The sequence below is a fragment of the Pseudomonas turukhanskensis genome (genome assembly GCF_027922365.1).
Classification (GTDB): Bacteria; Pseudomonadota; Gammaproteobacteria; order Pseudomonadales; family Pseudomonadaceae; genus Aquipseudomonas; species Aquipseudomonas turukhanskensis.
The window spans coordinates 57,672-114,939 of sequence record NZ_BSFN01000002.1 but is presented as its reverse complement, the minus strand read 5'-3'; the positions used below and the strand labels follow the sequence as shown (position 1 = coordinate 114,939).

Annotated in this window: 49 protein-coding genes and 1 pseudogene (2 of these 50 only partly in view); 23 read left to right on the top strand and 27 right to left on the bottom strand. The window is 60.4% G+C overall.

From position 1 onward, the window contains the following. From cptA to PKE98_RS04255, 9 genes are all read right to left on the bottom strand, one after another. On the bottom strand, positions 1-715 hold the 5' portion of the coding sequence (cptA, locus tag PKE98_RS04295; RefSeq protein ID WP_271194047.1) for a phosphoethanolamine transferase CptA. It extends 1,019 nt beyond the left edge of the window; only the first 715 of its 1,734 coding nucleotides appear in the window; its start codon is at positions 713-715; its stop codon lies beyond the left edge, outside the window. A 302-nt stretch (positions 716-1,017) separates the two neighbouring features. Continuing rightward, complete coding sequence (locus PKE98_RS04290; RefSeq protein WP_271194046.1) at positions 1,018-3,621, bottom strand: LuxR C-terminal-related transcriptional regulator; 2,604 nt, start codon at positions 3,619-3,621, stop codon at positions 1,018-1,020. A 203-nt stretch (positions 3,622-3,824) separates the two neighbouring features. Beyond that, a complete protein-coding gene (locus tag PKE98_RS04285) occupies positions 3,825-5,192 on the bottom strand; it encodes a DUF1329 domain-containing protein (protein ID WP_271194045.1) in 1,368 nt (455 codons plus the stop codon). A 37-nt stretch (positions 5,193-5,229) separates the two neighbouring features. After that, positions 5,230-7,026, bottom strand: a complete 1,797-nt coding sequence (locus PKE98_RS04280; RefSeq protein ID WP_271194044.1) for a DUF1302 domain-containing protein — start codon at positions 7,024-7,026, stop codon at positions 5,230-5,232. Between the two features lie 380 nt (positions 7,027-7,406). Further along, complete coding sequence (locus PKE98_RS04275) at positions 7,407-8,321, bottom strand: SDR family oxidoreductase (RefSeq protein WP_271194043.1); 915 nt, start codon at positions 8,319-8,321, stop codon at positions 7,407-7,409. Positions 8,322-8,464: 143 nt separating this feature from the next. Beyond that, on the bottom strand, positions 8,465-9,022 hold the full coding sequence (locus PKE98_RS04270; RefSeq protein WP_271194042.1) for a hypothetical protein: 558 nt from the start codon (positions 9,020-9,022) through the stop codon (positions 8,465-8,467). Between the two features lie 27 nt (positions 9,023-9,049). Further along, positions 9,050-9,946 carry an alpha/beta fold hydrolase gene (locus tag PKE98_RS04265; protein WP_271194041.1) on the bottom strand — a complete coding sequence of 299 codons (897 nt, stop codon included), beginning with the start codon at positions 9,944-9,946 and terminating at the stop codon, positions 9,050-9,052. Next, positions 9,946-10,713: a class II aldolase/adducin family protein gene (locus PKE98_RS04260; protein WP_373877814.1), complete on the bottom strand. Its 768-nt coding sequence runs from the start codon at positions 10,711-10,713 to the stop codon at positions 9,946-9,948. The genes PKE98_RS04265 and PKE98_RS04260 overlap by 1 nt, the downstream gene beginning before the upstream one ends. 287 nt (positions 10,714-11,000) lie before the next feature. Continuing rightward, on the bottom strand, positions 11,001-11,456 hold the full coding sequence (locus PKE98_RS04255) for a flavodoxin (protein ID WP_271194039.1): 456 nt from the start codon (positions 11,454-11,456) through the stop codon (positions 11,001-11,003). Between the two features lie 187 nt (positions 11,457-11,643). Here PKE98_RS04255 and PKE98_RS04250 point away from each other — a divergent pair, with 187 nt between their 5' ends. From PKE98_RS04250 to PKE98_RS04220, 7 genes are all read left to right on the top strand, one after another. Continuing rightward, a complete protein-coding gene (locus PKE98_RS04250) occupies positions 11,644-12,255 on the top strand; it encodes a hypothetical protein (protein WP_271194038.1) in 612 nt (203 codons plus the stop codon). A gap of 144 nt (positions 12,256-12,399) precedes the next feature. Further along, entirely contained in the window at positions 12,400-12,975 is a 576-nt protein-coding gene (locus tag PKE98_RS04245) for an antibiotic biosynthesis monooxygenase (RefSeq protein ID WP_271194037.1), read from the top strand. 69 nt (positions 12,976-13,044) lie between these two features. Further along, entirely contained in the window at positions 13,045-13,752 is a 708-nt protein-coding gene (folM, locus tag PKE98_RS04240) for a dihydromonapterin reductase (RefSeq protein WP_271194036.1), read from the top strand. A gap of 20 nt (positions 13,753-13,772) precedes the next feature. Beyond that, complete coding sequence (gene folX / locus PKE98_RS04235; protein WP_110616686.1) at positions 13,773-14,144, top strand: dihydroneopterin triphosphate 2'-epimerase; 372 nt, start codon at positions 13,773-13,775, stop codon at positions 14,142-14,144. Between the two features lie 106 nt (positions 14,145-14,250). Beyond that, entirely contained in the window at positions 14,251-14,541 is a 291-nt protein-coding gene (locus tag PKE98_RS04230; protein ID WP_271194035.1) for a DUF1244 domain-containing protein, read from the top strand. Further along, positions 14,541-14,882 carry a HopJ type III effector protein gene (locus tag PKE98_RS04225; RefSeq protein WP_271194034.1) on the top strand — a complete coding sequence of 114 codons (342 nt, stop codon included), beginning with the start codon at positions 14,541-14,543 and terminating at the stop codon, positions 14,880-14,882. The genes PKE98_RS04230 and PKE98_RS04225 overlap by 1 nt, the downstream gene beginning before the upstream one ends. 144 nt (positions 14,883-15,026) lie before the next feature. Further along, positions 15,027-15,635 (top strand): putative glycolipid-binding domain-containing protein, encoded by a 609-nt coding sequence (locus PKE98_RS04220; protein WP_271194033.1) that lies wholly within the window; start codon positions 15,027-15,029, stop codon positions 15,633-15,635. A 208-nt stretch (positions 15,636-15,843) separates the two neighbouring features. On the opposite strand, the gene PKE98_RS04215 is transcribed toward PKE98_RS04220, so the two are convergent. Beyond that, positions 15,844-17,208 (bottom strand): spinster family MFS transporter, encoded by a 1,365-nt coding sequence (locus PKE98_RS04215; protein ID WP_271194032.1) that lies wholly within the window; start codon positions 17,206-17,208, stop codon positions 15,844-15,846. A 353-nt stretch (positions 17,209-17,561) separates the two neighbouring features. After that, the gene (locus PKE98_RS04210) at positions 17,562-18,602 is read right to left on the bottom strand and encodes a ferrochelatase (RefSeq protein ID WP_271194031.1); all 1,041 of its coding nucleotides are present in this window, start codon (positions 18,600-18,602) and stop codon (positions 17,562-17,564) included. Positions 18,603-18,895: 293 nt separating this feature from the next. On the opposite strand from PKE98_RS04210, the gene PKE98_RS04205 reads away from it, so the two are divergent. Next, positions 18,896-19,882, top strand: a complete 987-nt coding sequence (locus tag PKE98_RS04205) for an NAD(P)/FAD-dependent oxidoreductase (protein ID WP_271194030.1) — start codon at positions 18,896-18,898, stop codon at positions 19,880-19,882. Between the two features lie 238 nt (positions 19,883-20,120). Here the strand turns inward: PKE98_RS04205 and PKE98_RS04200 are convergent, their stop codons facing one another. From PKE98_RS04200 to PKE98_RS04185, 4 genes are all read right to left on the bottom strand, one after another. Continuing rightward, complete coding sequence (locus PKE98_RS04200) at positions 20,121-20,885, bottom strand: amino acid ABC transporter ATP-binding protein (RefSeq protein ID WP_271194029.1); 765 nt, start codon at positions 20,883-20,885, stop codon at positions 20,121-20,123. Positions 20,886-20,896: 11 nt separating this feature from the next. After that, entirely contained in the window at positions 20,897-21,991 is a 1,095-nt protein-coding gene (locus PKE98_RS04195; RefSeq protein WP_271194028.1) for an amino acid ABC transporter permease, read from the bottom strand. A 10-nt stretch (positions 21,992-22,001) separates the two neighbouring features. Then, positions 22,002-23,180, bottom strand: a complete 1,179-nt coding sequence (locus PKE98_RS04190) for an amino acid ABC transporter permease (protein WP_271194027.1) — start codon at positions 23,178-23,180, stop codon at positions 22,002-22,004. A gap of 108 nt (positions 23,181-23,288) precedes the next feature. Further along, complete coding sequence (locus PKE98_RS04185) at positions 23,289-24,317, bottom strand: amino acid ABC transporter substrate-binding protein (RefSeq protein WP_122492822.1); 1,029 nt, start codon at positions 24,315-24,317, stop codon at positions 23,289-23,291. Positions 24,318-24,859: 542 nt separating this feature from the next. Here PKE98_RS04185 and PKE98_RS04180 point away from each other — a divergent pair. The 3 genes from PKE98_RS04180 (at position 24,860) to PKE98_RS04170 (ending at position 28,709) form a co-directional block, all read left to right on the top strand. Next, positions 24,860-25,516 (top strand): alpha/beta hydrolase, encoded by a 657-nt coding sequence (locus tag PKE98_RS04180; RefSeq protein ID WP_271194026.1) that lies wholly within the window; start codon positions 24,860-24,862, stop codon positions 25,514-25,516. 30 nt (positions 25,517-25,546) lie between these two features. Next, on the top strand, positions 25,547-27,472 hold the full coding sequence (locus tag PKE98_RS04175; protein WP_271194025.1) for an acyl-CoA synthetase: 1,926 nt from the start codon (positions 25,547-25,549) through the stop codon (positions 27,470-27,472). 298 nt (positions 27,473-27,770) lie between these two features. Next, a complete protein-coding gene (locus PKE98_RS04170; protein ID WP_271194024.1) occupies positions 27,771-28,709 on the top strand; it encodes a GGDEF domain-containing protein in 939 nt (312 codons plus the stop codon). Between the two features lie 169 nt (positions 28,710-28,878). Here the strand turns inward: PKE98_RS04170 and PKE98_RS04165 are convergent, their stop codons facing one another. Beyond that, entirely contained in the window at positions 28,879-29,463 is a 585-nt protein-coding gene (locus tag PKE98_RS04165; protein WP_271194023.1) for a YajG family lipoprotein, read from the bottom strand. 547 nt (positions 29,464-30,010) lie between these two features. Here PKE98_RS04165 and mqo point away from each other — a divergent pair. Continuing rightward, positions 30,011-31,525, top strand: a complete 1,515-nt coding sequence (gene mqo, locus PKE98_RS04160) for a malate dehydrogenase (quinone) (RefSeq protein WP_271194022.1) — start codon at positions 30,011-30,013, stop codon at positions 31,523-31,525. 216 nt (positions 31,526-31,741) lie between these two features. Here the strand turns inward: mqo and PKE98_RS04155 are convergent, their stop codons facing one another. Together PKE98_RS04155 and PKE98_RS04150 are read right to left on the bottom strand one after the other, a co-directional pair. Further along, entirely contained in the window at positions 31,742-32,851 is a 1,110-nt protein-coding gene (locus PKE98_RS04155; protein WP_271194021.1) for an NADH:flavin oxidoreductase, read from the bottom strand. A gap of 58 nt (positions 32,852-32,909) precedes the next feature. Then, positions 32,910-33,515: a TetR/AcrR family transcriptional regulator gene (locus PKE98_RS04150; RefSeq protein WP_271194020.1), complete on the bottom strand. Its 606-nt coding sequence runs from the start codon at positions 33,513-33,515 to the stop codon at positions 32,910-32,912. Positions 33,516-33,718: 203 nt separating this feature from the next. Between PKE98_RS04150 and PKE98_RS04145 the strand changes: the two genes are divergently transcribed. After that, entirely contained in the window at positions 33,719-33,997 is a 279-nt protein-coding gene (locus PKE98_RS04145; RefSeq protein ID WP_271194019.1) for a hypothetical protein, read from the top strand. Positions 33,998-34,074: 77 nt separating this feature from the next. On the opposite strand, the gene PKE98_RS04140 is transcribed toward PKE98_RS04145, so the two are convergent. Both PKE98_RS04140 and PKE98_RS04135 read right to left on the bottom strand, forming a co-directional pair. After that, the gene (locus PKE98_RS04140; protein WP_271194018.1) at positions 34,075-34,557 is read right to left on the bottom strand and encodes a glutathione peroxidase; all 483 of its coding nucleotides are present in this window, start codon (positions 34,555-34,557) and stop codon (positions 34,075-34,077) included. 108 nt (positions 34,558-34,665) lie between these two features. Further along, the gene (locus PKE98_RS04135; protein WP_108096087.1) at positions 34,666-35,151 is read right to left on the bottom strand and encodes an FKBP-type peptidyl-prolyl cis-trans isomerase; all 486 of its coding nucleotides are present in this window, start codon (positions 35,149-35,151) and stop codon (positions 34,666-34,668) included. Here PKE98_RS04135 and PKE98_RS04130 point away from each other — a divergent pair. The 4 genes and pseudogenes from PKE98_RS04130 (at position 35,120) to yihG (ending at position 39,927) form a co-directional block, all read left to right on the top strand. Continuing rightward, positions 35,120-35,472: pseudogene (locus PKE98_RS04130) on the top strand (DUF3565 domain-containing protein). The gene PKE98_RS04135 and the pseudogene PKE98_RS04130 overlap by 32 nt on opposite strands. Next, positions 35,472-36,656 (top strand): acetate kinase, encoded by a 1,185-nt coding sequence (locus tag PKE98_RS04125; protein WP_271194017.1) that lies wholly within the window; start codon positions 35,472-35,474, stop codon positions 36,654-36,656. Before PKE98_RS04130 ends, PKE98_RS04125 begins: the two are co-directional and overlap by 1 nt. A 90-nt stretch (positions 36,657-36,746) precedes the next feature. Next, the gene (pta, locus tag PKE98_RS04120; protein ID WP_271194016.1) at positions 36,747-38,825 is read left to right on the top strand and encodes a phosphate acetyltransferase; all 2,079 of its coding nucleotides are present in this window, start codon (positions 36,747-36,749) and stop codon (positions 38,823-38,825) included. 193 nt (positions 38,826-39,018) lie between these two features. Then, positions 39,019-39,927, top strand: coding sequence for a 1-acylglycerol-3-phosphate O-acyltransferase, YihG family (gene yihG, locus PKE98_RS04115; protein ID WP_271194015.1), 909 nt, complete (start codon positions 39,019-39,021; stop codon positions 39,925-39,927). Between the two features lie 142 nt (positions 39,928-40,069). Here yihG and PKE98_RS04110 read toward each other — a convergent pair whose 3' ends face one another. The 7 genes from PKE98_RS04110 to PKE98_RS04080 form a co-directional block, all read right to left on the bottom strand. Then, a complete protein-coding gene (locus PKE98_RS04110) occupies positions 40,070-42,202 on the bottom strand; it encodes a putative bifunctional diguanylate cyclase/phosphodiesterase (protein WP_271194014.1) in 2,133 nt (710 codons plus the stop codon). Next, positions 42,183-45,956, bottom strand: a complete 3,774-nt coding sequence (locus PKE98_RS04105) for a CHASE domain-containing hybrid sensor histidine kinase/response regulator family protein (RefSeq protein ID WP_271194013.1) — start codon at positions 45,954-45,956, stop codon at positions 42,183-42,185. Before PKE98_RS04105 ends, PKE98_RS04110 begins: the two co-directional genes overlap by 20 nt. A gap of 293 nt (positions 45,957-46,249) precedes the next feature. Then, a complete protein-coding gene (locus PKE98_RS04100; RefSeq protein ID WP_271194012.1) occupies positions 46,250-46,978 on the bottom strand; it encodes a YiaD family glycine zipper/OmpA-like lipoprotein in 729 nt (242 codons plus the stop codon). 88 nt (positions 46,979-47,066) lie between these two features. Further along, on the bottom strand, positions 47,067-48,611 hold the full coding sequence (locus tag PKE98_RS04095) for a DHA2 family efflux MFS transporter permease subunit (protein WP_271194011.1): 1,545 nt from the start codon (positions 48,609-48,611) through the stop codon (positions 47,067-47,069). A gap of 32 nt (positions 48,612-48,643) precedes the next feature. Continuing rightward, a complete protein-coding gene (locus PKE98_RS04090) occupies positions 48,644-49,771 on the bottom strand; it encodes an HlyD family secretion protein (protein WP_271194010.1) in 1,128 nt (375 codons plus the stop codon). Next, positions 49,768-50,298, bottom strand: a complete 531-nt coding sequence (locus PKE98_RS04085) for a winged helix-turn-helix transcriptional regulator (RefSeq protein WP_271194009.1) — start codon at positions 50,296-50,298, stop codon at positions 49,768-49,770. The genes PKE98_RS04090 and PKE98_RS04085 overlap by 4 nt, the downstream gene beginning before the upstream one ends. 142 nt (positions 50,299-50,440) lie before the next feature. Further along, positions 50,441-51,076, bottom strand: a complete 636-nt coding sequence (locus PKE98_RS04080) for an MBL fold metallo-hydrolase (RefSeq protein WP_271194417.1) — start codon at positions 51,074-51,076, stop codon at positions 50,441-50,443. Positions 51,077-51,487: 411 nt separating this feature from the next. On the opposite strand from PKE98_RS04080, the gene PKE98_RS04075 reads away from it, so the two are divergent. The 6 genes in view from PKE98_RS04075 to PKE98_RS04050 are tightly spaced (at most 36 nt apart) and all read left to right on the top strand, a layout consistent with a single transcriptional unit that may run on beyond the window. Further along, on the top strand, positions 51,488-53,014 hold the full coding sequence (locus PKE98_RS04075; RefSeq protein ID WP_271194008.1) for a B12-binding domain-containing radical SAM protein: 1,527 nt from the start codon (positions 51,488-51,490) through the stop codon (positions 53,012-53,014). 3 nt (positions 53,015-53,017) lie between these two features. Next, positions 53,018-54,010 (top strand): GHMP family kinase ATP-binding protein, encoded by a 993-nt coding sequence (locus tag PKE98_RS04070; RefSeq protein WP_271194007.1) that lies wholly within the window; start codon positions 53,018-53,020, stop codon positions 54,008-54,010. A gap of 2 nt (positions 54,011-54,012) precedes the next feature. Beyond that, the gene (locus PKE98_RS04065) at positions 54,013-54,966 is read left to right on the top strand and encodes a GDP-L-fucose synthase family protein (RefSeq protein WP_271194006.1); all 954 of its coding nucleotides are present in this window, start codon (positions 54,013-54,015) and stop codon (positions 54,964-54,966) included. Further along, the gene (locus PKE98_RS04060) at positions 54,935-55,792 is read left to right on the top strand and encodes a transketolase (protein ID WP_271194005.1); all 858 of its coding nucleotides are present in this window, start codon (positions 54,935-54,937) and stop codon (positions 55,790-55,792) included. Before PKE98_RS04065 ends, PKE98_RS04060 begins: the two co-directional genes overlap by 32 nt. Further along, positions 55,789-56,769 carry a transketolase family protein gene (locus tag PKE98_RS04055; protein ID WP_271194004.1) on the top strand — a complete coding sequence of 327 codons (981 nt, stop codon included), beginning with the start codon at positions 55,789-55,791 and terminating at the stop codon, positions 56,767-56,769. The genes PKE98_RS04060 and PKE98_RS04055 overlap by 4 nt, the downstream gene beginning before the upstream one ends. A gap of 36 nt (positions 56,770-56,805) precedes the next feature. After that, positions 56,806-57,268, top strand: the 5' end (the start) of a protein-coding gene (locus PKE98_RS04050; RefSeq protein WP_271194003.1) for a DegT/DnrJ/EryC1/StrS family aminotransferase. The gene runs 707 nt beyond the window's last position; 463 of the gene's 1,170 nt are visible here — the first part of the coding sequence; it begins with the start codon at positions 56,806-56,808; the stop codon falls past the right edge of the window.

The window sequence follows — 57,268 nt, the reverse complement described above, 5'->3', positions numbered from 1 at the left end:
GCACCAGCGTAGCAGGCTGGTCACCCAGGGTGCTTTTGAGGTGTTTGAGCGGTGGAATTTTCGCCGCGTCGGTCAGCATGCCCTGCATGTTGTTGAGTTGCTCACGGTACTGACGATAGCCCAGCACCAGCTGCCACGGCACCGCCGGCTCCATACGTGCTTCGACTTTCAGCAAGGCGCTGCCCATGGTCTTTTCGCGCAGGCCCTGGCTGATCAGCGGGTAGCCCACCGAGCTCAGCAGCATCAATGCGGCGGCGGCAAAGGCGGGTTGGCGGGTCATTTCGATAGGCCGCACGCGGCGCCAAAGCAAATACGCTACCAGCGTGTGCAGGGCGAAGGCCGGCAGCATCCACCAGGCAAAGTACTGAATCAGGTATTCACGGCTTTCGGCGGCGTTGGACTCGAACATGATGAAAATCACGCTCTGGGAGAACTCCTGGCCATAGATGAAAAAGTAGCCAAGGCTCACCAACGAGGCCGCCCACAACAGCAAGCCAATGCTGCCGGCAATCAGGCGGGTTTTAGCGGGGAACAGAAGCACTGGTACCAGCCACAGCGCGCTCATCACAAACGCCTGGCGAAAACCCGTGAAGCCGGAGGTGCCGGTGATTTGGATCAGCAGCTGCGGTACGCAGGAGAAATACCAGAAGAACAGAAACAACCAGCCGATACCGGCCCAGTCGATGCCCCATCCCTTTTCACTTCGTACTTGCATGCAGCTTCACTCCGCCGATGGTCAGACACCCGGCGCGGCGAAGATGAAGAAAAAACACCGCAACGGGTCATGAGGCGGTGAACCCTACGTGGGGGGATGTGAAAATTATGTCGATGGGGGTTGGGTGGATCAAAACCGGTCAAGGGCCCCTCACCCCCGGCCCCTCTCCCGCAAGCGGGCGAGGGGTGACATAAGGCCAGAAGTCCACTGCGCGCTGCCCCCTCTCCCGCTTGCGGGAGAGGGCTGGGGTGAGGGGCGGTTGATTTGACTTTTGCATCCCATAGAAGGACCAGAAAGCCACATCACATCAACCACCCCAGCGTCTTGGCCCGCGCTACCGCCTGCGTGCGCCGCTCTACCCCAAGCTTCACGTTGATCCGCCGAGCATGCGTCTTCACCGTATGCAGGGAGATATGCAGCCGATCGGCGATCTGCAAATTGGAGTAGCCCAGAGCAATCTGCTCCAGCACCATTTTCTCCCGCGCACTCAGTGGCGAGCTCTCGGGGCTCGGCGGCACCCCTGCCCCGGCCTGGTTAAGCAATATGCGCAACTCCAGCGGCTCGGCCAACTGCGGCAACACCTGCTCAAGCCACTGACCGAACTGCCCGTGCAGCGCTTGCAGCTCCGGGCTCACGCCTTGTTGTTGAGCCGTCTCCAATGCCAGCCTCAGCATTGCCTCGGCGTTTTTTTCTTGCCCGCTCGCCAACAATGCCTGTACCAGACTGAAGCGACAGCGATTAAGCAGATTGAAATAGCCACTGCGCTCACAATCCGCGCTCAAGGTATGCAGGCTGTCCAGGGCCGAACGCACGTCGCCCAGTTGCAGGTCGGCCAGGGCCAGGTTGTAACGCAGGCGCGGCAACAGATCGTAAAACCCTGAGGGGGCCAGCAAGTCGCGTTGCTGGTAGCTCTCAAGCGTCGCCAGCAAGGCGGCGCGTGCTCGTTGCGCTTCGCCTTGGCGCAGCCACAACGTGGCCTGGGCCAGTTGCAAAACGCCGCGATAGCGAACTTCCGGTACGTGCTGCCACTGCATCAGCCGTTCGGCTTTGCGCAGCAGCTGGAAGGCCAGGGTGAAGTCGTTGGCTTGTGCCGCCAGTTCGGCCAGGCCTTGGTAACCAAAGATGATATAGGCGTCTTCACACGCCTCAGCGGCATGCAAGCCGGCACTGTAAGAGGCATGGGCCGCTTCGGTGTGGCCCTGGCTGGCCAGCAGGCTGCCACGCAGCAGCAACAGCCGCCCGAGCACCGGCCCCTGGCGCCCCGCCGATTGCAGGTGTTGCAAGCACAGTTCCGCCAGTTCCAGCGCCGGGCCGGTTTCGCCAAGGATGGTCAGTTGGTGGATACGGTCGACGCTCAGCAGCGCCTCGAACAACACGCTGCCTTTGAGGCGCGCCAGTTTCAGCCCTTCCTGAATGTAGTCCTGGGCATCGCTCAACAGGTTTTCTGAAAATGCCTGCTGGGCCAGCACCTGGTAACACAGCGCACGCTGCGACCAGGCGTCATCAAACAGCGCGTCAAGGGCTTGCAAGGCTTGCTCGCGGGCGCTGCGTTGCCCACGCTGGCGTTGCAGCACGCTCTGAATGGCCTGGTAGTGGGCCAGTAGCTGTTGCTGCTGACGCAGGCTCGGTTGCGGGAAGAATCGGCCCAGGTCTTCCAGGCAGTCGTCCACTTCGTCCAGACGCGCGCAGATAAGCAGCGCCCAGGCCTGCAAGGTGATCAACCGCGGGGTGCTGGAATACAGGCTGGCGGGCAATTCGTGACGCCATTGCAGGAACTGCGACACGCTCTGGCCGACCAGCAGTTGCTCCTGGCCAAAGCGTTGCAGGTAGTTGGCCGCCACGTCGGGCTGGTTGGCGAACAGCGCATGCTCCACCGCCGCTCGCACATCGCCGTGGCTGGCAAACCACTGGCAGGCACGCACGTGGGCCTGGGTCGGCGCCGGTGCGCTGCATTGGCGTTTGAGCACGGCCGCCACCGGCCGGGACAGGCGAAACCATTCGCCGCAGCTGTCCATGCCGAGGAAAAACATCTGCCGGGCATGCAATTCTTCGAACAGCGCCGCGCCGCCTTCGTCCAGCACGTGCTCGCACAAGGCTGAGGAAAAACGCGGCATATGCGCCAGCAGCGACAGCGCCCGCAACAAAGTGGGCGACAGGCCGCTAAGCACTTCACGGGCGATGTATTCGTTGAGCAGCGGCGTGCCGGAGGCCAGGCGCTCGGGCAGGTTTTCAGCGGTGCCTTTAATCAGCAGCAGGCACACGCCCGCCACCCAGCCTTCGCTGTTGTGCAGCAGTTGCTCGCTCAACTCCGGCGAGAGCTCGAGGTGATGCTGTTGCAACAGGCCGTTGAGTTCAGGTTCGTCCAAAGCCAGGGCCGGAGCGTCGAGCTCCAGCAGGTCGCCCTGCAGCATCAGGCGCGGCAGGTTCCAGGCCGGACGGCGGCGCCCGCCGATCCACCAGCGCAGGGTGTGCGGGGCTTGTTCGAGCAAGCGGTCGAGGCAGTCATCGAGCTCGGCGCAGGGGTCGCGCGGGTAGTCGTCGAGCACAATCCACAGGGGAGTTTCACTACGGCTGAGCAGGCTGCACAGCTCGTCATAGGTGTCGCCCTCTTCCACCGGGCGGCCCAGGGCCTTGGCCAGGCGCTTGAGCAGTTCCACCGGGGTCAGGGCGCGACCGAGCAAGTCCAGCCACACCACCTGGGTGCCGACCGGCGCCTGCCGTACACATTCGTTGAGCAACACGCTCTTGCCAAAACCGGCCGGCGCGCAAATAAGAGCCAGGCGACTATCGCCGGCCAGCAGCGCCTGCACCAGGCGGGGACGAGGGAAATGAGCGGCCGGTAAACGCGGCAGCGGGCTGTCAGATAAACGCAGGGGACGCGGTCCAATTGCGTGGACGTTATGCATGGTCGATGCCTCTGCTTTTTTGTTTTTATTCAGGGTCTAGCGTGGGCTGATCTTACGCACAAACAGCTCTGAGTAGAGCCTCAGACACAAAAAAGGCGACCCGTGGGCCGCCTTATTCTTACACCTTAGCGGTGGTCATCACGCTTGCTTATGCTGGGCCCCGTCTTACTGACCGGTGAGCCGGAGCCCAACACCTTCAAGACTTAACGAACACCAGCGTTACGCAGGGCAGCCGGGGTGTAGTCGGTAGCCGAGGTTTTGATGCCGAACTCATACGACTTCTTCTCTTCGTTCATCATGCCGATGGCCAGGTAACGGCCAGCGATAATGTCGTAGAGCGCTTCGAAGGCGTAAGCCGGAGACTGAGCCACGTATTGCTGATACAGCATGGCTTCGCCTACGCGCCACAGTTGGCCACGGCCGTCATACATTTCCGAAGCAACGATGGTCCAGGAGTCTTCGTCAACGTAGAACTTACGTTTGGCGTAGATGTTGCGTTCGCCGGACTTCAGGTTGGCTTCCACTTCCCACACGCGGTGCAGCTCGTAGCGTGCCAGGTCCTGGTTGGTGTGGCCGGTTTTGAGAATGTCGGCGTACTTAACGTCTGGCGACTCCAGCTTGTAGTTGTTGTACGGGATGTACATTTCTTTTTTGCCGATCAACTTCCAGTCGTAACGGTCAGGAGCGCCGTTGAACATGTCGAAGTTGTCCGAGGTCCGCAGACCGTCCGAGGCAGTGCCCGGGCCGTCGTAGGAAACCTGCGGAGCGCGGCGTACACGGCGCTGGCCGGCGTTATAGATCCACGCCATGCGTGGCTCTTTAACCTGGTCGAGCGACTCGTGTACCAGCAGTACGTTACCGGCCAGACGTGCCGGCGCGGTTACTTGCTGTTTGAAGAACAGCAGGGCGTTGGCGGCTTTGTCACTGTCCATGCCCGTCATGTGTTGAGGGAACGATACCTCGTCGGTGAAGTTCACCAGGGTGTAGCTGCCGTTGGTTTGCGGCGTAGCCTGCGTGTAGCTGCGGCGCAGGTTGCCACCACGGTAACGGGTGATGTGGTTCCAGATGACTTCCAGGCCATTTTGCGGAATCGGGAAAGCGTAGTAACGGCTTTCCTGGAAATTCTGCAGACCGTTGCCACCTTCCACGGTGGTGGTTTTGGCAGCACTGAGTTTGGCCGCTTCATTCACCGAGTCCGGCACCGAAACCGTACGGTGGGTGGTGTACACCGGCAATTTGTAGGTTTCCGGATAACGCTTGAGCATCGCCAATTGGCCGGCAGACAGCTTGGCTTTGTACTGGTCAGCGTTGGCAGCGGTGATGGTGAACAGCGGTTTTTCATCAGCAAACGGGTTGCCGAGGAAACCACCGTCGTTTACCGAGGCGGCGTTCTTGGGCAGACCGCCGGTCCAGGCAGGAATGCTGCCGTCGGCGTTACCGGCTTTCTCACCGCCCAGTGGCGTGAGGGTGGTGCCGAGTTTGGCTACTTCCGCAGCCGGCACCGCAGCCAACACGCTGCTGGCAAGCAGCGAGAGGGCCAATGCACCAAACAGATTTTTCGTTGTTTTCATTGTTCTTGTAGTCCTCTGTTATTCCGCCAAGCAATTCTTAGAAGTTCACGCCAACACTGAGGGCCAGGAAGTCGCGGTCGGTGAGTACGTTGTAATCGCCGCCGAAGAAGTTGGTGTAGGAAATACCCGCGGTATAGGTGTTGCGGTACTCGGCATCCAGACCAATGCTCGCGGCCTTGGCGCCTTCGTTGAAGTTCGGGCCATAGCCGTCTACGTCATGCGACCAGGACACGTTGGGCTTGAGGTTGACGCCAGCGAAGGCATCGCTGTAGTCCCAGATGGCACGAGCACGGTAGCCCCAGGAAGTACGAGTGTAGTAACCGTGACGACCGCCTTGTTCCAGATTGCCGAAGGTCGAATCGCGGCCGTAACGGATGTCGTCAACGTCGCCCAGACCACCGATGGAGTTGGCGCCAACTTCACCGACCAGGGTCAGACGATCAGCACCCATGACTTGGTCGAAGAAGTGGGTGAAGGTGGTTTGCACCTGAGTCACTTCTTTGCGGTTGTAGCCAGTGTGGTCAATGTCAGCCTGACCCAGCGCTGCCAGGAAACCTGCCAGACCGCCACCCGCACCAGCAAACGCACCGGCAACACTGGTAGCTACCAGCGGCGTCATGTCATTGGTGTTGATCTGGATGGGCATGTTCGGACGATAGCTGATTTCACCGGACCAGGCGGTGCCTGTAGGCAGCGTGGTGGAGAAGCTCAGGCCGTAGAGGCGAATGTCTTCCGGGTATTCGAAGTAGTACTTGCCGGTACCCAGCAGAATCGGCTGCGCCAAGGCGCCGCCAGCGGTGGTCAATGCTGCGGTGATGTCGTCTGCGCTACCGTTCTGCAGGCCGAGGAACGGCGTGCGGGCGTGGTAGTTCATGAAATACGCACCGTACTCGGTTTCATCGCCCTGCCAGCGCAACGCGGCGCCCCACTGGCCGGAGTCTTTCGGATCACGATCGCCGATACGCGGCACCGCCAGACCTTGCGAGTTGACGTCTACACCCAGGCTGGCCAGCAGTGCTTTGGTGCCCGGCGCGTTGAGCGCCTCAACAGTGGTGGCATCCAGAATGCGGTAGTTGTCGTTGCAACCTTCTTGCAGCACGTCGGTGCTGGAGAAGAAGGTGCCGCAGTTATCCACAACGGTCTGGTCCCATTCGATCTGATAGAACGCCTCGGCAGAGAGGTTTTCGGTAATGGTCTGCGACAGGTAGAACATGTTGACCGGAATCAGACCTTCCTTGACCTCTGCGCCAGGACGGCGGAAAGCGGAAACGTCTACCGGGTTGATGCTGTTGATGCCGTTCTGGATAAAGGTACTTTCGCCCCAGCTCACCACCTGTTTACCCAGACGCACGCTGCCCGGCTGATCGGCAATGGCGTAGTTGTGGTAGACGAACGCATCGAGCAGTTGGTAGCCCGACGACTTGGCGCCCATCTTGGCGTGGCTGTCGTCGATGTCCATCAGCTCGCGGCTTTCATCTTTCAGTTCGAAGTCGTACCAGTACTTGCCACGCAGGAACACGCCGGTGTCGCCGTACTTGAGTTCGAGGTCGTGAATGCCTTTGAAGATTTTCGAGAAGGTTTTGTCTCTTCTGAAATTCAGACGGCCGTCATCGTTGGTTTGCGTAAAGGCGTTGCCGCCGTTCGCCGAGCCGATGTAGTCCTGGTCCGCTTTGGCTGTCGACCAGCTGGCCCCCAGGGACAGGGACGAGTCGAATTGGCCTTCGATCTCCCCGATATTGAAATTGACCGCGTGGGCCTGGGCGCAGGTGCCCAGAGCGATAGCGATAGCAAGAGTCTTTGGCTGGAACAGTCCGGGCCTTTTTGTTGTTGTCATGCGGCTCTCCTAGTTGGTGAAACTGTGGTGCACAGTACTCAGCGGATTACACGCGGATAAGCGCACGAAGGACTGATTCTTTCTGTCGCCTGAAAGTATGAATGCCCGCACCATGCGGTCATCACAGGGCACCAACACTGGAATGAATGGAGCAGTATTCGGCGGCGAGGGAACTTTTGATATTTGTATTACCAGCGCTACAGGGCACAAGGGCACGAACCAAGGGGCATGCCGTGCACATCGTTGCACCACCGAGCCTGGATCCCCGCCTGCGCGGGGATGACGGAGAGCGAGATCCAGGTACTTAGCGACTGCATATTCACCAGCCAATAAAAAGGCCGACCCCTCATGGGATCGGCCTTCCGGTCTTGCCGCCCGTGTTACTTGCCGGCGTACTTCTGCAGGTTAGCCATCATGGCTTGCAGCGCTTGCAGGCTGTCTTCAGGGTGGCTGGCGCCTTCGAAGTCGCCGATTTCTTTCCAATGGGCGGCTACGTCGTCGGCATCGAAGCCGACTTTCGGGTCGAAACCTGCGCCATTGCTGCGTTCCCAACGCACTTTACCGATCCAGCCGCCGCCTACTTCATAGAGGCCTGCGGTGTCCTGGCAGTTTTCGCTGCCCAGGTACACCACCAGCGGGCTGACCAGTTCCGGCTTCAGTTGCTCGAATACTTGCTGCGGAATCAGGCCTTCGGTCATGCGCGTGCCGCCGGTTGGGGCGATGGCGTTAACGAAAATGTTGTTCTTGCGGCCTTCGATGGCCAGGGTGCGGGTCAGGCCGTACAGACCGAGCTTGGCCATACCGTAGTTGGACTGGCCAAAGTTGCCGTAGATGCCGGAGGTGGACGAGGTGAAGATCACACGGCCGTAGTTCTGTTCACGCATGTGCGGCCAGGCAGCGCGGGTAACCTTGTAGGCGCCGGCGACGTGCACCTGGTACACCAGGTCCCAGTCGGCGTCTTCCATTTTGTGGAAGGTTTTGTCCCGCAGGATGCCGGCGTTGTTAACCACCACATCGATACGGCCAAAGGCGTCGAGGGCGTTCTGCACGATTTTTTCGCCGTCGGTTACCGAGTCGTGGTTGGCCACGGCGGTGCCGCCGGCCTCAACGATTTCGGCCACTACGCGGTCTGCTGCCGAAGCGTTGGCGCCTTCACCGTGGGTGCTGCCGCCCAGATCGTTTACCACCACCTTGGCGCCAGCCTTGGCAAAAGCCAGGGCGTGGGCGCGGCCGATGCCACCACCGGCGCCGGTGACGATTACAACCTTGTCTTCAAAACGAACGGACTCGCTCATACATAACTCCTGTGGCAGATGGCAAAACATGCGATGCGCCGAGTTTCCGGCAGCGCGGCGGCAGCCACAATAAAAGCGGCCGGGGCTGAATAGCGCCCAATAAGGTTAGGGCATGATTCGCGCATACACCGCGAACTGTTTAGCTAGCGGCCTGGCGCTGGTGCCGGGCATTTTTGTGCAGGCTGCTCTGGTGCGGTTATGGCGGTGTAGCGATAGGTGACATCGCGGTCTGGCGCGCCACCGGCAATTATCAGGAACATGCCGAAACTGCTGGTGTGGATGCTCGCTGGCAGCTGTGTGGGGTGACTGAGGTCCAGGGTTACCTCGCGGCTGTTATGGCCCCAGGCAAGCAGCGGAATGCCGTTGAAATCGTTATCGGAAAATCGGTATTGGGTGCCGTCCAGATTGCCGGCAATGCTTAACTGCCCTACGCAACGTTCGCCCTGTTGCAGGCGAACGGTGAGTTGCTGATCGGCATCGATATGCAAGTGGACGAGGCCAGCGGTAGCCGGCGCATCCAGCACAGGGAAATTGGCGCGACTGGCCAGCAAGGGCCACAAACCCGGCGCGTACAGGGGGTTGCCGACAGCCTGCTGGGCGTACCAGCCATCGAACAGGGCTGGCGGGTCTTGCACCGGCGCCGTGCCTGCGCAGCCGCCCAGCATCGCCACCATTACCGCCCCACCCCACACCTTGTGCATACCGCCTCCCGCCAAAATGGTCAGCGGCTAGGCTACAGCAGCCTTGCTTAAGGCGGCGCGAAAAGCTTGGTAGTGCTGCAGCACGTGGCACGGCGCCTCGGTTTGCGGGTAGTGGCCGATGCCGTCGAGTAGCACGGTATCGGGCTCCGGAATCAGCTCGCGGTAGCGGGCAACCATATGCGCGCCGGAAATCGGGTCCACGGCACCATCGATCACCCGCAGTGGCAAGCCGCCCTTTTGCATCGCTGCCAGCCAGCGGTCACGTTGCTCACGGCGTTCAGGAATGTAGTGAATCAGCCGATGCATCACGGCCGGGCCGTTGTTACGGGCAATCAGGCTCCAGAAGTCGTCCAGCTCCTGTTCGCTGGGCTGGGTGTGCGGGCCGAATACCTGGGCAAAACTGGCGGCCAGCTTCTTGCGGCTAAACAGCCGGCCAATCAGAGGCCCGAGCGGGCTGAGCAAGAGTTTTTGCACCAGCACCGGGCGATGGGTTTCGGGGAACAGCCCGCCATTGAGAAACACACAGGAGGCCAGGCGGGCACGGCCTTCGTGATGGCGAGCGACCAGTTCCTGGGCGACGCTGTCGCCATAGTCGTGAGCCAGCACGTGCACCGGCGCATCAATGTTCAGGTGCGCGAGCAGCGCCTGGTGAATATCGGCCTGTTCAAGCAAACGGTAGTCGTGGCCACGGGGCTTGGCCGAGTCACCAAAGCCAAGCATGTCGCAGGCGATGACCTGGTAATGTTCGGCCAGGGTGTTCCAGAGAAAATGCCAGTCCCAGCTGGCGGTGGGAAAGCCGTGTATCAATAGCAGCGGCTCGCCTTGGCCAGCGGTCCAGTAGGCAATGGTGTGGCCCTTGAATTTCAGGCTCTTCCCCTGCGCGCGCCAGTCACGCAGGGGAATGCCGGCGAGCGCCGGCGACATCAGACGGCGTAGCCAGGGTTCTGTTGGTCGAGTTTGCGCATCAGCGCCGGCCAGGCGAGGTTGCCGCCCATGCCCTGGGCGGTTTTCATCACGCCCTGCACCATGGCTTTGGCGCCGTCGAGAATCTGCTGAGGAATATGGATCAACTCGGCGCCGCCACTCTGCGCCATCACCTGCACTTCGCAGGCACGCTGCAGGGTGAACATCATCAGAAAGGCGTCGGCGATACTGGCCGAGCAGGTCATGAGGCCGTGGTTGGGCAGAATCATGAAATTGCTTTCACCCAGGTCTGCCTGCAGGCGAGCTTTCTCTTCATGGTTTAGCGCCACGCCTTCGTAGCCGTGGTAGGACAGGCTGGCCAGCACAAACAGCGACTGCTGCGACAGCGGCAACAAGCCCTGCTTCTGCGCCGAAACGGCGATGCCGGCGGCGGTGTGGGTATGGATAACGCAACCGACGTCGTGACGCACTTCGTGCACGGCGCTGTGGATGGTGTAGCCGGCGGGGTTGATTTCGTACGGGCTATCCATTTGCTTGACGCCGTTGAGGTCGACCTTCACCAGGCTGGAGGCAGTGATTTCATGGAACATCAACCCGAACGGGTTGATCAGGAAGTCTTCGGTGCCGGGCACCTTGGCGGAGATATGGGTGAAGATCAGATCGTCCCAGCCATGCAGGGCGATAAGGCGATAGCAGGCAGCGAGGTCGACGCGGGCCTGCCATTCGGCGGCCGATACCTGATCTTTGATGGTCGGTACGGATTTGATTTGCGCAGCAGTCACGGCAATCACCTCGGTTTGTTGTTGTTTTTTAGTGAGATTGAGTCTAGCGAGGGTTGGCGCGGGTGGTAGTCGCTCTTGCGGCCAGCTTGGTGGCCTTGTGGGTCAGGGGATAACGCTGTCATGAGCCAATCCACCGTCATCCCGGCGCAGGCCGGGATCCAGAATAGCGGATTGAACGAGGTAGCGGGCTCGCCAAAATTCTGGAGCCAGGCCTGCGCCAGGATGACGAGGGCTCGCAGAAATAGCGGTGAGCAGGGTGAGCCCTGCTGTGATCAGGCTTTGAGCAACTGCGCAAACTCCGCCAACCACGGCTCCGCATCCGTCTCCGGCGTCACGCTCTCACTGGCATCGAGCTGCAACATCGGCTGCACTTCGCGCAGCCCCAGCTCGGCAAACAGTTCGCGCAGTTGCTCACCGCCGCCACAGAAGGTATCGCCATAGCTGGCATCGCCCAGGCCAATCACGGCGCCGGGCAAACCGCGCCATTCGCTGGGCAGCACGTCGCGGATAGCGTGAAACAGCGGTTGCAGGTTGTCCGGCAGCTCGCCCATGCCGGTGGTGGAGGTCACGGCCAGAAAGGCGTCGGGGGCGAATGCCTTGAGTTCGTCGAGGGTGGCGCGCGGGTTGTGCCAGGCATCGAAGCCGTCCGCTTTGAGCAGTTGGGTGGCATGACGAGCCACTTCTTCGGCCGTGCCGAACACCGAACCGGACAAGATCGCAACTTTCATCAAAAACGCTCCGCAGCTGGGCTGAAAAAATGCCGGCCATTATGCCTGAGCAGCGCCTGCCGTCACTGTTCGGCCCGTCCATCGGAAACCCTGCGCAACACACTAATAAAACTACCGCTTCGCTGTCCCACCAGCGACGCCACTGATTCACCTAGTTGCCCATCTGAAGTACTGGAGCATCTACACCATGCAAGACCCAACCCTTCTCACCAGCGAGGAATTGGACTTCCTCCAAGACCTGCAAACTCCGCATCGTCTAAACGGCCCGATGCAGACCCCGAGCCTGCGGGTGGACGGCGGCACCCAGACCAAAGCCCTGCTCACCCGCCTGGCCGCCAGCGACCAACTCACCATCGAAGCGCATTTCAACGGTGAGCGCGTGACCTTCCCGCTGAACTTGGTGGAAGACGAATTCCACAGCCTGAGCCTGGAAATCGGTGAGCCCCAGGTGGTGGAACAGGGCCCGTCCGAACGTCCCTGGCGCCTGCACATGACGCCCGCCATCGAGTTGGTGGACGAGCACGGCAAGCCCAGCGGCGTGTGGTTGCACGCGCTTTCCACTACGGGGCTGCTGGTGGAAGTACGCCATCAACTGGTGCCCAACAGTTTTACCTATTGGTTGCCGCGTGCCGGCGCCGAGCCGATTCGGCTGCAAGGCATTTTGGCCCGGCGCAGCAAACAACGCCTGGTGGCCTACCGCCTGAGCGGGCGCAAAACAGCGCACAGCGAGCAGCTGCGCCAGTACATCTATCAGCAGCATCGCTTGCTCAATCCGGTTGAACCAACGCCCGCCATCTAACGAATTTCCCGCTCTAGCACGCATCTTTGGCTGGCATTTGGCAGCACAAAACCACTACTCTTCACCCAACGCCCCGCCACCCCTGGGGCGCTTTTTTTGCCAAGGCTCTACCCGAGCGGCGGCGAGGCTTTGAGGAGATACATAATGTCTGCTTCCCCCGTCACCCTGATGGTGGCTCGCCGCGTGCCCCGCGAGCGTTACCAGGACTTCATGCTCTGGCTGCGTGAAGGCGAACAACTGGCCACCGACTTCCCTGGTTATCTCGGCTCTGGCGTACTCGCCCCACCGGCCGACGATGACGAATTCCAGATCGTATTCCGCTTCGCCGATGCCGAACTGCTCGCCAGCTGGGAGCACTCCGCCTCGCGCCGCGCCTGGCTGCAACGTGGCCAAGGCCTGTTCGCCCAGCCGCTGGAACACCGCGTGCAAGGTATCGACGCCTGGTTCGGCAGCGCCAGTCGCAACGTACCGCGCTGGAAGCAAAGCGTGGCCATCTGGCTGGCCTTCTTCCCGGTATCGCTGGCGTTCAATCTGATTTTTGGCGGGCTGTTAAGCGAACTGCCGCTGGCGGTGCGCATTCTGCTCAGCACCCTGGCGCTGACGCCGCTGATGACCTACTGGTTTATTCCGCTCTCTACGCGCCTGCTGGCGCCGTGGTTGCACAAGCGCAAAGAGCTGCGCGTTGTGGGCCGCTCGGCACTGGCAGGCGAGGCCAAGTAAAACGCTGCCTTTTGTACCCGGCAGCAGACTGGGGTAACGTTGCCGGGCCTGTTCGCCAACGAGTACCCCATGCCTGCTTCTGCCCCCATTCTGCTGACCGGCGCCGGCCAACGCGTCGGCCTGTTCTGCGCCGAACGCTTGCTCGATGACGGTCACCCGCTGATCGTTACCTACCGCCAAGAGCGGGAAAGCCTGCAACGGCTGCGCGAGCGCGGCGCCGTTACCCTCAAGGCAGATTTTTCCAGCGAAGCCAGCATTCTGGCCTTTGTCGCCGAGCTGAAAACCCATACCCAACGCCTGCGCGCCATTGTGCACAACGCCTCGCAGTGGCTGGCGGAAACGCCGGGGAATGAAGGCGCCATCTTTGCGCAGATGTTCAACGTGCATATGCTCGCGCCCTACCTGATCAACCTGCACTGCGCCGAGTTGCTGCGTCAGTCGAGCCCGGCGGATATCGTGCATATCAGCGACGACGTGGTGCACAAAGGCAGTGCCAAGCACCTGGCCTACTGCGCCAGCAAGGCGGGGCTGGAAAGCCTGACGCTGTCGTTTGCCGCCAAGTACGCGCCGGCGATCAAGGTCAATGGCATCGCCCCGGCCCTGATTCTGTTCAACGACGGCGACGATGCCGACTACCGCGCCAAAGCCCTGGCCAAATCGGCGATAGGTATCGAACCCGGAGCCGAGGTCGTCTACCAGAGCCTGCGTTATCTGCTCGACAACCCCTATGTCACCGGCACCACCTTGAGCGTCAACGGCGGCCGGCACCTGAAATAATTGGATGGGAGTACACCGTTATGCCGAGACTGGAGCCTGGAATGGCGCGCATCAGGGTCAAGGACCTGCGCCTGCGCACCTACATCGGAATCAAGCAGGAAGAAATCGATAACAAGCAGGACGTGCTGATCAACCTGACCATCCTCTATCCCGCCGTGGATGCGGTGCAGGTCAACGATATCGAGCACGCGCTGAACTACCGCACCATCACCAAGGCCATCATTGCCCACGTGGAAAACAACCGTTTTGCCCTGCTTGAACGGTTGACCCAGGAGCTGCTCGACCTGGTGATGGCCCACCCGGCGGTGCGCTATGCCGAGGTGGAAGTGGACAAGCTGCATGCCCTGCGCTTTGCCGAGTCGGTGTCGATCACCCTCGCCGGTCATCGCTAACCCGCTCGCGCCCTCAAGTGCCCGCATTGCCGAGCGGGCCGGGCGCTTCTATTATCGCGCCCATTGCCTCATCCCCTTTCCCCGCACGTTCTCGGAGTACGTTGCCATGACCGAGCAAGAACAGATCGAACTCGAAGCCGCCGCCTTTCGCCAACTGGTGCAACACCTGCGCGATCGCACCGATGTGCAGAACATCGAGCTGATGAACCTGGCTGGTTTCTGCCGCAACTGCCTGTCCAAGTGGTACAAGGCTGCCGCCGACGACGTCGGCCTGCCGGTGACCATCGACCAGGCACGCGAAGAGGTCTACGGCATGCCGTACAGCGAGTGGAAAACCAAATACCAGAAAGAAGCCAGCAGCGATCAGCAAGCGGCGTTCAACAAAGGCCAGAAGTAATGACTGCACTTACCGATTTTCGCGCGGCCCTGCGCAGTGACAACCACCTGTTCGCCACCACCCTGGCCTTTATTGCCGAGCACTACGATTACCAACAAAGTGCCTTCGTAAATGGCAACCAGAACAATGCCAGCGGGCAGAACGAAGGCTCGTGCAAAACCCTCGGCCTGGCTCTGCTCGAAGGCCTGAGCCTGGAAGAAACCTTGCGGGCTTTTGGCGAGCATTACCGCAGCGTGCTCGCTACGCCGACCGGCACCGACCACGGCAATATCCGCGCATTGATGGAAACCGGCTTGAGCGGCGTGAATTTCGAGCAGCAACCGCTCAAGCACAAGGCCTAGCGCCGAACAAAAAAAGTTTTTTGTGTAGCCGAAATCCTACATACATCACAGAAATCACCGCTTATTCTGCTCGCCGGTCTACACCATGGACGGTGCCCTGCGGCCGCAAATATGCCCCGCCGTCCGCTCGCTGGAATTGCACGGATGCAGCCTACCTTGATGCAGCAACAAACCCTCGTGTGGAAACCCTGGCTCAACCCCGGCGTGGAAAACCTGCGCCTGCGCCAGGACGACAGCGGCATTCATGCCAGCAGCCATCTGATTCAGAGCGTGCGCGGCAACAGCATTGCCGCCACCTATGTGCTGCACTTCGACCCGCGCTGGCGCTTCCGCCGGCTGTGGCTGAAGGTGGATAACCTCGGCCAGCGCACCTTAACGTTGGAGCGCGACATTCGTGGCCACTGGCTGCTCAATGGCGAACCCCGCCACGACCTCAATGACTGCCAACACGTGATGCTCTCGGCCACGCCGTTTACCCACACGGCGATTTTGCAGCGCAGCGCGTTGGAAATAGGGCAAAGCGAAGAGGTGCAGGTGGTGCACGTCGACATGCTCACCTTCACGCTGCAGGCGCGCAGCCAGCGGTATCAGTGCCTGCGTCAGCAGGACGAGCACACCCTGTATCGCTACGAGACGGCAGGCAAACAGAGCCGCGAGTTGACCATGGACAGCCAGGGGTTTCTGACCAAGGCCAGTGAGCAGTACCTGCGCCTGACGTCGAAGCTGGCGCTTGAGTTGAATACCTGGGTTTAAGATCAAAGGCTTCGCGAGCAAGCTCGCTCCTACGAAAATCCCGCTATTGCGTAGGTTGGGTTGAGCAAAGCGAAGCCCAACGATACGCGCAAACAAGCCCCAACTCCGGTGCCCAACAGGACCGATCGAGCTTGCTTCGGTCCTGTGGGCAGCACTGGTGGGGCTTACACGTTCGTAACGTTGGGCTTCGCCTTTGGCTCAGCCCAACCTACGCCTTGGCCGGAACCCCGACTGCTTCCACAGCTGGCTCCGAGCTCCAGCCTTTCAACCGCTCCACGCTCGCCCGATAGGGCTTCAAGCCCTTGGCCAGCAGCACAATGGAGAACAGCACCGCGACGGTCGTCACGATCAGCAGCGAGTATTGCAGCGCGTTGTCGTTGCCAAAGCCATAGTCCGTCACCATCGCCACCGCCGTTGGGCCAATGCCCAGGCCAATCAGCGTGATCACAAACAGGTAGATGGCCGAGGCCTGCCCGCGCATGGAGTTGGGCATGATGTCCTGAATGGCGGCAGGTGCCACGCCAAACGGCATGCTGAGGAAAAACACCGCCGGGCACATGAAGATCGAGGCGACATTGCCGCTGCTGGCCAATGGGAAGGCCAGCACGCACGGCAGCGCGCCGATGGCGGCAATCAGGCCCACGCGCATATTGCCGTCGGTGCGACCACGCTTGTTCATCCAGTCGGCCAGACGACCGCCGAAGACGATCCCCAGGCAACCGAACACGGCCACGATGCTGCCGTACACCACGCCTACATGGCCGGCATCCCAGCCGTAGGTGCGAATGTAAAAGGTCGGAATCCACGCCGCACTGCCGTAGCCGGCGAATGCCAGGCCGGCAAAGCCGAAGTTATGGCACAGCACGGTGCTGCGGTTGGAGCGGATATAACGCCCCACTTCGCTCAGCGGCACCGCGACGCCGGCCCCTACGCCACGGCGAGCGGGTTCACGTACTGCCAGCATCAGCAGGGTGAACAGCACACCGGCAGCGCCCAGCAGCAAGAAGATCAGTTGCCAAGGGCGCACTTCGCCGAGCACCGGCAACACTACGTCGCCCTGAGCGGAGGCGAATTTAATCACCAGGCCGCCCAGCAGAAACGCAAGACCCGAGCCCAGGTAAACACCCATCGAGTACACGCTGATGGCGGTGGCGCGGCGATCGCTAGGGAAGCTGTCGGCAATCAGCGAATAGGCCGCTGGCGACAAGGCAGCCTCACCCACACCCACACCGATGCGGCACAGCAGAAATTGCCAGTACAGGCGAGCCATGCCGCAGGCAGCGGTCATGGCACTCCAGAACAGCACGCCGATGGCGATGAGGCCACGACGGCTTTTGGTGTCGGCCAGGCGACCCAGCGGAATGCCGCACACGGTATAAAACAGCGCGAACGACAAGCCCATCAGCAGGCTCATTTGCGTATCGCTGATGTCCAGATCGCGGCGGATGGGCCCGACCAGCAGATTGAGAATCTGCCGGTCAATAAATGACAGGACGTACGCCACCATCAAAATGGTGACAGTTCCCCAAGCGCGGAGGCTGGAGGGATAACCGGCATTATTGTTGTTATGCACCTTGGTCTCCTTCGGCGCTGCCAGTGCAACGCGCGGCCGTTGAAAGTGCTCGCAGAGTAGCCCCATACGACGCGCCATTTGGCCGTTATCAGCCGAGCGAATGCAGGTAGGCGCCTTTGGCGAATGACTTGCCAGTCAGCACCTGTTTTTTACTTCCTGGAATCGCTCTTTGGATTGATTGACCCGGGAGATTGGCCTTCAAAACCGCCGTTTCCACGCCAGCCAATGGAGGCTGAAGCCATTCCTACCAGGAAAATAGCCGCCCTGCGGGCGAGGTTTCAGCCTCGATGCGTTTGTTTCGTGCATAAAAAACCCCGCTTGAGCGGGGCTTTTAACCAGCGCGCAAAAACCTGTTACGAATTAAGCGGGTTACCCAGGCCGGCCGGCGCCTTTTCGCAGAGTTCGGTCAGGGTTTGCACCCACTGCGGGTTGTCGTTAAGGCACGGCACCAGCACCAGTTCCTCGCCGCCCGCTTCGTGGAATTGTTCCTGCCCACGAATGCCGATCTCTTCCAGGGTTTCGATGCAGTCGGCAACAAAGGCCGGGCACATCACCAGCAGCTTTTTCACGCCTTGTTTGCCCAGCTCATCCAGGCGCGCTTCGGTGTAGGGCTCGATCCACTTGTTGGCGCCCAGGCGCGATTGGAACGACACCGACCATTGCTCCGGCTTGAGCCCCAGCCGCTCGGCGAACGCCTCAGCGCTGCGCTGGCACTGGCTGCGGTAACAGAAGGCCATGATCTCGTCGCTGACCCCTTTGCTGTCCGGCGCGCGCAGGTTGTGCTTGGGGTCACGCACCAGCTTGCGAATATGGCTCTCCGGCAGCCCGTGGAAGCTCAGCAGCAGGTGGTCGTAGCCCTGTTCCAGATAGGGCTGGGCGCTGGCCACCAGGGCGTCGATATACGCAGGCTCGGCGAAGAAGGGCCGCAGCGTGGCGAACTCCAGCGTCAGGTTCTGTTCGCGCACCACCCGCTTGGCCTCTTCGATTACCGTGGTCACGGTGCTGTCGGCAAACTGTGGATAAAGCGGCGCCAACGTGACCTTTTTAATGCCTTGCTTGGCCAGGCGGGTAAGCACCGTCTGCAAAGAGGGTTCGCCGTAGCGCATGGCCAGTTCCACCGGGCCGTGTTTCCAGGTGTCTTTCATGGCCGCTTGCAGGCGCTGACTCAGCACGATCAGGGGTGAACCGTCGTCCCACCAGATCGAGCCGTAGGCCTCGGCCGAAGCCTCCGGGCGTTTGATAAGAATCAGCGACACCAACAGGCGGCGGATGGGCCAGGGCAGGTCAATAACATAGGGGTCCATCAGAAACTGGTTGAGGTAGCTGCGTACGTCGGCCACTTGCGGCGAGGCCGGCGAGCCGAGGTTGACCAGAAGCAAGGCGTGATCGGTCATGCACATTCCCTAACAAGACGTGATAAAGCGGAAGAAAGGCCGGCATTATAGGGACGAACCCGATGCACAAACAAAGCAGGCATCTGCCGGGGAAGCGTTCTATACCTAACACAAGCACACAGGCCGTTCGAACCTGTGGCCAAACCGCGAATCAGAGCGAGGGAAGGTCCTCGCGCAAGCACACCCGGTTGCCGCCGCGCCGTCTATGCCCGGCCACCGCATTTATGCTTTGACGCCCATGGCCAATACCAGGAGATAGTCCGCCCAGCCTGCGATTTTTTTAGAGGTCAGACATGAGTTTCCCCATTGCCATCATTGGCACCGGCATTGCCGGTCTTTCTGCCGCACAAACCCTGCACGATGCAGGTCTGTCCGTTCAACTGTTCGATAAAAGCCGCGGCAGCGGTGGCCGCATGGCCAGCAAGCGCAGCGATGCCGGCGCGCTGGACATGGGTGCCCAGTACTTCACCGCCCGCGACCGCCGTTTTCTCGAAACCGTGCACCAGTGGCAAGCCCGCGGCTGGGTAGCCGAGTGGAAGCCCAGCCTTTACACCTTCAACGACGGGCTGCTCGGCGCCTCGCCGGACGAGCAAGTGCGCTGGGTGGGTACGCCGCGAATGAGCGCCATCACCCGAGCGATGCTGGGCGCCTTGTCGGTGAACTTTTCCTGCCGCATTACCGAAGTATTCCGCGGCACCGAGCACTGGAGCCTGCAGGACGCCGACGGCCAAACCCACGGCCCCTTCAGCCACGTCATCATCGCCACCCCCGCCTCCCAGGCCAGCGGCTTGCTGGCTGCTGCGCCGAAGCTGGCCGGCGCCGCCGCCAGTGTCGCCATGGACCCGACCTGGGCGGTGGCCCTGGCCTTTGCCGAACCGCTGGATACACCTGTAGAAGGCTGCTTTGTGCGCGAAGGCCCGCTCGACTGGCTGGCGCGCAACCGCAGCAAACCGGGGCGCGACACCGCCATGGATACCTGGGTGCTGCACGCCAGCAGCAACTGGAGCCGCCAACACCTGGACTTGAGCAAGGAAGCGGTGATCGAGCAGTTGCACGGTGCCTTCGCCGAACTTATCGGCTGCGCCCTGCCCGCCCCGGCGTTCAGCCTTGCGCACCGCTGGCTGTACGCGCGGCCGGCAAGCAACCACGAATGGGGCTCGCTGGTGGATGCCGACCTGGGGCTGTACGCCTGTGGGGACTGGTGCCTGTCCGGGCGCGTGGAAGGCGCCTGGTTGAGCGGCAAGCAGGCGGCACAGCGGTTGCTGGATCATTTGCACTAAGAGCCCCTCACCCCAACCCTCTCCCGTAAACGGGAGAGGGAGCCAGATCGGAGATGCATTCCCCTCTCCCGTTTGCGGGAGAGGGGCTAGGGGTGAGGGTCAGCCGTTACCCGATTTGCAGGCTCCATTAGCCAAGGCTCAAGCTTCTCCGACAAAAACGCTCCACAATCACCCCACCCCAAAACTAAACCCACAAAAAAAGGAGCCTCGCGGCTCCTTTCTTACGACCCATTCCCTACTAGTGCAGGATCTGGCTCAAGAACAGCTTGGTGCGGTCGCTCTGCGGGTTGTCGAAGAAGTCGTTTGGCGGTGCCTGTTCAACGATTTCGCCTTTGTCCATAAAGATCACGCGGTTGGCCACGGTGCGGGCAAAGCCCATTTCGTGGGTTACGCAGAGCATGGTCATGCCGTCTTCAGCCAGGCCGATCATGGTGTCGAGCACCTCTTTCACCATCTCGGGGTCGAGGGCGGAAGTGGGTTCGTCGAACAGCATGATTTTCGGCTTCATGCACAGGGCACGGGCAATGGCCACACGCTGTTGCTGACCACCGGAAAGCTGCCCTGGGTATTTGTGCGCCTGCTCCGGAATGCGTACGCGCTCAAGGTAGTGCATGGCAATTTCCTCGGCCTTGCGCTTGGGCATCTTGCGTACCCACATCGGCGCCAGGGTGCAGTTCTGCAGAATGGTCAGATGGGGGAACAGGTTGAAGTGCTGGAACACCATGCCAACTTCACGGCGGATCGCTTCGATCTGCTTGAGGTCGTTGGTCAGTTCCACACCATCGACGATGATGCGGCCCTGCTGGTGCTCTTCCAGACGGTTGAGGCAACGAATGGTGGTCGATTTGCCCGAGCCCGAAGGCCCGCACAGCACGATGCGCTCGCCCTGTTTCACGTTCAGGTTGATGTCTTTGAGTACGTGAAACTGGCCGTACCATTTGTTCACGCCCTGCATTTGGATAATGCCTTCAGGGCTCACAGGCTGTTTGATCGCTTCGCTCATTTACTCGACTCCTAACGCTTGTGGCCTGTGTCCAGCTTGCGCTCCAGGTGCATGGAGTAGCGGGACATACCGAAACAGAAAATCCAGAAGACCAGGGCTGCGAACACGTAGCCCTCGGTGGCCATCCCCAACCACGCAGGGTCGGCGGCGGCTTGCTTGACGCTGTTGAGCAGGTCGAACAGGCCGATGATGATCACCAGGCTCGTGTCTTTGAACAGCGCGATAAAGGTGTTCACGATGCCGGGAATCACCATCTTCAGGGCTTGCGGCAGAATCACCAGGCCCATGCTGCGCCAGTAGCCAAGGCCCATGGCCGCAGCAGCCTCGTACTGACCTTTGGGAATGGCTTGCAGACCACCACGGACCACTTCGGCCACATAGGCCGACTGGAACAGGATGACGCCGATCAGCGCCCGCAGCAGTTTGTCGAAGCTCATGCCCTCGGGCAGGAACAACGGCAGCATCACCGAGGACATGAACAGCACGGTAATCAACGGTACGCCGCGCCAGAATTCGATGAAGGTCACGCAGACCACACGAATGGCTGGCATGTTCGAACGCCGTCCCAGCGCCAGCACGATGCCCAGCGGCAATGCACCGGCAATACCAACGGTGGCGATCACCAGAGTCAGCATCAGGCCGCCCCATTTGCTGGTGGCGACGTTTTCCAGCCCCAGGCCACCGTGCAGGAGCCAGAAGGCTACCAGTGGGTAGATGATCAGAAAGCCGATGCCGTAGAACGCCTTGCGCGGGAACTTGTTGATGAACAACGGCGCCACGCCAATGATCGCCAGCCACACGGTGACGTCTACGCGCCAGCGCAGTTCGCTGGGGTAGAAGCCATACATGAACTGCCCGAAGCGCTGTTGGATAAACACCCAGCAGGCGCCCTCTTTGGTGCAGTCGGCACGGGTGGTGCCGACCCAGTTGGCGTCGAAGATGGTCCAGCTCAACAGCGGCGGCACGATCAGCCATACCAGGTAGATCGCGAACAGCGTCAGCAGCGTGTTGAGCCAGTTGGAGAACAGATTGGCCCGCATCCAGGCCACGGCGCCCACGCTTTTGCGCGGCGGTGGCATGTCGGGTTTGAAAGTATGAGTCGTCATGCGCCTTTCCTCACCGCTCGATCAACGCAATGCGTTTGTTGTACCAGTTCATCAACAGGGAAATGCTGATGCTGATGGCCAGGTACACGCTCATGGTGATGGCAATTACTTCGATGGCCTGCCCGGTCTGGTTGAGCACCGTGCCGGCAAACAGCGACACCATGTCCGGATAACCGATACCGGCCGCCAGGGAGGAGTTTTTCGCCAGGTTCAGGTATTGGCTGGTCAGCGGCGGAATGATCACGCGCAGGGCTTGCGGAATGATCACTTTACGCAGCGTAGGGCCATTACGCAGACCCAGCGAGTGAGCCGCCTCGGTCTGGCCATGGCTGACCGACTTGATGCCCGAACGCACGATTTCCGCGATAAACGCCGCGGTATAGGCCGTGAGCGCGATGGTCAGCGCCAACAGCTCGGGGATCATTACCCAGCCACCCACGAAGTTGAAGCCTTTGAGCGCCGGTGCTACCCAGTGAAACGGCGAGCCGAACGCCAGCACACTGATGGCCGGAATCAGCACCATGATTGCCAGGCCCGCCCAGAACTTGTGGAACGGTACGCCGGTCGCTTCAAAGCGCTTGTTGGCCCAGCGCACCATCAGCACCGTGCCGACGATAGCCAGCAGCACAGCCACCACAAAGGCAACGAAGCCATCGGCGGTATGGCCTTCGGGCATGTACAGGCCACGATTGCTGAGGAAGAAGCTGTCGGCAATATTCAGGCTGTTGCGTGGCCCCGGCAGCGGCAGCAGCACCGCGAAGTACCAGAACAGAATCTGCAGCAGCGGCGGAATATTACGGAACGTCTCGATATAAACAGTGGCCAGCTTGCTGACCATCCAGTTGGACGACAGCCGTGCCACACCGAGGATGAAGCCCAGCAAGGTGGCGAACACGATACCGATGGCCGAGACCAGCAACGTGTTCAGCAAGCCGATCACGAACACCCGTGCATAGGTGTCGGACTCGGTGTAGCTGATCAGGTGCTGAGCGATGCCGAAACCGGCGCTGTTTTCGAGAAAGCCGAAACCGGAGGTAATGCCCCGGTGTTGCAGGTTGGTTTGCGTGTTATCGAACAGAAACCAGCCCATGGAGACCACCGCCACCAGGGTGATGATCTGAAATAGCCAGGCACGGAAACGGGGGTCGCTTAGCGAGAAGCTCCGCGATGTGCCGATTTGATTTTGCATGGAGTGAGTGCCCCAGGAACGTTGAAACGGAAAAGCCCAGTGACCGCAAAGCAATCACTGGGCCAGTCCATCTGGCCGGGCGCACCCGGTCAGACGGCTAACAGCCTATTAACGCACTGGTGGTGCGTATTGCAGGCCGCCTTTGTTCCAGAGTGCGTTCAGGCCGCGCTCGATTTTCAGCTCGCTGCCCGCACCGACGTTGCGGTCGAACACTTCGCCGTAGTTACCCACTTGCTTGATGATCTGCACTGCCCAGTCTTTCGGCAGTTTCAGGTCTTTGCCGTATTCGCCGTCAGCACCCAGCAGACGCAGAACGTCCGGGTTTTTGCTGCCTTTAGCTTCGGCTTCAACGTTCTTGGAGGTCACACCCGCTTCTTCAGCATTGAGCATGGCGAACAAGGTCCACTTGACGATGCTGAACCACTCTTCGTCGCCTTTACGTACGACTGGGCCCAGAGGCTCTTTGGAAATAACTTCCGGCAGAACCACGTAGTCGTTCGGTTGGGCCAGCTTGATACGCTGTGCGTACAGCTGCGACTGGTCGGAGGTCAGCACGTCGCAACGGCTGGCTTCCAGCGACTTGGCGCTTTCGTCGGAGGTGTCGAAGGTGATCGGGGTGTATTTCAGGCCGTTGGAGCGGAAGTAGTCGGACACGTTCAGTTCGGTAGTGGTACCGGCCTGGATGCAGATGGTCGCGCCGTCGAGTTCCTTGGCGCTGGAAACGCCGAGCTTCTTGTTCACCAGGAAGCCGATACCGTCGTAGTAAGTCACGCCGGTGAAGACCAGGCCCATGCCCGCATCACGCGAACTGGTCCAGGTGGTGTTACGCGACAGCATGTCGACTTCGCCGGACTGGATGGCGGTGAAGCGCTCCTTGGCGGTCAGCGGGCTGTATTTTACTTTCGAGGCATCGCCCAACACGGCAGCAGCCACACCACGGCAGATATCGACGTCGATACCCTGGTAGTTGCCTTTGGCATCTGGAACCGAGAAACCCGGCAGACCGTCACTTACACCGCACTGAACAAAGCCTTGTTTCTTGACTTTATCCAGAGTCGCGCCCGCTTGAGCGAAGCCGCTGGCGCCAAGAATGGTCGCTGCGGTCAGGATAGCCAGGGTGGATTTCACCATCTTCATTAAAACCTCCAGTTGCTGTTGTTGTGTTTGGAGTCTTGGCCCCACCGCCGTACCCTTTTGAGGCACGCTTGCCCTCATATGAGGAGCAATACGGGGTGCAGACCTGAGAGCGAGTCTAGTTGGCGATGCTCTCACCGGCCAAAACTCACCCCCCGCTTACTGTTTGCATGTGTTTGCGCGAGTAGACGGGTGGGGGATTTTCCCGTTCGCTTAGTCGCTCTGCGACCCGTGGCGAATCTGTTGGGAATTTCCCGTGGCTTATTTTTGTAGCGTGTTCCTGCGTAACGCGATTGCCCGTCTACGTCGCCGCGCTCTACTTTGCATGAGTCGGACCACGAAAACGATGGAGTGTTACCCAAATTGGGGCATGCAATCGGTTAAATCAGTTATAGCAAACGCCGTACCACACGCCCCTGAAAGGGGCGATTCAGGCAGGTCAAGAGCAAAACTTGTAACCTTGCGACAAGTAATTAACGGATCAACCAAACACTCATTCAGCCCGCGCCCCATCGCGGAGCGAACGCACCGAACTGGAGCCTGCCATGCACGAAAATCTGATACTTGAGCCCACACATGAGGCAGACGCCTGCGTGATCTGGTTGCACGGGCTGGGGGCCGACCGCTTCGATTTCCTGCCGGTGGCCGAAGCGCTGCAACAATCGTTGACCAGTACGCGTTTTATCTTGCCGCAAGCCCCAACGCAGCCGGTGACCATCAATGGCGGCTACGCCATGCCCAGTTGGTACGACATTCTGGCCATGAGCCCGGCCCGCGCCATCAACAACCAACAGTTGGAAGCCTCGGCGCAGCGAGTGATCGAGCTGATCGAAGGGGAACGCGACAGCGGTATCAATCCGGCGCGTATTTTTCTCGCCGGCTTCTCGCAAGGGGGCGCGGTGGTATATCACGCGGCCTTCCTGCGCTGGCAAGGGCCACTGGGTGGCGTGCTGGCGTTGTCCACCTATTCGCCGACCCTGAGCAGCGACGTGGTGCTGCCAGATACAAAAAAACAACTGCCGGTTTACTGTTTGCATGGCACACATGACGACATCGTGCAGCGCGCCATGGGCCGCGCTGCTCACGACTGCCTCCAGGCGCAAGGTGTGCCGGTGAAATGGCAGGAATACCCGATGAGCCATGAAGTGTTGCCCCAGGAAATCCGCGATATCGGCACCTGGCTGGCAGCGCAACTGGGCTGAACACTACCTACTGGAAAAAAAGGTCAGCAGATGAGCCAAGCCGTTGTGCACCACCCCGCTGAAGTCCCCGCCATTGCGTCTTTGCGCGACACGCTGGCCATCGAGCAAGTCGCCCTGCAAGACCGCGATATGCCGGCCAGCACCTACGAGTTGCTGCAACGCAGCGCGGCGCGCAACGGCACCGCCACGGCGCTGACCTTTCTGCTGCAAGGCAACCACGAAGAACAGCCGTATCGCTTGAGCTATGGCGAGCTGTTCGCCAAGGTCACGCAGACGGCCAACGCCCTGCACCGCCTGGGCGTTCGGCCCGGCAAGGCCGTGTCGTTTCTGCTGCCGAATCTGCCGCACACCCATTTCACCATCTGGGGCGGTGAAGCGGCCGGGGTGGCCAATGCGATCAACCCGCTGCTGGACAGCGAACATATCGCCGAGTTGATTCGCGCCTCGGACTCCGAAGTATTGGTGACATTGGCGCCCTTTCCCGGCACCGACCTCTGGGACAAGGTTGCCGACCTGCGCGAGCACCTGCCGGAGCTCAAGCACATCATTACCGTAGACATGGCCAACTACCTGCCTGAACCGCAACGCGCCGGCATAAAAGCCCAGCGCGGCGGCTTGCCGGCAGGCGTGCTGGATTTTGACGAGCTGATTGCCGACTGCCCGACCGACCACCTGGAAAGCGGCCGGGTCATCAGCCCCGACGACATTGCCTCGTACTTTCACACCGGCGGCACCACCGGCACGCCAAAACTGGCGCCGCATACCCATCGCAATGAAGTGGCGATGGCGATGATTCTGGCCTTTGCCATCGACCTGCACCCCAGCGACGTGACCCTGTGCGGCCTGCCGCTGTTTCACGTCAACGGCGTAATGGTCACCGGCCTGGCGCCCTTTTACGTCGGCGCCGAGGTGGTGCTGGCGACGCCGCAGGGCTATCGCAACCCAAGCCTGATCAGCCACTTCTGGAAAATCATCGAGCGTTACCGGGTGAGCTTTTTCAGCGGCGTGCCGACCATCTACGCCGGCCTGCTGCAGGTACCTAGCGCCGGGCACGACCTGTCGAGCCTGCGTCACGCGTTATGCGGCGCGGCACCGATGCCGGTGGAATTGATCCGCCAGTTCGAAAGCAAAACAGGGCTCAAGATCATCGAAGGTTACGGCCTCACCGAAGGCACCTGCGGTAGTTGCGGCAACCCGCCGGCCGGGGAAAGCCGCCCGGGCTCCATTGGCATTCGAATGCCGTACTGCGAAGTGAAAATTGCCGTGCTCGATGAGCAAGGTAATTACCTGCGCGATGCGGCGGAAAATGAAATCGGCAACCTGGTGCTGCGCGGTATCACGGTGTTCAACGGCTACCTGCAGGCAGACAAGAACAAGGGCATCTGGGTGGACGGCGACTGGTTCAATACAGGCGATCTGGGCCGAATTGATGCCGACGGCTATATCTGGCTCACCGGCCGCAGCAAAGACCTGATCATTCGCGGCGGCCACAATATCGACCCCCAGATGATCGAAGAAGCACTGCACAAACACCCGGCCGTGGCCATGGCTGCAGCGGTGGGCAAACCCTGCGCCAAGGCCGGCGAGTTGCCGGTGGTGTATGTGCAATTGGTTCCGGGCGCGGCGGTCACCAGCGAAGAACTGCTGGCCCATGCCGGTGCTCATATTCCCGAGCGCGCGGCGGTACCCAAGGATGTATGGATCATCGACGCCATCCCCCTTACGGCGGTGGGCAAGACCTTCAAACCGACGCTGCGCTACGATGCCATCCGTCGGGTTTTCGAAGCCGACCTACGGCATATCGACCCGCAGGTGCGGGTTGAGGTGACGGCGCACGACAGCCACGGCCAATTGGCCCACGTGTACCTGCCCGAGCTAGATGCCGCGCGCCATGCAGCCGTCAATGCGTGCCTGGCCGGCTATGCCGTGCGCTATAAGGTAGTGATGGGCACCTGACGCTACCTGAAAAAATAGTGAACGGAACGAGCGTGCCGCCTCTCAGAAATCTTGCCGGGCTGTGAACCGCTGAGCAGCAGATTGCTGCCGTGCCAGCTATGGTTCATCTGGGTCTTTGCCAACCAGCCGCAATCGGCGAAACACCGTCAGGCAGTACGGCGAACATGATGATCGCCCGCGCTGCCCTGGTATTCGTCCTGGCCTGGACCTAGTTCAGCTAACGGGTTTTCGCACTTACGAAAGGACGCGTCGCGATGCCATTCCCTATTGCTTATTCACACGGAACGCTTCGATTGCGATGAAAAACGCGCAGTGGCAGGCCGACCTGCATTCCATTCATGACATGCGCCTGTTCCAGAATGTCGCCGCCCATAACCTGGGCCGTCTGTTGGAACAGTTTCATGCCTTTGAAGTCGACGCCGAGGAAGTTCTCCTCTCGCCCTTCGACCGTAACCAGCACCTGTATGTTTTGTTGGAAGGCGAGTTGAAAGTGTTCCTCGCCTCCATGGACAACCCGGCAGTCAAAACCCTGCAGGCCGGCGAGTGTGTGGGCGAGATCAGTTTTATCGACAACGACCACCCTTCCGCCTACGTGGTGGCGGCTACCCGCTGCCTGGTGCTGCGGTTGCACCGTGAGTCGCTGTTCAGCCTGTTCGCCCAGTCGCCGGAGCTGATGCAGAACCTGCTGGAACTGCTGTGCGAGCGCGTACGCCAAGGCAACCAGATCATTATCGACAGCGAGCAGAACGCCAACGTCGACACCCTGACCGGCGCGTTCAATCGCCGCTGGCTGGAACATATCTTCGAACGGGAAAACACCCGCTGCGCCTTCAATGGCCAGCCGATGTGCCTGTTGATGCTCGATGTCGACCACTTCAAGGCCTACAACGACAACCATGGTCATTTGGCCGGCGATTACGCCCTGTGTCTGGTGGCGCACACCCTGCGCAATCAGTTGCGGCCCAAAGACAGCCTGACCCGCTACGGCGGTGAAGAGTTCGTGATTCTGCTGCCGGAAATGAACGCCGAAGAAGGCCGCGCCATTGGCGAGCGGCTGCGCGCGGCGTTGGAGCAGGTGAGTTCGTTCTATTCGCCGGTGGGCGTGTTGCCGGGGGTGACGATGTCGATTGGCCTGGCCGAAATTCGGCCGAACGATACCTTGCAGACCTTGATTGCCCGGGCCGACAGCGCGCTGTATCAGGCCAAGCAGCAAGGGCGAAATTGTTTGTGCGGGTAGCCTTACACCGTCATCCCCGCAAAGGCGGGGATCCAGAATGTGTCAGCAAACCTCGTAAGTCGCAGCACTCTGGATTCCTGCCTGCGGGGGAATGACGAGGATTGGATGAGGTTATCAGCGCAAAAAAAAGCCCGGCTACTAGCCGGGCTTTTTCACTTTAGCGAGAACCTTATTGAGCCAGAATCTGGCCAATGGTTGGATCTTTGAACGTACGGGTCAGTGCATCACTCAACACATCGCTGACCAGCTTGGTGTTGGTGTCCTGGTTGGGCGCCATGCCGAATTTCTGGTCCAGGGTTGCACCGTAACGACCGCTGTAACGGCGGGTGGCGTTTTGCACATCCGCGCGGAAAGTCGCGCCAATGTTGGCCTCGGTTACGTACATGCCTTCTTTGGGCGACTGGTATTTCAGCTCGGCCAAGGTAATGGTGATTTGCGGAGCGTTCAGCGCACCCGGCGACGGGGTAAAGCCCAATAGACGCACTGCGGCTTCAGCCTGCTGTTGCAGCTTGGGCAGAATGTCGGCGCCATTCACGCTGATGGCGCTGGTTTCCGGGTACAGACCGCCTCGGGTGCCGAGTACCGGCGATGGTCGACCATCCACCACACGCACCACCACGGGCTGGCCCTGGCCGACCGGAGTCAGGTTGCTGGTGAGTTTTGGAGTTGGGCTCAGTTGTTGCGGGCTGTGGGCACAGCCCACCAGCGTCAGGCTGGTTACAGCGATCAGACCAAACAACAGACGGTGCAGCATGCTCATCTCTCCACAAGGAATGAAAACGCCCGGCTTGGGCCGCAGATGCGGCCACCAAAAATCGCCGCTTGAAGGGGCCGCAGTATACCCAGCGCGATGGCGGCCTGACAGCGCTGAAATCTCAGACACAGCCGGCATGGCGAGGTTCCGGCGATGCTGGCGTTTTAGCATGGCAGGCGCTGGAAATACCGGTCGGCATCCGCGCATTTATAGGCTCTGGCGTTGGCGGGCTGACCGGTGGGGAAAGAAAAGTCACGCTAAAAAACCAACTTTTGTCATTTCGCCGTTATAATCGCGCCCCGATTATAAGGTCGTCTCCTGATCGGGCCTCGCAGCTACCCTGATGTACTCAGCATCAGTCGCACCGCCCCAGAGAGTCGCCCACTTCGCGTGGCCTTGCAGCACCTCTGCCTTGCTCTCACACTTGCTCTATACGGGCTGGTAAAAGCGCGCAGAACGTACCCTTGGCACCCGAACTTTTGAGGTTCACGTATCCAAAAGAGCGTGAAAAAACGGTTTCACAACTTCACAAGAGTGTGGCGAGCAAATGGCGCAAAACGATTACGAGGCTGTCGATGTGCTGCTGGTAGGTGCCGGCATCATGAGCGCGACACTGGCCGTGCTGTTGAAAGAGCTCGACCCCGGCATCAAGCTGGAAGTCGCTGAAATGCAGGGCTCGGGAGCCATTGAAAGCTCCAACCCCTGGAACAACGCCGGTACCGGTCACGCCGGGCTGTGTGAGCTCAACTACACCCCGCAAGCCGCCGATGGCTCGGTGGACATCAAGAAAGCCGTGCAGATCAACACCCAGTTCGAGGTGTCGAAGCAGTTCTGGGCGCACTTGATGCAGCAAGGCAACTTCGGTTCGCCTAAAGCCTTTATCAACCCCATTCCGCACCTGAGCTTCGTGCAGGGCGACAAGGGCATCCAGTTCCTCAAAACCCGTCATCACGCCATGGTCAAGCACCACGCCTTCGATGACATGCTCTACACCGAAGACAAGGCCACCATGGCCGAGTGGATGCCGCTGATGATGCCCGGCCGCGCTGCCGATGAAGCCATCGCCGCCACCCGTGTGGAGTCTGGTACCGACGTCAACTTCGGCGCCCTGACCACTCAGTTGCTGAAGTTTCTCAGTGAGCAAAGCGATTGCCGCGTGAGCTACAACCAGAAGGTTGTAGGCCTCAAGCGCACTGATAAAGGCTGGCGCGTATCCATCAAGGACACCCAGTCCGCTGCTACTCGCGAAGTCGACACCAAGTTCGTATTCCTCGGCGCCGGCGGCGCGGCCCTGCCACTGTTGCAGATGTCCGGCATTCCCGAAGGCAAAGGCTTCGGTGGTTTCCCGGTAAGCGGCCAGTGGCTGCGTTGCGATGACCCAGAGATCGTCAAACAGCACGAAGCCAAGGTGTACAGCCAGGCAGCGGTCGGTTCGCCGCCCATGTCGGTGCCGCACCTGGACACCCGCGTCGTCGACGGCAAGAAATCCCTGCTGTTCGGCCCTTACGCCGGTTTCAGCACCAAGTTCCTCAAGCACGGCTCGTTCCTCGACCTGCCACTGTCAGTTCGCCCGAGCAACCTCGGCCCGATGCTGGCGGTAGCACGCGACAACTTCGACCTGACCAAGTACCTGATCAGCGAAGTGCTGCAATCGAGCGAACAGCGCATGGAATCGCTCAAGCGTTTCTTCCCGAACGCCAAAGCGGCCGACTGGCGCCTGGAGATTGCAGGCCAGCGCGTGCAGATCATCAAGAAGGACGCGAAGAAAGGCGGCATCCTGCAGTTCGGCACCGAACTGGTTGCGGCCAAGGACGGCACCATCGCCGCCCTGCTGGGTGCATCGCCAGGTGCTTCGGTAACTGTGTCGATCATGCTGGAACTGATCGAGCGCTGCTTCCCTGAGCAAGTGAACGCGGCCTGGGCCGAGAAGCTCAAGGCTATCTTCCCGGCACGCGAGAAGGTGCTGGAAAGCGATGCGGCGCTGTACCGTGAGGTCAACACCCGCAGCAACGAGCTGCTGGGTTTGACGGCGCGCAAGGCAGAGTCTGCTGCTACCGTGTGAGTGCAAAACAATGAAAAAACGGCGCCTGGTGCGCCGTTTTTTTTCGCTCAAAAAAGCTTCGCGAGCAAGCTCGCTCCTACAGGGATTGCACAACATGTAGGAGCGAGCTTGCTCGCGAACCGTGGAAAAGGTAGTCCCTCAGGCAAAAAAAAGCCCCGCAATGCGGGGCCTGAAAGTGCTGCGCTGAATCCAGCGCAACAAAGGGAAAAGCGTTACTTAAACCAATGTGGTCAGCGCTTCACGGCTGAAAGCCAAAATTTCGTCTTCACGGCCATCACGCACCTTCACCGCCCAGTCCGGGTCGACCAGCAGCGCACGGCCCACGGCCACAAGGTCAAATTCCTGCTTGTTCAGGCGGTCCAGCAGTGCGTCGAGCTTCTCAGGCTGAGCGACCTTGTCGGTCTTGACCATGAACTGCATAAACTCGCCGTCCAGACCCACGCTGCCGACGGTGATGGTGGGCTTGCCGGTGAGCTTGCGGGTCCAGCCGGCCAGGTTGAGGTCGGAACCGTCGAATTCCGGCTCCCAGAAACGGCGGGTGGAGCAGTGGAAAATGTCCACGCCGGCATCGGCCAGCGGCTGCAGGAATTCACCCAGCGCTTCAGGCGTAGTCACCAGGCGTGCGGTGTAGTCCTGCTGTTTCCACTGCGAGAAGCGGAAGATGATCGGGAAGGTCGGGCTGGTAGCCGCACGCACGGCCTTGATCAGCCCAATGGCAAAACGCGAACGGTTGGCCAGGCTGCCGCCGTATTCGTCGTCGCGCTGGTTGGTGCCTTCCCAGAAGAACTGGTCGATCAGGTAACCGTGGGCGCCGTGGATTTCCACGCCGTCCATGCCGATGGCCTGGGCGTCTTTGGCGGCCTGGGCGAACGCGGCGATAACCTCGTCGATATCTTGCTTGGTCATGCCATGAACGACTTCAACGCCGTCCTTGGTTTTGCCGGTTGGGCCGTAGCCTGGAACGCTGGCGTCGGGCTCGGTGCCGATGCGGCGCACGCTGCCCACGTGCCAGAGTTGCGGAACGATCTTGCCGCCTTCGGCGTGCACGGCATCAACCACTGCTTTCCAGCCGGCCAGGGCGTCTTCACCGAAGAAGCGCGGCACGTGCGGGTAGCCGTTGGAGGCTTTGTGGCCAACGGTGGTGCCTTCGGTCACGATCAGGCCCACGCCTGCCGCTGCACGGCGACGGTAGTACTCGATCACGCCTGCGTTCGGCACACCGCCCGGGGAGAACGAACGGGTCATCGGCGCCATTACCACGCGGGTCGGCAGTTCCAGCTCGCCTAGGCGAAAGGGTTCGAACAGGGCTTTTACGAGAGCGGTCATGCAATTCTCCTAACGGGCATCAGGTGTGGGCAGCCGTGGCGGCGCCGTGGTTGATCAATCAGTTGGGCGTCAGCAGACGCTCCAGTTGGTGCAAAAAAACGCTTAGCGGTGCGGCGTTGGCGCCCGCTTTCATACGCATCAGCGTGCCTTCCCAGGCATTGGCAATAAATTCCGCCAGCTCCACGCAATCGGTTGCCGCAGTCAGCTCACCGGCTTCACGCGCTTCATTGAGGCACTGGGCGAGGATGTCCACCGAGCGCTGCAGAATACTTTCCACCTGCAAGCCAATCGGCTGCGACGGCTCGGCCATCTCAAAGCTGAGGCTGCCGATAAAGCAGTGGTATTGCGGGCGTTCCTGGCGACGGAAGTGGTTCAGCAGCTCGCCGTAAAAGCTCAGGATGCGCTGGCACGGGCTGAGGCTCTGGTCACTCAAGGCCTGTGCATAACGCTGCAAGCGCGGCGCATAGAGAAACTCCAGCGCGTGCACGGCAAAGTCTTCCTTGCTGGCGAAGTAGTGATAGAACGAGCCCTTGGGAATACCGGCGGCCTGCACGATCTCTTGCACACCGGTGCCGTGGTAGCCGCGACGCAGCATGACTTCCGAACCTTTGGTAAGGATCAGGTCGCGTTTATCGAGGCGGATGGTGGAGGTAGCGTTCGTCATGGCGGCGATCATATGACCGGTCGTCTCGCCTCGCCCAGCATCATTGATAGCAGTGATAAAGGCCTACAAGCGGATCGGTAAATCGCGATATGGCGATGCCGCGATTTCATCAATAGCAGGTATCAAACGGGTCGATTTCAACCGAAGCGGAGCGAGGAATAGTCTGACCTCACTCTCACTCACCGGGCCGATAGGAGGCTCCAATGAACCGCTTCGCAACTATCGCCCTGCTACTGATTGCTACCGTTCTGACAGGCTGTGCTGGCCAAGGCCACTCGATGCTGGAACTGCACCCCTACACCGCCCTGGAACTGCGCCAGAAAGCGTTGGAAGACTTGAGTCGCCAGGGTTTGTCGTTCGACGAATACCAGCTCAAACGCGCCCAATTGCAGGGCCAGCCAGTGCGTGATTTCGACTTTGATGGGCAGGATGAGCTGAATGCCGGCCGTAGTAACGGCAACCGCGAAGCGCATCAGGGTTAAGCGTTTGTAGGGTGTGCTTCGCGCACCAAGGCGTTTACTCGGTAATCGCTTGGTGCGCGAAGCACACCCTACGCGCGTCAGGCCAACGCTTTTTCGATGGCCTGAATAATCGCCGGATCATCCGGCGCTGTACGCGGCGAAAACCGCGCCAACACCCGACCATCCTGACCGACCAGAAACTTCTCGAAATTCCAGGTGATATCGCCAGGAAACTCAGCGCCCTCACCCGCCAGCAAGCGGTACAGGGAATGACGGCCAGGGCCGTTCACTTCCAGCTTGCTGCTCAACGCAAAGCTCACGCCGTAGTTGAGGCTGCAGAATTGCTGGATCTCGTCTTCGCTACCAGGCTCCTGGCCTGCGAACTGGTTGCACGGCAGGCCGAGCACGGCGAAACCCTGGTCTTTGTATTGCTGGTACAGACTTTCCAAACCCGCGTACTGGGGCGTCAGGCCGCACTTCGACGCGACATTGACCACCAACACAACCTTGCCCTTGAAGGGCGCGAGCGGCAATTCCTGGCCATCCAAGGCACGTAAATTGATGTCGTGAAAAGCACTCATGACGAACTCCCGATCTGTCATTACAAACAACGTCCTTACGGACAAAAAAGGCGCCCTGTTGAGCGCCTTTTTGGTAATCCAGTTAGCCGCTAGTGCAGCTTAGCTGAATCAATGGTGGTGACCACCTTCGCCATGGATATGACCATGGGCGATTTCTTCTTCGCTGGCCGCACGTACGGCAACGACTTTGATCTGGAAGTTCAACCGTTGGCCAGCCAGCGGGTGGTTGCCGTCGACGGTAACGTCATCGCCGTCCAGGTCGCGGATGGTCACGATCTGCATGCTGCCGTCCGGTGCGGAAGCGTGGAACTGCATGCCCACTTCCAGTTCGTCGACGCCTTCGAACATGCTGCGGCTCAGGGTGCTGACCAGCTCGGCGCTGTATTCGCCGTAAGCTTCTTCAGGCTCGACAGCCACGTTCAGTTCGTCGCCAGCTTGTTTGCCAACCAGGGCTTTTTCCAGACCGACGATAATGTTGCCTGCGCCTTGCAGGTAAACCAGCGGGGCGCCGCCGGCAGAGCTGTCGATCACCTCACCAGCATCGTTGGTCAGGGTATAGTCGATGGAGACAGCCGTATTGGCAGCGATCAGCATGGGGCGGGACCTTTGCATAAGAGTGGAGAACGGGCAAGTTTAACCAAGGGTTCGGCCGAAAGCGACCCGAGCGCAGACGGACGGACGCAGCCCAACGTGCATATTCTAGGCTTTCGCCAGGACGAAGAAGCGCATTGGGTAGCCGTGCTTTCCTGCGGACATACTCAACACCTGCGCCACCAACCGCCCTGGCAAAACCGCGACTGGGTGCAAGACCCATTGCAACGGCAGGAAAAAATCGGTCAGCCTTTCACCTGTGGCTGGTGTGCCCAGGGGCAGGAGCCCCCGGCGAGTGTGGATCAGCAAGTCGAGGAGCAGTGATGCAAGCACGGCATATTCTGGTGATCAATTGCGGCAGCTCATCAATCAAATTCGCCCTTATCCACGAGGCCCATTCGCAAACCTTTTTAAGCGGTGAAGCCCAAAACCTGGGCACCTACGATGCAGAACTGCATTGGCGCCGCGGCCCTGAGCACGACAGCCTGATGATTCCCAACGCCGACCACCGCGCTGCCCTCTCACAGCTACTGCCCATTGTGCAAGGTGCTTGCGGCGGCAAGTTGCATGGAATTGGTCACCGCGTGGTGCATGGCGGCGAACGTTTTAGCGCGGCACGCCGTATCGACCCACAGGTACTGGCCGAAATCAAAGCCACCGCGCACCTGGCGCCGCTGCACAACCCGGCCAACCTGCTAGGCATAGAGGCCACGCTCAAACAGTTCCCCAACCTGCCGCAAGTGGCGGTGTTCGATACCGCTTTCCACCACAGCCTGCCGGAATACGCCTTTCGCTACGCGTTGCCCGAACAGTTGTACCGCGACCATGGCATTCGTCGTTACGGCTTCCACGGTACCAGCCACCGTTACGTCAGCGCTCGGGCGGCGGAGATGAGCAACCTGCCAATCGAAGACAGTAGCTGGCTCTCGGCGCACCTAGGCAACGGCTGCTCCACCTGCGCGGTCGTCAACGGCCAGAGCCGCGACACCAGCATGGGCCTGACGCCGCTCGAAGGCGTGGTGATGGGCACCCGCAGCGGCGATGTCGACCCCAACCTGCACAGCCACCTGGCCATGGCCCTGGGTTGGGATATCGAAAAGATCGACTACATGCTTAACCACGACGCAGGCTTGCTGGGCTTGTCCGGTCTGTCCAACGACATGCGCACCCTGGAGCAGGCCCATCACGACGGCCATGAGGGCGCCACGCTGGCCATCGAGGTATTTTGCTACCGCCTGGCCAAGTCTCTGGCTGCCATGAGTTGCGCCCTGCCACGCCTGGACGGGCTGATTTTCACCGGCGGTATCGGCGAGAATTCGCCCTTGATCCGCGCCAAAACCGTAGCCCATTTGCGCCTGCTCAATCTGCAGCTGGATGACGAAGCGAACGAGCGTTATATCCGCGGCCTTTCCGGTACGATCCACGCCTACGGCCACCCGCGGGTGTTGGTGATACCCACCAACGAAGAGCGGCAGATCGCCCTCGATACCTTGCAGCTACTGCACTAACAGCGCCGCAAGCAAAAAAACAGCAGAACCCGCCCCACACGGCGGGTCTCTGATAAGAAAGCGTGAACCACGCGCTGCTCAGGAACCTGAATGCAAACTTTCTTCCTTGCCCCCAGCGGTTTTGGCGTCGGCCTGACCTCCATCAGCCTCGGCATGGTCGGCGCGCTCGAACGCGTGGGCCTTAAAGTCGGTTTTTTCAAACCGGTGGCGCAACCGCAACCCGGTGACCTGGGCCCCGAACGCTCCAGCGAACTGATCGCCCGCACCCACGGCCTGCACTCCCCTGCCCCGGTCAGCCTCGGCCATGTGGAGCGCATGCTCGGCGAAGGCCAACTGAACGACCTGTTGGAAGAATTTATTCGCCTTTACCAGGACGCCGCGCGCGACAAGGACGTGGTGATCGTCGAAGGCATGGTGCCCACCGCGCACACCAGCTATGCCGCACGCATCAACCTGCACCTGGCCAAGAGCCTGGACGCCGAAGTGATTCTGGTGACCGCGCCGGAGGATGAAAGCGTCAGCGAGCTGTCCGACCGCCTGGAAATCCAGGCGCAGATGTTTGGCGGCCCGCAGGACAGCTCGGTGCTGGGCGTCATCCTCAATAAGGTGCGCGACGAGCAGATCGCCACCGGCCTGCACGACCACTCGCCCCTGCTGCGCCGTAACGACTTCCGCCTGCTGGGCAGCATTCCCTGGCTCGACCAACTGAACGCGCCGCGCACACGTGATATCGCCGATCTGCTCGGCGCGCGAGTGATCAACGCCGGTGACTACGAGCAGCGGCGCATGCAACGTATCGTGCTGTGCGCCCGCGCGGTGGCCAACACCGTGCAACTGCTCAAGCCTGGCGTGCTAGTGGTCACCCCGGGGGATCGTGACGACATCATCCTCGCCACCTGCCTGGCCGCCACCAACGGCATGCCGCTGGCCGGCCTGCTGCTGTGCAGCGACTTTCCGCCGGACCCGCGAATCATGGAGCTGTGCCGTGGCGCGCTGCAAAGTGGGCTGCCGGTGATGTCGGTCACCACCAGTTCCTACGACACGGCAAACAACCTCAACCGCCTGAACAAAGAAATCCCCATCGATGACCGCGAACGCGCCGAGCGGGTCACCGACTTTGTCGCCAGCCATATCGACCACGAGTTCTTGAGCAAGCGCTGCGGCGAACCGCACGAGCAGCGCATGTCGCCGCCGGCGTTTCGCTTCCAGCTGGTGCAGCGCGCCCAGGCCGCCAACAAGCGCATCGTGCTGCCTGAAGGCAGCGAGCCACGCACTGTGCAGGCCGCCGCGATCTGCCAGGCACGGGGCATCGCCCACTGCGTGTTGCTGGCCAAACCCGAAGAGGTGGAGTTGGTGGCACAGGCCCACGGCATCGAGTTGCCGCCGGGCCTGGAAATTCTCGACCCGGACCTGATTCGCAGCCGCTACGTGGCACCCATGGTAGAGCTGCGCAAAGGCAAAGGCCTGAACGCCCCCATGGCCACCCAGCAGTTGGAAGACCCGGTGATGCTCGGCACCATGATGTTGGCCCTGGATGAAGTGGATGGGCTGGTGTCCGGCGCCATCCACACCACGGCCAATACCATTCGCCCGGCCTTGCAGCTGATCAAGACGGCGCCGGGCTACAAGCTGGTGTCTTCGGTGTTTTTCATGCTGCTGCCGGACCAGGTGGTGGTCTACGGCGACTGCGCGGTTAACCCCGACCCGACTGCCAGCGAGCTGGCGGAAATCGCCGTGCAAAGCGCCGACTCGGCAAGCGCTTTCGGCATCGAGCCGCGGGTGGCGATGATCAGTTACTCCACCGGTGAATCCGGTACTGGCGTAGATGTGGATAAAGTGCGCGAAGCCACGCGCCTGGCCAAACAGGCGCGACCCGACCTGCAGCTCGACGGCCCGCTGCAATACGACGCCGCAGCCATCGACAGCGTCGCCCTGCAAAAGGCACCGAACAGCACCGTAGCCGGGCATGCCACGGTGTTCGTGTTCCCCGACCTCAACACCGGCAACACCACCTACAAAGCCGTGCAGCGCAGCGCCAACTGCGTGAGCGTGGGACCCATGCTGCAAGGCCTGCGCAAACCGGTGAACGACCTGTCACGCGGGGCGATGGTGGACGACATCATTTACACGATTGCCCTCACCGCGATTCAAGCCGCAAACCTGCCGTAGAGCGAATATCCCATCGGAATATCCGCCGTCGCTGTCTGCGGGACGGCGGATACCGCCAGGGGCGGTATTCGCCCTACGCCCGTCAAATATCCGGTTTGCACTTGCGCCGGCAATGGTTAATCTCTGCGCCTAACAACCGCCAACTTCCTGGAAAAGAGCGGCTAACAATAATCTTCCGAGGCTCGTCGCCCCTATGTTGTCTTTTCTGCCTGCGCCGCTTCGCGGCGTACTCGCCACGATTTTGCTGTTCGCCAACACCCTGATCTGGTGCTGGTTCCTGTTTATAGCCGCGCTGGTAAAATTGCTGTTGCCATTCAAGCCGGTGCGCACCGTGTGCAACCTGGTGCTGAACTGGGCCGCCGAAGCCTGGATCGCCTGCAACAGCGGCTGGATGTGGTTGGTGCAGAAAACCGAGTGGAACCTCAAGGGCCGCGAGCAGTTCAAGTACGACGGCTGGTACCTGGTCACCAGCAACCATCAGAGCTGGGTCGACATTCTGGTGCTGCAACACACCCTCAATCGCCGCCTGCCGTTTTTCAAATTCTTCCTCAAGCAGGAACTGATCTGGGTGCCGGTGATTGGCCTGTGCTGGTGGGCGTTGGATTTCCCTTTTATGAAGCGCTACACCAAGGCCTACCTGGAAAAGCACCCGGAAAAGAAGGGCCAGGACACCGCCGCCACCCGCCGCGCCTGCGAGAAATTCAGCGATGTGCCAGTGGCGATTTTCAACTTCCTCGAAGGCACGCGCTTTACCCAGGCCAAGCACGACCAGCAGGGCTCACCGTTTCGCTACCTGCTAAAGCCCAAGGCCGGCGGCATTGCCTTTGTGCTGGACGCCATGGGCGCGCGATTGAAGTCGATGGTCAACATCACCATCCACTACCCCGACGGCAACCCGAGTTTCTGGGCGTTTCTGTGCGGCGAGGTGCCGAAGGTGGTGGTGCGTTACCACACGCTGGATATTCCCCGTGAGTTCCTCGGCAAGGACTACAACAGCGACGAGACCTACCGCCTGGGATTCCAGCAGTGGGTGAACAAGCTGTGGGAAGAGAAGGACGCGGAGCTGGGGCGGTTGCACGAAGAGTTTCCGCCGTCGAAGTAACCACGCCATTGCATAAATCACCGTCGTCCCAGCGAAGGCTGGGACCCAGAATCTCTGAGTAATCATCGCTCTTCTGAGCAATTGTGGATTCCGGCCTGCGCCGCAATGACGGTGAATCGCAGTTGCTACGCCGTCAGCCCCGTCACGGCTTACGATAAACATCCCAGTCAATCTGCGCCGGAAAGTGCGCCGTCTCTGCCACCGGCAATCCTTTGGCCACCAGAAAGCCCTGCATGATGTGGCAGCGGTGCTCCAGCAGCCAGTCGCGCTGCTCGATGGTTTCCACGCCTTCTGCAATCACCTCCAAGCCCAGGTTCCAGCCGAGATCGATGATGGTGCTGACCACCGCCGCGTCTTTCGGTGAGCTGAGCATATTGGAGATAAACAGCCGGTCGATTTTCAGGGTGTCCAGTTCGAAGTGGCGCAGATACGCCAACGACGAATAGCCGGTGCCAAAGTCGTCGATGGCAATTTTTACCCCCAGCGCGCGCAGTTGGCTGAGTTGTTCGCGGGTGGTGTCCAGGTCTTGCATCAGCGCGCTTTCGGTCACTTCCACTTCCAACTGCCGGGGGTGCAAGCCGAGTTCCAGCAGCACCCGACGCAAGTCCTCAACCAATTGCGGCATGCCGAACTGCACCGGGCTGACGTTCAGACTCACCACGACCTGATCGCCGAAGGTCGGCCGCCAGTCGCAGCACTGCTGCACGCCGCGGCGGAAGATCCAGTCGCCCAGGCGATTGATCAGCCGGGTCTCTTCCAGCAGCGGAATGAAAACGTTCGGCGCAATGGTGCCGGACACCGGGTGTTCCCAGCGCAGCAAGGCTTCAAAGCCACGCAGCTTGCCGGTTTCCAGGTAGACCTGCGGCTGGTACACCAGCACGAAATCATCCTGTTCGATGGCGTTGCGCAGGCTTTCCTCCAGCATCAACCGCGAGCGCGCGCGGCCGTTCATTTCCGGCGAAAAGAAGCGGTACTGCTGGCGGCCGGCGCGCTTGGCTTCGTACATGGCCATGTCGGCGGCGCGCATCAGGCCGTCCACACTGCGCCCGCATTCGGGGTAGCTGGCAATGCCGATACTGGCGCCCAGGGTCACGTCCATGCCGTCCACGCGATGGCGCACCGACACCAGCTCGATCAGTTTTTCGGCAATACGTGCAGCGTCTTCGGGGTGTTCCAGGCCATCGAGCAAGGCAGTGAATTCGTCGCCGCCCATGCGCGCCAGTACGTCATACGGGCGCAGGCTGGAACGCAGCAAGTCGCCCACCTGACGCAGCACCTGATCACCGGCAGCGTGGCCCAGGGAGTCATTGATGCGTTTGAAGCCGTCGAGGTCAAGGTACAAGATGGCCATGCGCTTGCCGCTGCGGTCCAACCGCGCCAGGTTCGATTCCAGCGCCTGGTGAAAGCCCCGACGGTTCAGCAGCCCGGTCAAGGCATCGGTGGCCGCCTGGGATTCAAGCTGGGCGTACAGATTGCGCACCACCGACATATCCAGCGCCAGAATCACCATTGAGCGTTGCAAGCGCGGCAAAGGCGAGCTGGACAGCGCCACCGGCAGCACCTGGCCGCTGACAGCACGCAGGCTGGCATCGTGCAGCCGGTAAGCTTCTCCGCGCAGCCAGTGTTTGTAGAATTCCGAATCTTTCCACGACGTCGGGATGCCGGAGGTTTCCAGGTAATCCAGAATCGGCGTGCCTTCAATGCCTGCCACGGTGCCATTGAGCATGCGCGCCATGGCCGGGTTGACGAAGTTGATGGTGCCTTCTTCGTTCACCACCACGATGCCCTCGGCGGCATTTTCCAGCACCGAGGCGTTGAACGCGCGAGCGCTGTCCAGTTGCTTGGACAGCAACTGCAGCTCATGGCGGTTGCGTTCGTGTTCAAGCAGCACATTGATCTTGTGCCGCAGCACTTGCGGGTCGAACGGCTTGAGGATGAAATCCACCGCACCCGTGGCATAGCCACGCAGCACCGAGTCTTCGGTGTGGGCAATGGCCGACAGGAAAATGATGGGCGTATAGCGAGTGGCCGGGTTGCCGCGCATCAGGCGCGCCACCTCGAAGCCGTCCATATGGGGCATCTGTACGTCCAGCAGCACCAGACCGACATTATTGTCGAGCAGGCACTGCAACGCCGCCTCGCCCGAGTTGACCGTGCGGACATCCCAGGGGCTATCGCTGAGCAACGCTTCCATGGCCACGAGGTTTTCCTCGCGGTCATCGACCACCAGCAATATTTGATCGCTGGACTGCGGTTTAAGCTGCGCTAGAGCCATTTCGTCCCTCCGATTTCGCTAACCAGTGTTCCAGCAGCACCAACAGGTCCTGCCTGGCCACCGGTTTAGCCAGATAGTCATCCGTGCCCGCGGCTAAACATTTTTCGCGGTCGCCCTTCATCGCATGGGCCGTCAAGGCAATGATCGGCACCGTGCAGCCTTTCTCCTGTTTAAGCAGACGAGTGGCGGTGTAGCCATCCATGTTGGGCATCGCCATGTCCATCAGAATCAGGTCAAACGCTTGTTCTGCAAATGCTGCCAGGGCTTCGAAACCGTCTCTGGCAGTACTGACCTCCAGCCCAAGCTCGTCGAGCAAGGCACTCATTGCATAGATGTTGCGCACGTCATCATCGACCAACAGCACCCGGCGGCCCTCCAGTGGATTAACCTCGGGCACGGCCTGCGCCGCGGCCACCTCTGCCGAAGGCTCACGCACGCTGGAAAGAAAACCTTGTACGGCCAGGCTTAGGGCCTGCAGGTCCTGGCCGTTTTTCTGCACCACTACCGCCGAATACCGGCGCAGGCGTTGCAGGCTCTGCTGAGTGATATCCACACCGGTGTTCACGACCACCCGTGTATTGCTCAGAGGACGCTGGCGCGACATGAGTTCAATCAAATCGAAGCCATCCTGATCAGGCAGATCCAAGTCCACCACCAACGCGGCAAATTCGTCTTGTTGGTAGGCGCTGCGGGCCTCTTCAGCGGTGGCCACGGCGGTTACGCTAAAGCCCAACTGACTCAGGTGCTCACCGTAAAAATCGCGCTCATGGGCGACGTCTTCCACCAGCAGCAAACGGTTGTGGTCGTGCTCGTGGCGGGCAAGGTCGGTGAACACCTGTTCGAGGTCGGCACGGGCAATCGGCTTTACCAGGTAACGGGTGCCGGTGTCGTGCCAGTCATCGGGCTGCGGCACGCAGGAAATGATATGCACCGGCATGCCCAGGTGCTGGGGTTGGCCACGCAGGCTGCGGTAGATCTGCCAGCCGCTGATATCGGGCAGCAGAATATCGAGGATAACCGCCGCGAACTGCTCGCGTTGCAGCAACTCGATGGCCTGGTTGCCGCTACGGCAATGCACGCAGGCAAAGCCATGGGCCTGGGCTTCTTCGGCAATCAGGCCGGCGAAATTCATATCGTCCTCGACCACCAACAACAGCGGGCCCTGGCCCGTGCGTGTGGGCACGGCGGGCGTGGCTTGGGTGGTGATCTGGCTGCCGTGCACGACCGCGACCGGAAGCAATACGGTAAAGCGCGACCCCTGCCCCGGCGCGCTATCCAGGCGCACGGTGCCCTCCAGCACTTCCACCAACTGGCGCGTGATGGCCAGCCCCAGGCCGGTGCCACCAAAGGCCCGACTGGTGGAGCCGTCGATTTGCTGGAAGGCCTGGAACACACGCTGATGCTGCTCGGGTGCAATGCCGATACCGGTGTCGCGCACCACGATCTTGAGCATTACCCGGCCCTCGTCCTGCACCGCCGATGTGCAACTGACGGCCACCTCCACTTCGCCACGCTCGGTGAACTTCAGGGCATTGGAAAGCAGATTGCGCAGAATCTGCTGCAAGCGCCCACGGTCACTGAAAATAACCCGGGGCACCTGCGGCTCCAGGGTGCTGATCAACCGCAGCCCCTTGAGTTCGGCCATTGGCCGCAGGCTGGCGTCCAGTTCCTGAAGCAGGTCGTGGACATTCATCTGCTCCATCTTCAATTGCACGCGGCCGGCTTCGATGCGCGCGAGGTCCAGCACGTCATTGATCAGCTGCAGCAGGTCGCGTCCGGCGCGGTGGATGATGTCCGAGTGTTTGACCTGCTTGTCGTTGAGGTTGCCGCCGCTGTTCTGCTTAAGCTGTTCGCTGAGGATCAGGATGCTGTTGAGCGGCGTGCGCAGCTCGTGGGACATATTGGCGAGGAACTCCGATTTGTAGCGATTGGCCAACGCCAACTGCTCGGCCTGCTCACGCAGGCGCGCTTCGGCAGCCTTACGCTCGCTGATATCGATGATCACTGCCTGCACCAGCACGTCTTCACCGCTGCGCAGCGGCGACAGGCCCACCTCCAGCGGAATCAATCGGCCATCGAGATGGCGGCCGAACAGCTCACGGTTATTGCCCATCTGCCGTGGCTCGGGTGAGCGCAGAAAACTTTTGCGCAGGCCCACATGCAGCTCTTGCAAGGAGTCGGGCAGCAACTTTTCCACCGCCTGCCCCAGCAACTCGGCGCGCGGATAACCAAACAAGTGCTCGGTCTGCCGGTTGGCCATGGCGATGTGGCCTTTGTTGTCGACCAGCACGATGGCATTGGGCGAGGCCTCGACCACCAGGCGGAAACGCTCCTCGGCAGCCTTGCGCGCACTGATGTCAATGATCACCGCCTGCACCAGCACATCAGCGCCGCTGCGCAGCGGCGACAGCCCCACTTCCACCGGAATGGAGTGGCCATCTTTGTGTTGGCCGAACAGGTCGCGGTTGCCGCCCATTTGCCGGGGTTCGGGGGCGTTCTGGAAGGCTTGGCGCATGCCAACGTGGGCATGGCGCAGGGATTCGGGCAGTAGCTTTTCCACCGCCGCACCCACCAGTTCATCCCGTGGATAGCCAAACATCAGCTCGGCCTGCTGGTTGACCATGGCAATACGGCCGCCACTGTCGACCAACACAATGGCGTTGGGCGAGGCTTCCACCACCAGGCGGAACCGCTCCTCGCGCTCGCGCAAACCGGCGCTCAGCATTTCGCTATTGGCCAGGGCGCGCTCACGCACCAACAGGTAGCCGCCCACCAGTAGCCCGAGCAACGCCGAGGCCAGCAAGCCCACCCAAAGGTTGAATTGCAGGCGGGGGTTTTCCAGGCGCCGTTCGTATAGCGGGGTGCTGCTGACCGTCAGCTGCCATTCGCGGCCGAACACGTTGATATTGCGGGTCAGTTGGAAGGCTGAATTACCGCGATAACCGCCGCTGAGCAGCGAGCCGCCATCGTCGGAGTTATCCACAAGCTCGACTTGGTAGAGCTCGGTGCGGCTGCCGAGAATACCGGCGAGCAAATCCTGCATGCGGAACGAGCCAGACACCGAGCCGAGAAAGCCTTGTTGGCGCTCCTGATCGCTGGTGACCGGCGCCGTGTTGGCATACACGGGCATATACAGCACGGCGCCAACCTGGACGTCCTGGTCGGTTTCCGATTTCAGCTTGAGCGGCGCCGAGAGCACCGCTTCACCCGTGCGGCGCGCCTGGTACACCGCCTTGCGGCGCAGTTCCTCGGACAACACGTCAAACCCCAGCCCGCGGCGGTTACGCCAATCCAGGGGGCTGGTGTAGTCGACGATCAGGTATTCCTCGCGCTCACCGGCGGGAAAGATGCGAAATTCCTTGCGCCCTCCACGCTGCTCGTCGGCTACGAAAGCCGCCAGCTCCGGGCCGCGCACATACCGCACCCAGGACACGGCCTGAATACCGGGGTAACGGTCCTGAAGCTGCAACTGGTCGGTGGCGCGCATCCATTCTTCGGCGCTCACCTGGTCGCTGCCGGCCAGCAGCCCGGCCATGCCGCGCAGCACCATTTCATATGCACGCATGCGCTCGGTAATGCTCTGCTGCACATCGTCCACAGCGATGCTGAAGCGCTGCTCCTGTTCACGCCGGCTATTGGCTTCAAGTTCCTGCCACTGCCATACCACCAGCGCGCCCAACCCCGCCATCAGCCCCAAGGCCACCAAATAAGGTAGCCAGGGCCGGCGCGAGTGAAATCCGGGGTTTGCGTCCATGTAAGCTCCTGATCCTCGGCCGGCGCCATGACAGCATGGAACCCGGCCAGCAATGGCCCGCCCGGGCCATTGGGCTGAAGTCTAGACAGGAATTTGCTGATGGGCGCTTTGCCATCAAAAGATGATTGAAAGGTTAAGTGTCTGGCGTGCATGAAAGTCAAAAGCTCGAGGCTCAAGCCTCTCCTACCGAACCTGATACCCCCGGCAGGAGAGGCTTCAGCCTCGATACGGATGTTTTTCAGCACAAACGAAAAGGCCTCCACAGGGGAGGCCTCATTCCAAATCGCACTAAATCACTGCGGGTATTGCTGGTACTGCTGCTGCGGCGCCTGCTGGTATTGCTGCGGTTGTTGCTGGGCTTCGGGCAACGGCTTGAGGTTGACCTCTACACGGCGGTTCTGCGCGCGGCCATCGGCGGTGTCGTTGCTGGCAATCGGCTGGTCCGGCCCGTTGCCCCGGGTGGACAGCCGCGAGCCATCTACCCCTTGCGAGGTCAGGTAATTGGCCACGCTCTGCGCCCGGCGCTGCGACAAATCCATGTTGTGCTGGCGGCTGCCGGTGCTGTCGGTGTAGCCGACGATTTCGATGGTGTTCTGGTTGTACTGCTTGAACGAGGCGGCCAGGTTATTGAGCGGCGTGTAGAAGTTGCTGACGATATCCGACGAGTCGGTGGCGAAGGTGATGTTGCCCGGCATGACCAGCTTGATCTGGTCGCCCTGGCGCTGCACTTCAACGCCGGTGCCTTGCATGCTGCGGCGCAGCTCAGCTTCCTGTTTGTCGGCGTAATAGCCATAACCGGCACCGGCAGCGCCGGCGACAGCGGCACCAATAAGGGCGCCTTTGCCGCGATTGTCATGGCTGATCAAGGCGCCAGCGGCGGCGCCGGCCAGCGCGCCGATACCGCCGTACTTGGCGGTTTTGTTCGAGCTTGGCGGCTGGTTGTCATACGGATTCTGCGAGGCACAGCCAGCCAACAGCGCAACGGCGGTAGCGGCAATAATCAGGCGACTGAAGGTAAACATGAACGACGTACTCCTAAAGCGTGGTCCGCCCCGCTGGGCGGACCGCTATTGGAGCATAAAGTTAGCTGAAAATTCCCTGAGGCCTGGCTCAGTGCGCGTCCGGCGACGGCGCTGCCAGCATGGCCATTTTGCGCATCAGCGGCACCATGGCGGTGGCGATCACAAAGCAGACCATGATGCTTAGAAAGGCGTCGGCATAGGTTTGCGTCTGCGCCTCGCGCAGGGTTAAGCGGGCCAACTGCTGCAAGCTGCCGGTAACCGCTTCGTCGGCACCCATGCCCAACGCCTGCAGGTTGCCGCCCACCTGCGCCAGCCAGTGGTTCAGCGCTTCGTTAGTAGCATTGAGGTGCTCGGCCAGGCGCTGAAAATGCAGGTTGGTTCGGTCGTTGAGAATAGTGGCGCAGGCGGCAATGCCCATGGCCCCGCCCAGGTTGCGCATCAGGTTGAACAACCCCGAGGCATGCTTGAGCCGCGCTGGCGCCAGGCTGCCGAGCGCCAGGGTAACGGTGGGCGGCACCGTGAGTTGCTGGGCCATGCCCCGCAGTGCCTGCGGCACCAACAATTCCCCAGCGCCCCAGTCGTGGGTAATGGCGCTGAAATCCCACATCGAAATGGCGAACAGTGACAGGCCGATCATCATGATCCAGCGCATATCCAGGCGCGCCGCCAGGACGGCATACAGCGGAATCGCCAGAATCTGGAACACCCCGGTGGAAAACACCGCCAAGCCAATCTGCAACGCGCTGTAGCCGCGCACATGGCCAAGAAACAGGGGCGTGAGGTAGATGGTGGCGAACAGGCCGATACCGGTGACAAAGGAGAAGAAACAGCCTAGGGCAAAGTTGCGTTCTTTGAGCGCGCGCAGGTCCACCACCGGGTTGGCGAAGGTCAGGCTGCGCCAGAGAAAGGCCACACCGCTGAGGCCGCAGATCCAGGCGGTGGTGAGAATGGTCCTGTCGCTAAACCAGTTCCAGCGCGGCCCTTCTTCCAGGGTGTATTGCAGGCAGCCGAGAAACAGCGTCATCAGCACGATGCCCAGATAATCGGCGCCACGCAGAAGGGAGAAATCGTGCTCGTCGATGCGCACCAGCATCGGCACCACCACGGCGACGAAAATGCCCGGTATCAGGTTGATAAAGAACAGCCAGTGCCAGGAATAGTTGTCGGTGATCCAGCCACCGATGGTGGGGCCCAAGGTGGGCGCCAGAGAGGCCAACGCGCCGATGGTGGACGCCGCCAGCACCCGCTGCTTGCCGTCGAAAAACAAAAATACGCTGGTGAACACCAGCGGAATCATCGAGCCGCCGAGAAAACCTTGCAGGGCCCGAAAGACAATCATGCTCTGGATATTCCACGCCGCGCCGCACAGCAGGCTGGCCAGGGTAAAGCCCACCGCCGAGGCGCAGAACAACCAGCGCGTAGACATTACCCGCGACAGCCAGCCAGACAGCGGAATCACGATAATTTCGGCGATCAGGTAGCTGGTTTGCACCCACGCGGTTTCATCTGCGCCGGCCGACAGTCCGCCGCCGATATCGCGCAGGGATGCCGAAACAATCTGAATATCCAACAGTGCGATAAACATGCCGACGCACATGCTGGCAAAGGCCAACGTCTTTTGCAGCGTACTCATGGATGCTGGATTGAACGGCGCGACCGCGGTGCTCACAGCGCATTCGCCTGGGCAGTGGCATCGAGGGTTTTGCTGTGGGTATCCACCTCGACGATGACCGACAAGCCAGGGCGCAACTGGCCGAGTACGCCGTCTACGTCATCCAGGTGAATACGCACCGGCACTCGCTGCACGATCTTGGTGAAGTTGCCGGTGGCGTTTTCCGCCGGCAACACACTGAATTGCGCACCGGTGGCCGGTGCCAGGCTGCCCAGATGACCGTGGAATTCGCGCCCCGGCAACACGTCAGCGCGAATGCTCACGGCCTGACCGGGAAGCATGTCGGCCAGTTGGTCTTCCTTGAAATTGGCGTCTACCCACAACCCGCGTGCCGGCACCACCACCAGCAATTGCGCGCCGGCTGCGGCATAGGCGCCGACCCGCGCCTTGCGGTTGCCGATTACGCCATCCACCGGCGCGCGCAGCTCGGTGTAGCTGAGGTTGAGTTGGGCAGTTTGATGATCGGCCTCGGCTTGGGTGAGCGCGGCACGGGCTTGTTGTTTCTGGGTGGCGATGACGTCGAGTTGACGCTGGGTCGCGAGCAGCGTGGCCTGGGCGCGGGCGTGATCAGCCAACGCGGTTCTGAAGGTGGCTTCGGCACGCTGCGCACTTTCCACTGACACCGCCGAGGTTTTCACCAGGCGCTGGTAGCGCAGGTGATCGGCCTGGGCGCGCGTCATTTCTGCCTGGGTGGCATCGATGCTCGCGCGGGCCTGAGCAATCAGGGCGTGTTGCAGCTGTGCGGTGGCGTCCAGATTGGCCAGCAGCGCTTGCTCGGCAGCCACCGCCCCTTCGGTTTTCAGCAGCGCAACGCGGTAGTCGCGGTCGTCGATACGGGCGAGCAGGTCGCCGGCGTGAACGAGTTGGTTGTCGGTCACCAGCAGCTCTGCAATATAGCCACCGACCTTGGGCCCGATCACCGTAACGTCGCCGCCCACATAGGCATCGTCGGTCTCCTCGATAAAACGCCCCGCCGTCCACCAGTGATTGCCATAAAAACCCAGGGCCACCAGCGCGCCGATGCCAATGGCGGGCAGCAGCAGGCGCTTGGCCAGGCTGCGTTTAGGCTTTACCGGGTGCAGCGTGGCGCTGGACAGTTCGGCGGTGGTCACGCTGTTCATGGCTGGTGGTCCTGTACGGGAAACTGACGAAGGTTCTGTTCACGGCGCAAACGACTGGCCTCCAGGCGCTGGCGCATACGGTCGTTGGCGGCAGGGCCGGCAGTAATGGCGTGCTGGCCGCTGATGGGCTGGCCGCTATTGGCGTCAATCAATTGCAATTGCACCGCCGCACCGCTGGCTGTTTCGGCGAGATAAACAATGGTGCCTTCGGGGGCGAAATGGCGATTACCCCAGTTCATCAGGGTCAGCATCACCGGGCGAAAGTCCCAACCGCGTGGCGTTAACACGTACTCGAAACGCGGTGGTTTTTCGCTGTACTGGCGGCGCTCGAACAGCCCGTCTTCCACCATCTGGGTAAGCCGGCGAGTCAGCATGTTCGGCGCAATAGCCAGGCTCTTCTGAAATTCGTCGAAACGCGTCAGCCCGTAGAAGGCATCGCGCAGCAACAAGACGCTCCACTGATCGCCTACCCGCTCAAGGCTGCGGGCTACAGGGCACTGCCGAGTTTGCAGACTGGTGCGTTTCATCACTTCACCGGAGGGCGTTTCGATTTAAATTATAGTCACCATATAACTTGTCACTAGCATCATGCAAGTGAGGTTTTTACGTTTCAGGATCAACGGCAAAGCCCGCACTCGAAGGCGCAGGCTTGTCTAGGGAGAAAGGGTGTTAGGCGCGAATGTAGGGGTTTTCGCGCATTTCATCGCCCAGGCGGGTGTCGGGACCATGGCCGGTCACCACCGTCGCGTCTTCGTCCAGACTGTACAGACGCTGCTTGATCGAGCGCTCAATGGTCGGGTAATCGCCGCCCCACAAATCGGTGCGGCCAATACCGCGGCGAAACAGCGTGTCGCCGGCAATCAGCAGCTTGGCTTCGGGAAACCAGAAGCTCATCGAGCCTGGCGTATGCCCAGGCGTGTGCAGCGCCACACCGCACCCGCAGGCCAACTCCTCGTCATCGCGCAGCCACTGATCCGGCGCCGGCACCGGCGTATAGGGCACGCGAAACAGGCGGCACTGCTCTTCGAGGTTGTCCCAGAGAAACGCATCCTCTTCATGCAAATGAAGCGTGGCGCCGGTCTTTTCCTTCATTTGCCCGGAAGCGAGGAAATGATCCAGGTGCGCATGGGTATGGATGATGCTCACCACCTTCAGCCCATGGGCATCGAGGCGCGACATGATCAGATCGGGGTTGCCACCCGGGTCCACGACAATCGCTTTCTTGGTCACCGGGTCGCCGATGATCGTGCAGTTGCACTGCAACGGGCCGACAGGGAAGGTTTCGCGGATAAGGGCGCTCGTCATGGCTTGCATAAACAGTCTCTTGGTATTCAGGCAGCGAGCTTTTTGAGGGCTTAGCCGCAGGGCACGGGCCTTAGATCCTACCAACCAAAACCCGCCCCACAAACCATTCAAACTTTTCGCACAGGCTCTGTCCAGCCTGCACCCCCTCGCAGGCCGCGGCATTGATGGAACAATGCCGACCACAAATCGTGCATCAAAAGTGAACCGCCTTGATCGCCCCCTTCACAGCCAAAACCCTCCCCTTGGTTAACGCTTTCCCCAGATGGAGTTGCGTGATGAACCGCAGTCACTTGCGAACCACCGTTACATACGCCACAGCCAGCAACAGATGGCATCACCTCGCGCCGTCTACAACCGCGGTTACTCCGCTACGTTCCGGCACTGGTCGAAACGTCAAAGGAAACTAGCGCCATGGACGTGTTGTTCGTTACACCTGACTCTTCCGCAAAATCCTACCAGGGGCTGGCCAACCTCTACTCGGCTATCGAACCACCTACATGGTCGTTGCTCTTGGCAGAGTCGTGCCGAAGCCAGGGTTTCAGTGTGGCAATTCTTGATTGCGACGCCGAAAGACTGACATTGGAACAAGCGGTTCTGCGCATAGAAGCCCATCAGGCGCGCCTTGTGGTTTTCGTGATGTACGGGCAAAACCCCAACTCCGGCACCACCAGCATGGCTGGCGCCGTGACGCTGGCCACCGCCCTCAAAGAGCAATCACCGTTATTCAAAGTGTGCTTTGTAGGCTCCCACGTGAGTGCCCTGCCGCGTGAAGTTCTGGCATTACCTTGCGTTGATCTGGTGCTATTGAACGAGGGGGTCTACGCACTGCATACCCTGCTGCATAGCGACCTGCACAACGACCTGCCGTCAATCAAAGGCATCGGTTACAAGCAGTCCGGGCCGCTGGACGTTGCCAACGCCACGCTTAATCCACCCGAGCGTCTGGTGCCTCAGGCACGCATGGACATCGACATGCCCGGCTACGCCTGGGACCTGCTGCCTTATAAACAAAAACCGCTCGACCTCTATCGCGCTCACTTCTGGCACGCCGGATTCGACCACGCCAACCGCACACCATTTGCTGCCATCTACACCTCCCTGGGCTGCAACTTCGGCTGCAACTTTTGCATGATCAATATCGTTAACCGCACGGACAACGGCGAGCACGTCGACGCCGCCAGCTTCCGCGGCATGCGTTTCTGGAGCCCTGCATGGGTTATGCGGGAAATGGAAAAGCTGGCCAAGCTCGGTGTGCGCACGCTGCGTATCAGCGACGAGATGTTCTTTCTGAACCAGAAGTTCTACAAGCCGATTCTTGAGCAAGTCATCGAGCGCAACTTCAACTTCAATATGTGGACCTATTCGCGTGTCGACACCGTTCGCCGCGACGCATTGGCGCTGTTCAAAAGCGCCGGGGTCAATTGGCTGGCACTGGGCGTTGAGGCGGGCAACCAGACAGTTCGCCAGGAGGTATCCAAAGGCACGTTCAAAGAGGTCAACATCCGCAATGTCTGCGACAACATTCGCGATAGCGGAATAAACGTCATCAGCAACTTTATCTTCGGCTTTCCCGAAGACACGCTGCACACCATGCAGCAAACCCTCGAGCTGGCGCTCGAACTCAATTGCGAAATGACCAACATGTACCCCTGCCAGGCACTTCCCGGCAGCCCCATGCATCGCATCGCCCGCGCACAAGGCTGGGCCCTACCGTCCAGCTATGAGGGTTACGGGTTCCTGTCCTACGAATGCGCGCCACTACCTACCAAGTATCTGTCGGCACAACAGGTGTTGAGGTTTCGTGATGAGGCCTGGCAACGCTACTTCACCAATCCTGCATACCTGAATCTGGTGGAGCGAAAATTCGGTGTAACCCAGCGCCACAACATCGAAGCGATGACCCGCATAAAACTGCAGCGCAAGCTGTTGGGGGACTGACCGATGATTGTGACCCGCACGCCGTATCGCATTTCGTTCTTTGGCGGAGGCACCGATTATCCCGACTGGTTTCGCCAGGAAGGTGGCATGGTGATTTCCACCTCCATCGACAAATACTGCTACATCAACTGTCGCCATTTACCGCCGTTTTTTGACCATAAACATCGCATCGTTTATTCGGTCATCGAGAACGTCACCCACCCGAGCGAGATCCAGCACCCATCGGTCCGTGAAGTGTTGCGTTATATGGATTGTGATCGGGGCCTGGAAATCCATCACGACGGTGATTTGCCAGCGCGCTCGGGGCTGGGTTCCAGTTCATCGTTCACCGTCGGTTTATTGCACGCCCTCAACGCACTGGGTGGTTCGCAGATCTCGCAAGACGCTCTCGCCAGGCAAGCCATCCACATTGAGCAGAACCTTATCAAGGAGAGTGTTGGCTCCCAGGATCAGATCGCCGCTGCGTACGGCGGCTTCAATCAAATCGCCTTTCATTGCAGTGGCGAATTCAGTGTGACTCCCATCATTTTGCCCGAGGCTCGTTCGAAGGAACTGCAAAGCCATCTCATGTTGTTTTTTACCGGTTTCTCACGCATTGCCTCAGAAATCGCCCAAAGCCAAATACAGAACATTTCAGCGCGCCATAGCGAACTCAGTCAGATGATGCAGATGGCCAACGAGGCGTTATCGATTCTTCAGGCAACTGGCTCCCTCGGTGATTTCGGCACCTTGCTGCACGAAGGCTGGTGCCTGAAAAAGAGTCTGTCAAAGCGGATCAGCAACCCTGCCCTGGACCACATCTACGAAACCGCCCGAGCAGCGGGAGCCATCGGCGGAAAACTGCTAGGCGCCGGTGGCGGCGGTTTCATGCTTTTTTTCGTCGAACCGCAACTGCAAGCCCGTGTTCTCGAAAGCCTTAAAGATCTAATCCATGTGCCCTTCCAGTTCGAAAACTCCGGAAGCCGTGTGGTCCTTTACCAGCCCAACGGGTTCTGAATATGGCCAAGCCTCTTACCAAGCATTCGCGGCTATTTATAGCCGGCCATACCGGCATGATCGGCTCGGCGTTTGTTCGGCACTTTACTGCTGCCGGCTTTGGCCAATTGATCTTGCGTAGCCACCAGGAACTGGAGCTCACGGACAAAGCTGCAGTGGCTGCGTTTTTCGCCGAGCAACGTCCCGATGGCGTCATTCTCGCGGCTGGGAAGGTGGCCGGAATCGTCGAAAACGTAAACAGCCCTGCCGACCTCATCACCCGCAACCTGGAAATTCAGACCAACGTCATCCAGAACGCACATCTTTATGCGGTTCAGCGCCTATTGTTCTTTGGCTCTTCGTGCATGTACCCCCGCGACTGTCCGCAACCCATGGCAGAGCAGGCCCTGTTAAGTGGCAAGCCGGAAATAACCAGCATGGCGTACGCCATGGCGAAACTGGCCGGTGTGCAAATGTGCCTGGCCTATAACCAGCAGTACGGCGAGCAACGCTTTATTCCGTTGATACCCAATAGCGTCTACGGGCCTAACGACAACTTCGACCCGGAATCTGGGCATGTACTGGCAGCGCTGATCAATCGCTTTCATTTCGCGCGGAAGAATGGCGTACCAGTCACCACGCTGTGGGGCAGCGGAAACCCGCGACGTGAGTTCCTCTATGCGGATGATCTGGCCGCCGCCGGCCATGTACTCCTTACCGCCGACCTTTGTGCCACCGAATTACCCATCAACATCGGGGGCGGCCAGGACCTGCACATTCGCGAGCTGGCCCAACTGATCGCTCAGGTTGTGGGTTATCGCGGCGCAACCGCCTGGAACACCCGCAAACCCGATGGCGCCCCGCGCAAGCTACTTGATAGCTCGCGTATGCACATTCTTGGCTGGCGCCCGACCACCTCCCTGCAAGCCGGCATCGGCCAAACCTATGCGTCATTTCTGGAGAGTCGCCATGCATGAATACGATCCGGCGCTGGCCGAGCGGCTGCGGGAAAAAGCTGATTGGGTGTGGCAAGAGACCTTGAGAATCCACCAGCGCGCGCCAGAAACTCGGGTAGCGTCGTCGCTATCACCGGTCGAAATATTCGTCACCTTGTACTACGGCGGTTTCCTGCGCCAGAACCCGGCCGATCCCCGATGGCACGAGCGTGACCGCTGCATTATCAGCAAAGGACATGGTTCGCTGTGCATGTATCCGATTCTCGCGGACCTGGGTTATTTCCCGGCGTCCGAACTTGAGCGTGTATGCCTTGAGGGTAGTTTTCTGGGCGCCATTCCCGACCCGGTAATTCCCGGATACGAGACCATCAATGGCTCATTGGGCCATGGCATCGGCGTAGGGGCCGGCATGGCATTGGCACTCAAACGACGTGCGATGGATCAGAAGGTATACGTGGTTTGTGGAGACGGTGAGCTGCATGAAGGCGCCAATTGGGAGGCGTTTATGTTCGCCGCCCAGCACCAGTTGGATAACCTCATCGTGCTGGTCGACAACAACCAAATCTGCATGCTCGGCGCTACCGACAGCATCGTTTCACACCGCGATCTACGCGCCAAACTTACGGCTTTTGGCTGGCAGGTTCAGGTAGTGGACCAGGGCCACTCCTGTGAGTGCATCGCCCAGGCCTTGGCTACGAGCCAGCGCGCAAACAACGGCGTGCCGCAAGCCGTCATATTCAATACCCGCAAAGGCAATGGGGTACCGGGCCTGGAAAACGCGCCGTTGAGCCATGTGACACCAATCGCGCCAAACGTGCTGGCGCAATTGCTGGAGGCAAAACGATGAAGGCGCTGCCAGAACCGCTGAAGGCCCGCCGGGCAATGCGCGACACGCTGCTCGCAGCAATTCTCACGGCCATGGAAGATGGCGATGTGTTCTTCGTTACGGCTGATTTCGGCTCGCCCGTGCTGGACTTGATTCGTGAGCGCTATCCCCAGCGCTTTATCAACGTAGGTATCGCAGAACAAAATCTGATCAACGTGTCCGCTGGCCTGGCCCTTGAAGGATTCAAAGTTTTTGCCTATGCCATCGCCCCCTTTATCACCATGCGCTGCTTTGAGCAGATCCGCGTGAATCTTGCCCTGCTCTCGTCGGTTCGCCCCATGAATGTCAGCCTGATAGGCGTCGGTGCGGGCTACAGCTACGTTGTTTCCGGGCCGACCCATCAGTGTTACGAAGACCTTACGCTGATGCGCAGCCTGCCAAACATGCAGGTCTTTTCGCCGGCAGATCAGATCACCGCTGAACTCTTGGCCAGGGCGTGTCTGACACGGCCGGGAATCAAGTACCTGCGCCTGGATGCACAGGTCGTCCGACCGCTTTACGAGCCTGAACTGCACAACCTCAACGACGGTTTCAAAGTGCACGGCAACAGCCATGAGCTGTGCCTAGTCGCCACCGGCTTTATGACCCACACCGCGCTCAAGGCAGCAGCCCACTTGGCCAAGCTCGGCTTGAACTTGAGTGTCATCGATCTGTTCGACCTCACCCACTTTGACACCAATGCGCTGCTCGAACACCTGCGGACAGCCCGACGCATCGTCTCCCTGGAAGAGGGGTTTCAAGGCTGTGGCGGCCTGGATTCCCTGCTGTTCAATCTACTGTCCCGGCATGCCGTTACCGCACCATTCCTGAATATCGGCGTAGCCCCGCACTACCGCTTCGAACTGGGGGATCGCCAGACGCTGCACGAACAAGTGGGCATTGGGCTGCATACCGTCATCGAAAAAATCCAGCGCTTTTGTCCAGCCCTTCCATCTTGATTGTCCAATCGCCCGCGTAATGGAGCTTCCCCGACCATGAAATACCCGCTAATGCGCAACAACCTGCTACGTGAGGACCTCGATGCGGTTATCGAGCATCTGCGTCAGGACGACCCAAAGTTGACTCACGGGGAACACGTGCGCGCTTTCGAGAAAGAGTGGTCGCAGTGGCTAGGGGTGAAGTACAGCGTCTTCGTCAATTCTGGTGCTTCGGCAAACCTGCTGACAATGGCAGTACTCAAGCTGCGCTACCCCGAGGGCGGCGAAGTGATAGTGCCGTCGTTGACCTGGGTATCCGATATCGCCAGTGTGCTGCAAAACGGTTTTACCCCGGTCTTCACTGACACCGACCCACGCACCCTCGGCATGGCCTCGGCGGATATCCTCAGCAAGCTGAACGAGCGCACCCGCGCTGTTTTTCTTACCCATGTGCAGGGCTTTGACGGCATCGACGATGAGGTGATGAGCGAGCTGGAGCGACGCGGCATTGCCCTGATCG

Bases quoted from the DNA above. Each gene is read 5' to 3' on its own strand.
- PKE98_RS04290 (WP_271194046.1), bottom strand. From the start codon at position 3,621: ATGCATAACGTCCACGCAATTGGACCGCGTCCCCTGCGTTTATCTGAC.
- PKE98_RS04285 (WP_271194045.1), bottom strand. From the start codon at position 5,192: ATGAAAACAACGAAAAATCTGTTTGGTGCATTGGCCCTCTCGCTGCTT.
- PKE98_RS04280 (WP_271194044.1), bottom strand. From the start codon at position 7,026: ATGACAACAACAAAAAGGCCCGGACTGTTCCAGCCAAAGACTCTTGCT.
- PKE98_RS04275 (WP_271194043.1), bottom strand. From the start codon at position 8,321: ATGAGCGAGTCCGTTCGTTTTGAAGACAAGGTTGTAATCGTCACCGGC.
- PKE98_RS04270 (WP_271194042.1), bottom strand. From the start codon at position 9,022: ATGCACAAGGTGTGGGGTGGGGCGGTAATGGTGGCGATGCTGGGCGGC.
- PKE98_RS04265 (WP_271194041.1), bottom strand. From the start codon at position 9,946: ATGTCGCCGGCGCTCGCCGGCATTCCCCTGCGTGACTGGCGCGCGCAG.
- PKE98_RS04255 (WP_271194039.1), bottom strand. From the start codon at position 11,456: ATGAAAGTTGCGATCTTGTCCGGTTCGGTGTTCGGCACGGCCGAAGAA.
- PKE98_RS04250 (WP_271194038.1), top strand. From the start codon at position 11,644: ATGCAAGACCCAACCCTTCTCACCAGCGAGGAATTGGACTTCCTCCAA.
- PKE98_RS04245 (WP_271194037.1), top strand. From the start codon at position 12,400: ATGTCTGCTTCCCCCGTCACCCTGATGGTGGCTCGCCGCGTGCCCCGC.
- folM (WP_271194036.1), top strand. From the start codon at position 13,045: ATGCCTGCTTCTGCCCCCATTCTGCTGACCGGCGCCGGCCAACGCGTC.
- folX (WP_110616686.1), top strand. From the start codon at position 13,773: ATGCCGAGACTGGAGCCTGGAATGGCGCGCATCAGGGTCAAGGACCTG.
- PKE98_RS04230 (WP_271194035.1), top strand. From the start codon at position 14,251: ATGACCGAGCAAGAACAGATCGAACTCGAAGCCGCCGCCTTTCGCCAA.
- PKE98_RS04225 (WP_271194034.1), top strand. From the start codon at position 14,541: ATGACTGCACTTACCGATTTTCGCGCGGCCCTGCGCAGTGACAACCAC.
- PKE98_RS04220 (WP_271194033.1), top strand. From the start codon at position 15,027: ATGCAGCCTACCTTGATGCAGCAACAAACCCTCGTGTGGAAACCCTGG.
- PKE98_RS04210 (WP_271194031.1), bottom strand. From the start codon at position 18,602: ATGACCGATCACGCCTTGCTTCTGGTCAACCTCGGCTCGCCGGCCTCG.
- PKE98_RS04205 (WP_271194030.1), top strand. From the start codon at position 18,896: ATGAGTTTCCCCATTGCCATCATTGGCACCGGCATTGCCGGTCTTTCT.
- PKE98_RS04200 (WP_271194029.1), bottom strand. From the start codon at position 20,885: ATGAGCGAAGCGATCAAACAGCCTGTGAGCCCTGAAGGCATTATCCAA.
- PKE98_RS04195 (WP_271194028.1), bottom strand. From the start codon at position 21,991: ATGACGACTCATACTTTCAAACCCGACATGCCACCGCCGCGCAAAAGC.
- PKE98_RS04190 (WP_271194027.1), bottom strand. From the start codon at position 23,180: ATGCAAAATCAAATCGGCACATCGCGGAGCTTCTCGCTAAGCGACCCC.
- PKE98_RS04185 (WP_122492822.1), bottom strand. From the start codon at position 24,317: ATGAAGATGGTGAAATCCACCCTGGCTATCCTGACCGCAGCGACCATT.
- PKE98_RS04180 (WP_271194026.1), top strand. From the start codon at position 24,860: ATGCACGAAAATCTGATACTTGAGCCCACACATGAGGCAGACGCCTGC.
- PKE98_RS04175 (WP_271194025.1), top strand. From the start codon at position 25,547: ATGAGCCAAGCCGTTGTGCACCACCCCGCTGAAGTCCCCGCCATTGCG.
- PKE98_RS04170 (WP_271194024.1), top strand. From the start codon at position 27,771: ATGAAAAACGCGCAGTGGCAGGCCGACCTGCATTCCATTCATGACATG.
- PKE98_RS04165 (WP_271194023.1), bottom strand. From the start codon at position 29,463: ATGCTGCACCGTCTGTTGTTTGGTCTGATCGCTGTAACCAGCCTGACG.
- mqo (WP_271194022.1), top strand. From the start codon at position 30,011: ATGGCGCAAAACGATTACGAGGCTGTCGATGTGCTGCTGGTAGGTGCC.
- PKE98_RS04155 (WP_271194021.1), bottom strand. From the start codon at position 32,851: ATGACCGCTCTCGTAAAAGCCCTGTTCGAACCCTTTCGCCTAGGCGAG.
- PKE98_RS04150 (WP_271194020.1), bottom strand. From the start codon at position 33,515: ATGACGAACGCTACCTCCACCATCCGCCTCGATAAACGCGACCTGATC.
- PKE98_RS04145 (WP_271194019.1), top strand. From the start codon at position 33,719: ATGAACCGCTTCGCAACTATCGCCCTGCTACTGATTGCTACCGTTCTG.
- PKE98_RS04140 (WP_271194018.1), bottom strand. From the start codon at position 34,557: ATGAGTGCTTTTCACGACATCAATTTACGTGCCTTGGATGGCCAGGAA.
- PKE98_RS04135 (WP_108096087.1), bottom strand. From the start codon at position 35,151: ATGCTGATCGCTGCCAATACGGCTGTCTCCATCGACTATACCCTGACC.
- PKE98_RS04125 (WP_271194017.1), top strand. From the start codon at position 35,472: ATGCAAGCACGGCATATTCTGGTGATCAATTGCGGCAGCTCATCAATC.
- pta (WP_271194016.1), top strand. From the start codon at position 36,747: ATGCAAACTTTCTTCCTTGCCCCCAGCGGTTTTGGCGTCGGCCTGACC.
- yihG (WP_271194015.1), top strand. From the start codon at position 39,019: ATGTTGTCTTTTCTGCCTGCGCCGCTTCGCGGCGTACTCGCCACGATT.
- PKE98_RS04110 (WP_271194014.1), bottom strand. From the start codon at position 42,202: ATGGCTCTAGCGCAGCTTAAACCGCAGTCCAGCGATCAAATATTGCTG.
- PKE98_RS04105 (WP_271194013.1), bottom strand. From the start codon at position 45,956: ATGGACGCAAACCCCGGATTTCACTCGCGCCGGCCCTGGCTACCTTAT.
- PKE98_RS04100 (WP_271194012.1), bottom strand. From the start codon at position 46,978: ATGTTTACCTTCAGTCGCCTGATTATTGCCGCTACCGCCGTTGCGCTG.
- PKE98_RS04095 (WP_271194011.1), bottom strand. From the start codon at position 48,611: ATGAGTACGCTGCAAAAGACGTTGGCCTTTGCCAGCATGTGCGTCGGC.
- PKE98_RS04090 (WP_271194010.1), bottom strand. From the start codon at position 49,771: ATGAACAGCGTGACCACCGCCGAACTGTCCAGCGCCACGCTGCACCCG.
- PKE98_RS04085 (WP_271194009.1), bottom strand. From the start codon at position 50,298: ATGAAACGCACCAGTCTGCAAACTCGGCAGTGCCCTGTAGCCCGCAGC.
- PKE98_RS04080 (WP_271194417.1), bottom strand. From the start codon at position 51,076: ATGACGAGCGCCCTTATCCGCGAAACCTTCCCTGTCGGCCCGTTGCAG.
- PKE98_RS04075 (WP_271194008.1), top strand. From the start codon at position 51,488: ATGGACGTGTTGTTCGTTACACCTGACTCTTCCGCAAAATCCTACCAG.
- PKE98_RS04070 (WP_271194007.1), top strand. From the start codon at position 53,018: ATGATTGTGACCCGCACGCCGTATCGCATTTCGTTCTTTGGCGGAGGC.
- PKE98_RS04065 (WP_271194006.1), top strand. From the start codon at position 54,013: ATGGCCAAGCCTCTTACCAAGCATTCGCGGCTATTTATAGCCGGCCAT.
- PKE98_RS04060 (WP_271194005.1), top strand. From the start codon at position 54,935: ATGCGTCATTTCTGGAGAGTCGCCATGCATGAATACGATCCGGCGCTG.
- PKE98_RS04055 (WP_271194004.1), top strand. From the start codon at position 55,789: ATGAAGGCGCTGCCAGAACCGCTGAAGGCCCGCCGGGCAATGCGCGAC.